Annotated in this window: 34 protein-coding genes (1 of these 34 running past the window's edge); 16 read left to right on the forward strand and 18 right to left on the reverse strand. The window is 66.8% G+C overall.

The features are described 5' to 3' along the window. The 4 genes from BM125_RS01395 to dcp all read right to left on the reverse strand — a co-directional run. Positions 1–267: transposase (locus BM125_RS01395; RefSeq protein WP_139224808.1), on the reverse strand; the 267-nt coding region annotated here is incomplete at its 3' end. 508 nt (positions 268–775) lie between these two features. Then, entirely contained in the window at positions 776–1,282 is a 507-nt protein-coding gene (locus BM125_RS01400; RefSeq protein WP_092404156.1) for a hypothetical protein, read from the reverse strand. A gap of 287 nt (positions 1,283–1,569) precedes the next feature. Beyond that, entirely contained in the window at positions 1,570–1,845 is a 276-nt protein-coding gene (locus tag BM125_RS01405; RefSeq protein WP_092404158.1) for a hypothetical protein, read from the reverse strand. Positions 1,846–2,256: 411 nt separating this feature from the next. Continuing rightward, positions 2,257–4,413, reverse strand: a complete 2,157-nt coding sequence (gene dcp, locus BM125_RS01410; protein WP_092404160.1) for a peptidyl-dipeptidase Dcp — start codon at positions 4,411–4,413, stop codon at positions 2,257–2,259. 423 nt (positions 4,414–4,836) lie between these two features. Here dcp and BM125_RS01415 point away from each other — a divergent pair, with 423 nt between their 5' ends. Next, positions 4,837–6,852, forward strand: a complete 2,016-nt coding sequence (locus tag BM125_RS01415) for an amidohydrolase family protein (RefSeq protein ID WP_175497831.1) — start codon at positions 4,837–4,839, stop codon at positions 6,850–6,852. 381 nt (positions 6,853–7,233) lie between these two features. On the opposite strand, the gene BM125_RS01420 is transcribed toward BM125_RS01415, so the two are convergent. Then, entirely contained in the window at positions 7,234–8,850 is a 1,617-nt protein-coding gene (locus tag BM125_RS01420) for a POT-type proton-dependent oligopeptide transporter (RefSeq protein WP_217647785.1), read from the reverse strand. A 131-nt stretch (positions 8,851–8,981) separates the two neighbouring features. On the opposite strand from BM125_RS01420, the gene BM125_RS01425 reads away from it, so the two are divergent. After that, complete coding sequence (locus BM125_RS01425; RefSeq protein ID WP_092404167.1) at positions 8,982–10,919, forward strand: OPT family oligopeptide transporter; 1,938 nt, start codon at positions 8,982–8,984, stop codon at positions 10,917–10,919. A gap of 367 nt (positions 10,920–11,286) precedes the next feature. On the opposite strand, the gene ppc is transcribed toward BM125_RS01425, so the two are convergent. From ppc to BM125_RS01450, 5 genes are all read right to left on the reverse strand, one after another. Further along, the gene (gene ppc / locus BM125_RS01430; protein ID WP_092404168.1) at positions 11,287–14,016 is read right to left on the reverse strand and encodes a phosphoenolpyruvate carboxylase; all 2,730 of its coding nucleotides are present in this window, start codon (positions 14,014–14,016) and stop codon (positions 11,287–11,289) included. Between the two features lie 164 nt (positions 14,017–14,180). After that, entirely contained in the window at positions 14,181–17,477 is a 3,297-nt protein-coding gene (locus BM125_RS01435; protein WP_092404169.1) for an amidohydrolase family protein, read from the reverse strand. Positions 17,478–18,171: 694 nt separating this feature from the next. Continuing rightward, on the reverse strand, positions 18,172–18,522 hold the full coding sequence (locus BM125_RS01440; protein WP_092404170.1) for a hypothetical protein: 351 nt from the start codon (positions 18,520–18,522) through the stop codon (positions 18,172–18,174). Positions 18,523–18,528: 6 nt separating this feature from the next. Then, positions 18,529–19,236 carry a dethiobiotin synthase gene (gene bioD, locus BM125_RS01445; protein ID WP_092404171.1) on the reverse strand — a complete coding sequence of 236 codons (708 nt, stop codon included), beginning with the start codon at positions 19,234–19,236 and terminating at the stop codon, positions 18,529–18,531. Continuing rightward, on the reverse strand, positions 19,233–19,970 hold the full coding sequence (locus tag BM125_RS01450) for a TMEM175 family protein (RefSeq protein WP_092404172.1): 738 nt from the start codon (positions 19,968–19,970) through the stop codon (positions 19,233–19,235). The genes bioD and BM125_RS01450 overlap by 4 nt, the downstream gene beginning before the upstream one ends. Positions 19,971–20,194: 224 nt before the next feature. Here BM125_RS01450 and BM125_RS01455 point away from each other — a divergent pair, with 224 nt between their 5' ends. Next, entirely contained in the window at positions 20,195–20,713 is a 519-nt protein-coding gene (locus tag BM125_RS01455) for a GAF domain-containing protein (RefSeq protein WP_092404174.1), read from the forward strand. Next, the gene (locus tag BM125_RS01460; protein WP_092404176.1) at positions 20,710–21,120 is read left to right on the forward strand and encodes a TfoX/Sxy family protein; all 411 of its coding nucleotides are present in this window, start codon (positions 20,710–20,712) and stop codon (positions 21,118–21,120) included. The genes BM125_RS01455 and BM125_RS01460 overlap by 4 nt, the downstream gene beginning before the upstream one ends. Before the next feature lie 319 nt (positions 21,121–21,439). On the opposite strand, the gene BM125_RS01465 is transcribed toward BM125_RS01460, so the two are convergent. Then, positions 21,440–22,021 (reverse strand): LOG family protein, encoded by a 582-nt coding sequence (locus tag BM125_RS01465; RefSeq protein ID WP_092404178.1) that lies wholly within the window; start codon positions 22,019–22,021, stop codon positions 21,440–21,442. Positions 22,022–22,148: 127 nt separating this feature from the next. Between BM125_RS01465 and BM125_RS01470 the strand changes: the two genes are divergently transcribed. From BM125_RS01470 to BM125_RS01485, 5 genes are all read left to right on the forward strand, one after another. Beyond that, positions 22,149–22,586 carry a hypothetical protein gene (locus tag BM125_RS01470; RefSeq protein ID WP_092404180.1) on the forward strand — a complete coding sequence of 146 codons (438 nt, stop codon included), beginning with the start codon at positions 22,149–22,151 and terminating at the stop codon, positions 22,584–22,586. A gap of 325 nt (positions 22,587–22,911) precedes the next feature. Further along, a complete protein-coding gene (locus BM125_RS01475) occupies positions 22,912–25,026 on the forward strand; it encodes a tetratricopeptide repeat protein (protein ID WP_092404182.1) in 2,115 nt (704 codons plus the stop codon). A 119-nt stretch (positions 25,027–25,145) separates the two neighbouring features. Beyond that, the gene (locus tag BM125_RS01480) at positions 25,146–27,023 is read left to right on the forward strand and encodes a DUF885 domain-containing protein (RefSeq protein WP_175497833.1); all 1,878 of its coding nucleotides are present in this window, start codon (positions 25,146–25,148) and stop codon (positions 27,021–27,023) included. 49 nt (positions 27,024–27,072) lie between these two features. Beyond that, positions 27,073–27,207, forward strand: coding sequence for a hypothetical protein (locus tag BM125_RS20790; RefSeq protein ID WP_281243915.1), 135 nt, complete (start codon positions 27,073–27,075; stop codon positions 27,205–27,207). A gap of 209 nt (positions 27,208–27,416) precedes the next feature. Continuing rightward, positions 27,417–27,857 (forward strand): hypothetical protein, encoded by a 441-nt coding sequence (locus BM125_RS01485; protein ID WP_139224809.1) that lies wholly within the window; start codon positions 27,417–27,419, stop codon positions 27,855–27,857. Positions 27,858–27,906: 49 nt separating this feature from the next. Here BM125_RS01485 and BM125_RS01490 read toward each other — a convergent pair whose 3' ends face one another. From BM125_RS01490 to BM125_RS19645, 4 genes are all read right to left on the reverse strand, one after another. Then, positions 27,907–30,444, reverse strand: a complete 2,538-nt coding sequence (locus BM125_RS01490) for a sensor domain-containing protein (protein ID WP_245778757.1) — start codon at positions 30,442–30,444, stop codon at positions 27,907–27,909. 375 nt (positions 30,445–30,819) lie between these two features. Beyond that, positions 30,820–31,353 (reverse strand): flavin reductase family protein, encoded by a 534-nt coding sequence (locus BM125_RS01495; protein WP_092404188.1) that lies wholly within the window; start codon positions 31,351–31,353, stop codon positions 30,820–30,822. 66 nt (positions 31,354–31,419) lie between these two features. Beyond that, a complete protein-coding gene (glmS, locus tag BM125_RS01500; RefSeq protein ID WP_092404190.1) occupies positions 31,420–33,252 on the reverse strand; it encodes a glutamine--fructose-6-phosphate transaminase (isomerizing) in 1,833 nt (610 codons plus the stop codon). Continuing rightward, complete coding sequence (locus BM125_RS19645) at positions 33,201–33,644, reverse strand: hypothetical protein (RefSeq protein ID WP_139224810.1); 444 nt, start codon at positions 33,642–33,644, stop codon at positions 33,201–33,203. Before BM125_RS19645 ends, glmS begins: the two co-directional genes overlap by 52 nt. An 11-nt stretch (positions 33,645–33,655) precedes the next feature. Between BM125_RS19645 and BM125_RS01505 the strand changes: the two genes are divergently transcribed. Then, on the forward strand, positions 33,656–35,056 hold the full coding sequence (locus BM125_RS01505; RefSeq protein WP_092404192.1) for a TIGR03013 family XrtA/PEP-CTERM system glycosyltransferase: 1,401 nt from the start codon (positions 33,656–33,658) through the stop codon (positions 35,054–35,056). A gap of 27 nt (positions 35,057–35,083) precedes the next feature. Here the strand turns inward: BM125_RS01505 and BM125_RS01510 are convergent, their stop codons facing one another. Then, on the reverse strand, positions 35,084–37,363 hold the full coding sequence (locus tag BM125_RS01510) for an HzsA-related protein (protein WP_139224811.1): 2,280 nt from the start codon (positions 37,361–37,363) through the stop codon (positions 35,084–35,086). A gap of 344 nt (positions 37,364–37,707) precedes the next feature. Here BM125_RS01510 and BM125_RS01515 point away from each other — a divergent pair, with 344 nt between their 5' ends. Both BM125_RS01515 and BM125_RS01520 read left to right on the forward strand, forming a co-directional pair. Next, positions 37,708–37,971, forward strand: a complete 264-nt coding sequence (locus tag BM125_RS01515; protein ID WP_092404196.1) for an acyl carrier protein — start codon at positions 37,708–37,710, stop codon at positions 37,969–37,971. Further along, positions 37,968–39,536: a class I adenylate-forming enzyme family protein gene (locus BM125_RS01520; protein WP_217647786.1), complete on the forward strand. Its 1,569-nt coding sequence runs from the start codon at positions 37,968–37,970 to the stop codon at positions 39,534–39,536. Before BM125_RS01515 ends, BM125_RS01520 begins: the two co-directional genes overlap by 4 nt. A 17-nt stretch (positions 39,537–39,553) precedes the next feature. Here BM125_RS01520 and BM125_RS01525 read toward each other — a convergent pair whose 3' ends face one another. Beyond that, positions 39,554–40,810, reverse strand: a complete 1,257-nt coding sequence (locus BM125_RS01525; RefSeq protein WP_092404198.1) for a pyridoxal-dependent decarboxylase, exosortase A system-associated — start codon at positions 40,808–40,810, stop codon at positions 39,554–39,556. A 442-nt stretch (positions 40,811–41,252) separates the two neighbouring features. Next, complete coding sequence (locus tag BM125_RS01530; RefSeq protein WP_092404199.1) at positions 41,253–42,155, reverse strand: hypothetical protein; 903 nt, start codon at positions 42,153–42,155, stop codon at positions 41,253–41,255. Positions 42,156–42,417: 262 nt separating this feature from the next. Here BM125_RS01530 and BM125_RS01535 point away from each other — a divergent pair, with 262 nt between their 5' ends. The 4 genes from BM125_RS01535 to BM125_RS01550 all read left to right on the forward strand — a co-directional run. After that, positions 42,418–43,233: a methyltransferase, TIGR04325 family gene (locus BM125_RS01535; protein WP_175497835.1), complete on the forward strand. Its 816-nt coding sequence runs from the start codon at positions 42,418–42,420 to the stop codon at positions 43,231–43,233. Positions 43,234–43,477: 244 nt separating this feature from the next. Next, a complete protein-coding gene (locus tag BM125_RS01540; protein WP_175497837.1) occupies positions 43,478–44,401 on the forward strand; it encodes a cupin-like domain-containing protein in 924 nt (307 codons plus the stop codon). Positions 44,402–44,464: 63 nt separating this feature from the next. Then, positions 44,465–51,655 carry a type I polyketide synthase gene (locus BM125_RS01545; RefSeq protein WP_092404203.1) on the forward strand — a complete coding sequence of 2,397 codons (7,191 nt, stop codon included), beginning with the start codon at positions 44,465–44,467 and terminating at the stop codon, positions 51,653–51,655. Further along, on the forward strand, positions 51,652–57,671 hold the 5' portion of the coding sequence (locus tag BM125_RS01550; RefSeq protein WP_092404205.1) for a non-ribosomal peptide synthetase. Its footprint extends 154 nt past the window's final position; only the first 6,020 of its 6,174 coding nucleotides appear in the window; it begins with the start codon at positions 51,652–51,654; its stop codon lies off the right edge, out of view. Before BM125_RS01545 ends, BM125_RS01550 begins: the two co-directional genes overlap by 4 nt.

The following is a 57,671-nucleotide window of genomic DNA, read 5'->3' on the forward strand; positions in this document are numbered from 1 at the left end:
CGCCGCTTTTTTTAAGATCTCGTTCTCTTCCTTGAGCCGCGCATTCTCGCGCTGAAGGGCCGCCAGCGAACCTGCTTCGACCTTTGGACGGCCGCTGCCCTGAAAGGCCTTATCACCTTTCTTCTCGGCATCCTCCACCCACTTGTAAAGACGATTGCGCGGAATGCCCAATTCACGGGCCAACTCGGCGGCCGGCTTCTTCGCTGCGCGGAACAGCCGAACCGCCTCTCGCTTGAACTCTGACGTGAATCGACGACGCTTTTCCATCGGACACCTCCTTCCGGGGATTGTCCCCGTTTTGTGGTGTCCGAGAAATCAGGGGTGGTCCACGCATGATTCGTACGTACGATTCGCAATTTCGCGACGTCAGGATAGCTTGGCCATCCATCATCACTAGACAGCAATGAATTTGCCGCAGGGGTCGTTCTGGAGGGGACAAACTGCGCCATTCGACGTCTCTTTGTCGTCAACCTTTGCGCATTCTCCGCAAGCGTCCGCATCCCGGTCGGGCGAATAGCCGAAAGAAGGGGTCACCATTTCGCCTCCGCTGTCAATCAGGCAAAACGCTTTCGTCCACTGAGCGAGCAGCGGAATGGCGGGTCCCGTTATCGTTGTCGACCAGGGGAAACGAATGGGGTCAGGTTGACCCCGTTCTTGCACGTGCACGGGAGTCCGCAGGCCGCGGCCCCACCGCCGGAATCACAGGAGGCCATCAGCAGCAGACAGACTGACAGAAGCGCACCTTTCCCGCCCATCCTTTGGAAAATCTGTCCATTCAGGGTGGAGGCAATGCCCGGCCTGGCACATAGGGATAAGAACCTATGCGACCAGACTGAGCCACGTCGGTCAGAACATCCCGCGCTATTCCCATCGGTTCGCGTTGACTCGGCGCATGGACGCAGCCGGAATCGCTCCAAAGTTCATGGCAGACACTCCAGCGATGAGCGATGAAATACCAGTCGCGGACCAGCACGCCCCTTGCCGTCGCCGACCAGTATTCGCGGATATCGCCTGCGAATTCGGCGGACCGTTCCGGAGGCGCCGCGACATAGGCAGCGAGCATGGCTTGCCAGGTCGCCGGCGTGGCCAGCAGCGAATTGGGAATCAGAACACCGATGGACACGACGAGGGCGAGTGCAAGATTGGCAGCGGGCTTGAGTCGACCCTTTACGAACAGAACCAGAAGGGCCATCCCGCAGGCGACGATGCACAGCGCCAGCGCAAGTGTCCAGCCACTCAGCAGGAGCGAGAAGTCGTGCGCAATGTTGACGGCGAGCGTCATCGGGATGGCGTCCTGTCATCGCTCGTCTGGCGATTACCCGGAGACTACGTTAGTTGAGGGGTTGGCGCAGCCCGTTGGCGGTGCGCAGGTGGAGCAGTCCGAGCGAGGAGGCAGGAGCCCTTCCTGGACAGGGAGACTGGCCGATCCGGGGATTAATGGGGGGCGACTCGCATCAAGGAGTTGCGGAGCGCGATCGCGCGGCGTTTAGGATACTCGGGAGGGAACTCTGAGCGTTGCCGTATCGAGCGGAAGGCTGCTTCCGCCCGGTTCGTTGCTACCCGCTACCCTTACATCCTCAGCGCGATCTGACCGGCCATTTCTTCGACGCGGCGCCGGGCCGTGTCCATCGAAGCATGGAATTCCATGCTCGGTGCCACTTCCAGTTCGCGGACCGACCAGAAGGTCAGTGCGTAGTTGCCATCCGGCCAGGGTCCGGAGATGCCGGCGACCGGGATATGGCCAACGAGCGCGACGGACAGGGCGCCGTCATAGCGTGATTCCCAGTCGATGGCCGACATCGATGCATCCGTCTTGCGTGATCCGAAACTGAAGATGCTGCCCATGGTGGTTTCCCGGTTGGATGGGTGTTGCCTTGTCAATGATTGAGGGAGCAAGCGCCATGCCAATGTCCCATTTTGTTGTTCGAGTTCGCACTTTTCGCCGGAGCGCACAGTCAAAACGACGATTGCTGCGCCTCGGGCCGCTCATGGCCGGCGTTGCGGCTGAGCCGAAGATGATGGTCGGCCGCGGCGTTGTAACAGACTGACAGCGACAGACCCTGACAGACCGTGCCACTGGGACAGGGCGGACATTGCCGAAGTGCCGTGCTCCCGTTGCGTTTCCTGGACGACGACGCCCGGACGACACGCGAGCCGGTGGCTGCGCCTTTGACATGCGGATGAACAAAAAAAGGCCGGCAATGGCCGGCCTTTTCCTGGTGACTCGCGCCGGCAGGGCCGGCGCAGTCGTTCGGGTTACTTCAGTCCACGGAACTCGAGCAGCGGTTCGACGCTCGGATCCTTGCCGCGGAACTCGCGGTACATCTTGGCGAGTTCCTCGGAGTTGCCGCGCGAAAGGACCTGGTCGCGGAAGGTCTGGCCGTTTTCGCGGCTCATGCCACCGTGCTCCTTGAACCACTGGAAGGCGTCGTGGTCGAGCACTTCGCTCCACAGGTAGGCGTAGTAACCGGCCGAATAGCCGCCGCCCCAGATGTGGGCGAAGTACGGGGTCTTGTAGCGCGGCGGAACTTCGGCCATGTCGATCTTGTAGTTCTTCAGCGCATCGGTCTCGAACTTGTCGACGTCCTGCTGCGGGGCGTCGGCGGACAGGCCGTGCCAGGCCTGGTCGAGCAGGGCGGCGGCGAGGTACTCGACCGTGGCGTAGCCCTGGTTGAAGGCGCGCGCCTTGACGATCTTGTCGACCAGTTCCTGCGGCATCGGCTCGCCGGTTTCGTTGTGCTTGGCGTAGTTGGCGAACACGGTCGGCTCGAGCGCCCAGTTCTCGTTGAATTGCGAGGGGAACTCGACGAAATCGCGCGAGGTGTTGGTGCCGGCGATGCTCGGATACTTCACGTTCGAGAACATGCCGTGCAGGGCATGGCCGAACTCGTGGAACATCGTGGTCACGTCATCGAAGCTGAGCAGGGCGGGCTGGCCGTCGGCCGGCTTGGTGAAGTTGCAGACGTTGAAGACCACCGGCTGGGTGCCGGTCAGGCCGTTCTGCTCGACGAACACGTCCATCCAGGCGCCGCCGCTCTTGCTCGGGCGCTTGTAGTAGTCGGCATAGAACAGGGCGAGCTGCTTGCCGTCGGCATCGAAGACGTCGAACACGCGCACGTCGGGCTGGTAGACCGGCAGGTCGTGGCGTTCCTTGAAGGTCAGGCCGTAGAGCTGGTTGGCGGCGAAGAAGACGCCGTCGTTGAGCACGCGGTTGAGTTCGAAGTAGGGCTTGATCGCAGCCTCGTCGAGGTCGTACTCGGCCTTGCGCACCTGGTCGGCGTAGAGGTCCCAGTCGGCGGCAGTGAGCTTGAAGCCGCCCTTCTGCGCATCGATCACCTTCTGGATCTTGTCCGCTTCGCTGCGAGCACGTGCGGTCGCGGCCGGCACCATGTCGGTCATCAGCTTGATCGCATGTTCCGGGGTCTCGGCCATCTGGTCGGCCAGGCTGTAGGCGGCGAAGTTCGGGTAGCCGAGCAGCTTGGCGCGTTCGGCGCGCAGCTGGGCGAGACGCTGGATGGTCTTGCGCGTGTCGTTGTCGTCGCCGCGGCTGGTGCGCGTCTCGGAGGCCTCGAGCACCTTCAGGCGCAGATCGCGATTGGTCAGCGAGCCGAGCACCGGCTGCTGCGTGGTGTTCTGCAGGGTCAGCAGGTACTTGCCATCGCCGAGCTTGCGCTCCTTGGCTGCGTCGGCCGCGGCGGCAATTCCGCCCTCACCGAGACCGTCAAGCTGGGCCTTGTCGTCGACTTCGACCGCGGCGGCATTGGTGCCGGCCAGCAGCTTGTTCTGGAACTCGGTGGAAAGGGTCGACTCTTCCTTGTTCAGTGCGCGCAGCTTGGTCTGGTCCTCATCGCTGAGCTGGGCGCCGGCGCGGACGAAATCGGTGTAGGTCTTCTCGACCAGGCGCTTCTGCATGTCGTCGAGGCCGCTGCTCTCGCGGGCGTCGTAGATCGCCTTGACGCGCTGGAACAGCTTGGCATTGAGGTGGATCGCGTCGGAATGCTCGGCGAGCTTCGGCGCCAACGCGACCTGGGCGGCCTGCAGGGTGTCATTGGTGTTGGCCTGGACCAGGGCGAAGAAGATGCGCACCGAACGGGTCAGCAGTTCGCCGCTCTTTTCCATTTCCAGGAAGGTGTTGTCGAAGGTCGGCGCTTCGGTGTTGTTGGCGATCACCTCGATCTGCGCCAACTGCTGCTTCATGCCTTCCTCGATCGCAGGCTGGTAATCCGCGTCCTGGATCTTGTCGAACGGCGGTGCCTGCATCGGCAGCGCGCTTGGAACCAGAAGGGCATTCACGGGGGCGGCCTCCTTGGCCGGCGCAGGCGCCGCAGCCTGTTGGGGCGCGGTTTCGGTGGATGGGGACGAGCACGCAGCCAGCGCGACAACCAACGCGGCGGCAAGAGCGGATCGGAACATGGCAGGGTCCTTGGCGACAAAAGAACCCGCACCTTAGACCCGAAACGGGGATTTCGCCAAGTGCGGGAGGTAACAGCAGGGGCTCTCGGTGCTCTCCGAAGCTCTTTTCGGCCGCATTCCCGCCATCACCGACCCCGGACAGCCGGAATCCCCGCCGACGCCGCCCCGTCAGGCGCTCCCTGCCCAACCCCTTCTTGAAGGCTGATCCGTCCGGCGCGAATCCCACCCCGGAATGCGGGGCCCGCCGGCATGGCGCGACCCAATCGGCATCGGCAGGCTGCCGCCCCCGAAAGCATCGCATCCGAAGGCGCTGCTGCGCCGGTGGAGACGGCTCCAGAGATTGGGCCGGTACCTAACTTGTGGCACGCCCGCCGGGCCGATAACCTCGATAGAGTTCGCGTTGCGCATTCTAGGGAGCCCACCATGAAAACCCCGATCTTCTGCCTGGTTCTGGCAGCGATGGCTGTTGCGCCGCTGCACGCGGCCGAGCGCGTGGAAAGAAGTGCCTTCATCCTGGCCGGGGCGAATGCCGGCTTCCAGGAAGCCCGCTACGGCGACGACGGCAGCCTCAAGGCGCATTTCGAATTCAATGACCGCGGGCGCGGTCCGAAGCTCGATGCGTCCTACACGCTCGATGAAAACGGCTTGCCGACATCGATCCAGCTGACCGGCGTCGACTACCTCAAGGCACCGGTCACCGAGAGTTTCTCGCGCAAGGGCGATGAGCTGGTCTGGAAGAACGGCTCCGAGGACGAGACACGCAAGGTCCCCGGGCCTTCATTTTTCCTGGCCCTCAACGGAGTGCCAGAGGATTCGGTGCTGCTCGTGCGCGCCCTGCTCAAGGCGCCCGGGCACAAGCTCGCCCTGGTCCCGTCCGGCGAGGCCAGCATCCGCAAGCTGACCAGCATCAAGGTCAAGGGCAAGGCCGGGTCGAAGAACGTCGATCTGTACGCCCTGTCCGGGCTCGGGCTGTTGCCGGACCTGGTCTGGCTCGATCAGGACCAGCGCTTCTTCGCCAGCTATTCGGGCTGGAGCACGATGATCCGCGAAGGCTATGAAGGCGCGATCAAGACCATCGGCGATCGCCAGGAGCAGGAAGAAAAGCGCCTGGCCGAGACGCGCGCGAAGGAATTGACCCGCACGCTGACCAGGCCGCTGCTGATCCGCAACGTGCGCGTGTTCGATCCGCCGACCGGCGAAGTGCTCGACGCGCGATCGGTGCTGATCGATGCGGGTCGCATTGTCTCGATCGGTGCCGCCGATGTCGCCTTGCTCGACGGCGTCGAGGAATTCGATGGCGGTGGCCGTTTCCTGATGCCGGGCCTGTGGGACATGCACGTGCACTTCTCGGGTGGTGCCGATGGCCTGCTCGAACTCGCCTCCGGCGTGACCACGGTGCGCGACATGGCCAACCAGGTCGAGGTGCTGCAGGGATTGATCAAGGGCATCGAGGCTGGCAGGGACATCGGGCCGCGCATCATCAGGGCCGGCATCATCGACGGCAAGGGACCGTTCGCGGGGCCGACCAAGGTCCTCGTGGATACGGAAAAGGAAGCGATCGCCGCGGTCAAGATGTACAAGGACACCGGCCACGAGCAGATCAAGATCTACAGCTCGGTGAAGCCCGAACTGATGCCGGTGATCGCCAGGGCAGCCCACGAACAGGGTCTGCGCGTCAGCGGTCACGTGCCCGCCTTCATGACGGCGCGCCAGTTCGTCGAGAACGGCGCCGACGAGATCCAGCACGTCAACATGCTGTTCCTGAACTTCATGTTCGACAAGGTCCAGGACACGCGCACGCCGGCCCGCTTCACGACGGTCGCCGAATACGGCGCGGGCCTGGATCTGAGCTCGCCGCCGGTGCGAGACTTCATCCAGTTGCTCAAGGACAGGCACATCGTCATCGACCCGACCGTCGGCACGTTCGAGGACATGTTCCTGAGCCGGCCCGGCCATCCGGGCCCCGGTTTCGCGGCGATCGTCGACCGCTTTCCGACCACCTGGCAGCGCCAGGTCAAATCCGGATCCGGCGGACTCGAGATGAAACCGGGCCAGGAAGCGCTGTTCCGCGATTCCTACCAGAACATGGTCAACATGGTCGGCGTGCTCTACCGCAGCGGCGTGCACATCGTCCCCGGCACCGACAATCTCGCCGGCATGACCCTGCCGCGCGAACTCGAGCTGTACGTCGAGGCGGGCATCCCGCCTGCCGACGTCCTGCGCATCGCGACCAGCGGGAGCGCCGAGGTGATGAAGCGCGAGAAGGAGTACGGCCGCGTTGCTCCCGGCTATGTTTCGGACCTGATCCTTGTCGACGGCGATCCGACCATCAACATGGCCGACATCCGCAAGGTGCGCACGACGATTCGCGGCGACCGCCTGTACGACGCCGACGCGCTGTTCCGCGCGGTCAGCATCGCGCCAACACCGAAGCAGTAACGCGCAAAGAGCCATCGAAACCCACGCCACTCATTCGGCTGCGGATCCGGCTCGCGGGAATAAACGGCACGGATCTGCGCAACGTGTGTTGAGGTGCTTCTCCCGCCTTGCGGGAGAAGCACCTGACTCAGCCAATTGACAGGCCAGCGGAGCCGGGTTCCTGCCAGACTGTCCTTCGACTTCGCTGCGCTACGCTCAGGACGAACGGGGTGGGTGGGCTGTCGTTGTTCCTTCTCCCGCTAGCGGGAGAGGCACCCAACCATGGACCATCGTCGCCTCCTGCGGAAAACGTCCCTCGCTGTCAGTCCCGGCTTCCGCTGGCCTCAGGTCGACACTTCTTTTCCATCCCCGGCGAATGCCAGATGGAAACGGCCTCCCCGCTCACACCGTTCGATAATGATCCGCGACCGGATAGCGCTTCGCATACAGCGCGAATGCCAGTGCGGCGAGCAGGGCGAAGCCGGCGAAGAAGAACATCATGAAGGCGTTCTCGCTGAGGCCGGTGTCGGCGATGCGCGAGATCACGGTGTCGTTGCGCACGGCGGCATTGGTGATCAACACCCACAGGTTGCCGAAGGTCACCGAGAGCAGCCAGAAGCTCATGATCGTGCCCTTCATCGACGATGGCGCCTGGCTGTAGGCAAACTCGAGGCCGGTGGCGGACACCAGCACCTCGCCGAACGTGAGCAGCACGTACGGCAGGATCTGCCAGGCCAGCGAGGTCGGGCTGCCGCCGTCGATGCTGAGCTGGATGATGCCCGCGGCAACCCAGGCCAGGCCCGAGAATGCGATGCCGTAGCCCATGCGGCGCAAGGCGGTGACCTTGAAGCCCATCCTGCGCAGCATCGGGTACAGCACGATGTTGTTGAACGGTATCAGCAGCATGACCAGCAACGGATTGAGCGCCTGCATTTGCGCGGCCTGCTTGACCAGCCAGCTCGGCCACCACCACGCTTCGTGCGGTATGACCATGGCGTTGCCCTGCAGGATCCAGGTCGAGGCTTTCTGGTCGAACAGCGACCAGAACGGCGTGACCAGGGCGAACACGATCAGGATGCGCAGGACCGCGCGCACGCCTTCGACGGCACTTTCCGGATGCTTCTCGCGGGCACGCTCGAGCTGCATCGAGGTGCCGAGGCCGCCGAACAGGATGACGAGGCCGAGAGCGACGCAAAAGGTGATGACGAAGCTGAAGTGCTCGGGCCACCACGCAGGGCCGATCGCCCAGAGCAGGAAGATCGCGATCGCGGCGACCACGCCGACTGCCGCCGTGACCAGGCCGGCACGGCCCTTGCCCGGCGCCAGCAGCGCGGTCCGGGCCACGTTGATCAGCGAATCGGGATTCGGTGGCGCCGGTGGCACATGCACGTACTTGTGGCGTCCGGCCCAGAACACGACGGTCGCGACGAACATGAGGATGCCCGGGATGCCGAAGGCCCAGGCCGGGCCCCACGAGGTCAGGAAGATCGGCATCAGCAGCGAGGCGAAGAAAGAGCCGAAGTTGATGGTCCAGTAGAAGGCGTCGTAGACGACCTTGGCGACGTCCTTGTTGCGCTGGTCGAACTGGTCACCGACGAAAGCCGAAACCAGAGGCTTGATGCCCCCCGAACCGAGCGCGATCAGGAACAGGCCCGTGTAGAAACCGAGGCGGTTGTCGACGAACAGGGCCAGGAAGCCCTGGCCGACGCAATACAGCAGCGAGAGCCAGAGCACGGTGTGGTACTTGCCGAAGAAGCGGTCCGAGATCCAGCCGCCGAGCAGCGGGAAGAAATACACGCCGATGACGAAGGTGTGGAAGACATCCTTGGCGATGCCGGCGCGCTCGGCGACCGGAGCATAGAGCAGCAGGCTCGTGATCAGGAACGGCGTGAGGATGTTGCGCATGCCGTAGAAGCTGAAACGCTCGCAGGCCTCGTTGCCGATGATGTAGGGAATCTGTCGCGGCATGCGGGCGGCGGCGTCCTGGACGCTGGCCGGGCTGGTCGTATTTTCGGTCATCGGGTTTGCGGATCGATGGGGGTTGCAGGCTACTATGCACGTCGCGGCGCGCGGCGTGAACCGTGTGTCCCGGATGTTGCAATGCATCACTTGAACGCGCCGACGGACCGGCACCCATCGGGGAGACCTACATGAGCGTCATCGCTGAACCCGCGCCGCAGCTGACTCTGCGCGCGATCCTGCTTTCGATCGTGCTGGTGGTGATTCTCGCCGCGGCGAATACCTATCTCGGCCTGTTCGCAGGCATGACCATCGCATCGGCGATTCCGGCGGCGGTGGTTTCGATGGCGGTGCTGCGTCTGCTCGGCGGTGGCGGCATCCTCGAAAACAATATCGTGCAGACCGGCGCATCGGCCGGCTCGTCGATCGCCTCGGGCGTGATCTTCACGATTCCGGCCCTGGTCATCCTCGGTTACTGGAAGGAATTCGAATACCAGTGGGTTTTCGCGATCGCCGGCCTCGGCGGTTTGCTCGGCGTGATCTTCTCGGTACCGCTGCGGCGTTCGTTGATCGTCGACCAGGGCCTTGCCTTCCCGGAAGGCAAGGCGGCCGCCGAAGTGCTCAAGACCGGCGAGAACCCCAAGCAGGGCGTAAAGACGCTCGGCATCGCGGCCTTGCTCGGCGGCTTCGCCAAGGTTGGCGCGGCCAGTGGCCTGCGCCTGTTTCCGGACACCGCCGCCGCCGCGGCCTGGGTCGGCAAGGGTATCGCCTACATGGGCACAAACCTGTCGCCGGCCCTGCTCGGCGTCGGCTACATCGTCGGCTTCAACATCGGCATCGTCTGCTTGCTCGGCGCAGTGATCGGCTGGAATATCGCGATCCCGATCTATAGCGCGTTCTTCATCGATACCGATCCGGCGCTGGCCGCCCAGGTCGCCAGCGCGAGCGCCGAGGATGCGGCCTACATGATCTGGTCGGCGCAGATCCGCTACCTCGGGGTCGGTGCGATGCTGATCGGCGGCATCTGGACCCTGATCTCGCTGCGCAGCTCGTTGTTCTCGGGCATCAAGAGCGGTTTCGATGCGACCCGGTCCGGCTCGACCGCGGTGATCGCGCATACCGAGAAAGACATTCCGATGAAGTACATCGCGATCGGCCTCGTGCTGTTCACGCTGCCCCTGCTGTGGCTCTACCAGAGCATCGTCCACCAGTGGACGGCGAGCGTGCCGATGACCATCATCATGATCGTCGCCGGTTTCCTGTTCGTTTCGGTGTCGGCCTACATGGCCGGCCTGGTCGGCTCCTCGAACAACCCGGTCTCGGGCATCACGATCTCGACGATCCTGTTCGCCGCGCTGATCCTCGTGCTGCTGCTCGGCCGCGATTCGCCGATCGGCGCCGTGGCCGCGATCATGATCGGCGCGGTGGTCTGTTGTGCGGCCTGCATCGGCGGCGACAACCTGCAGGATCTCAAATGCGGCCATATCGTCGGCGCGACGCCGTGGAAGCAGCAGTTGATGCTGGCCATCGGCGCGGTCTCCTCGGCCCTGATCATGGCGCCGGTCCTGAACCTGCTGCTGCATGCCTACGGCGTCGGCGTGCCGACCGCCGAACATCCGAACCCGCTGCTCGCGCCGCAGGCCAACCTGATGGCCTCGGTGGCCAAGGGCATCTTCGGCGGCGAGTTGCCGTGGGTCACGATCGGCATCGGCGCCGGCATCGGCGCGGTCATCATCGCGGTCGATTCCTGGCTCAAGGCCAGCGGCAAGAAATTCCGCATCCCGGTGCTGGCCTGCGCGATCGGCATCTACCTGCCGATCGAACTGATGGTGCCGATCTTCCTCGGCGGCCTGCTTTCGCACATCGTCGAGCGCCATTTCGGCGGCGCGAAAGATGAAGCGCACCACGGTGAAATCCACCGCAAGGGCATGCTGTTCTCGGCCGGCCTGATCACCGGCGAGGCGCTGATGGGCATCTTCATCGCGATCCCGATCGTCATCACCGGCCGCGCCGACGTGCTCGCCTTGCCGGAGTCGCTGCACTTCGGCGGCTGGCTCGGTCTGCTCCTGATCGCCTTCATCGCCTGGTTGCTCTATCGCTATGCGACGAAGGCGGAGGCCGCGAACTAGACGAGGCCCTTCAATTGCGATGGGCCTTCGGGCCCGATGCTTTTCGACACGCGAAAGATGAAAAGCATCGCGGCTGAAGCCGCTTCCTACAACGGAGCCGCGACGCGAGGCCCACCATCGAAGTCCGCGTCACCCATCACGCGCTCTTCGTAGGAAAGGCCTTCGGGCCCGATGCTTCTCGACACGCGCGCGCGAATGATGAAATGCATCGCGGCTGAAGCCGCTTCCTACAACGAAGCGGCAACGCGGCGCGGGCCATCGAAGCCCGCGTCACCCATCGCGCGCTCTTCGTAGGAAGAGCCTTCAGGCTCGATGCTTTTGGGCGAGGCGCGGAAAGGCGCCACGGCTACAGCCATGACCTGATGACTCACCCGGTATTCTGGATCCCCGCTGCAATGCCATTGACCGTGGCGATCAGCGCATGCAGCAGTTCGTCGTCGCTGCGATCGTCGGCGCGCCAGCGCGCCAGCAGATCGACCTGGATCAAGCTGATCGGGTCGACGTAGGGGTTGCGCAGGCGGATCGACTGGCGCAGGCGCAGGTCGCGGGAGAGCAGTTCCTCTTCGTCCTTGAGTTCGAGGATGGCCGATCGGGTGCGTTCGAATTCGGCGCTGACCTCGGCATACATCGGTTCGTGCAGTGCGCCCGCGAGGCGCGAATAGCGTTCGAAGATGGCGAGGTCCGCCTTCGCAAGGACCATCTCCACATCGTCGACGAGCTGGGCGAAGAACGGCCAGTCGCGCGCCATCTCGCTCATCGCCTCCCGGCCGAAGGTCTCGATGCCATGGACGAGTCCGCTGCCGACGCCGAACCAGCCGGTCAGGGCGGCGCGGTTCTGCGACCAGGCGAAGACCCACGGAATCGCGCGCAGGTTCTCCACGCCTCCGGTGCCGCCGCGTCGCGACGGGCGCGAACCGATGCGCAGGCGTTCGATGACGTCGATCGGGGTCGCGTTGCGGAAGTACTCGGTGAAGTCGGCATGTTCGTGCACGAAGGCGCGATAGGCCGATCGGGCCTCGCCGGCGATGGCGCTGGCCATCGAACGCCAGCTCGCCTCGCGCGGCTCGGGTGGCCGTGGGCGCAGGGTCGCGCGCAGCACCGCCCCGGTCATCTGTTCGAGATTGCGCAGGGCGATTGCGCGGATGCCGTACTTGCGATGGATCACCTCGCCCTGCTCGGTCAGGCGCAGCGTGCCGTCGACCGAACCGCGCGGCGAGGCGATCACGGCGCGTTCGGTCTTGCCGCCGCCGCGGCTGGCCGAGCCGCCGCGACCGTGGAAGAAGATGATGCGCACGCCCGATTCATGGGCGAGCCGGGTCAGCGCGATCTGGGTCTGCTGCAGGGCCCAGCGCGAGGCGACCAGGCCACCGTCCTTGGCGCTGTCGGAGTAGCCGAGCATGACGATCTGGCGGTTGCCGCGCGCGGCCAGATGGGCACGGTAGGCCGGGTCGGCGAACAGCGAGGTGACGACGGCTTCGGCGGCGTCGAGGTCGGCGACCGTCTCGAACAGCGGTGCGACATCGAGTGGAACCTGGCCACCGCCGTTGACGCATCCGGCGATGCGCGCCAGCGCGACCACGGCCAGCGCATCGGCGGCACTTCGGCTCATGCTGACGATGTAGGGGCCAAAGGCCTGCTCGCCATAGCGCGGCCGAAGTTGGGCCACGGTGCGGAACACGGCGAGGGTCTTGCGCGCGACTTCATCGCTGCTGGTACGTACGGAGGCCGGATTGGCAAGCACGGCACTCAGCCGTTCGACGCGCTCATCGACTTCGCGCGAGGCCCATTCGGGATCGTCCAGCAGGGCGGCGAACGCGGCATCGTGCATGGCCGAGTCCTGGCGCAGATCGAGCGTGGCCAGGTGGAAGCCGAAGGTTTCGGCGCGCCGCAGCAGGCGACGTGCGGCGAACCAGCCGGCATGCACGCCGCGATTCTCACGCAGGCTGTCGACGACGATGCGGATATCCTCGATGAAGGCCGCCACGTCCGGATAGCCGCCCTCGGTGCCGCGTTCGGTTTCGCCAAGCCGCTCACCGACCAGCTTGAGGAACTGCCGATACGGCATGTCCTCGTGGCGCGCGCGCAGACGCGCGGCGGCGGTCGGCAGCAGCGCGCGGTAGACATCGGTGCGGGCGAGCAGGTCGGCCGAACAGCCAACCCGCGACAGCGAGTGGCTGAGCAGGCGACCGAGCTGGTAGACCTCGCGCCGGTACAGGGCCAGGACCTGGCGGCGCTGCGTGGCCAGGGTTGCCGCGATCGTTTCGGCGCCGACATTCGGATTGCCGTCCATGTCGCCGCCGACCCAGTTGCCGAAGCGCAACAGGGTCGGCAATTCGGTGCCGGCCGGATCTTCGCCGAGCGCATCGGCGAGGACTTCGTAGAACACCGGCACGACCCGATAGAGCACGTCGGTCAGGTAGAAGCCGACGTTTTCGAGTTCGTCGGCCACGCTCGGCTTGTCGAGGGCGAACTCGGCGGTCTGCCAGGCCGCGGTCAGGGCCATGCGCATGCGTTCCAGATCGGCGCGGCGTTCGACCGGCGTGCGCCCGCCATCGATGTCGGCGACCAGGGCGCGCACCACTTCGGTTTCCTTTTCCAGCAACGCACGGCGCACCGCTTCGGTCGGGTGCGCGGTGAATACCGGCTCGATGTGCAGACGAGCCAGGCAGGCGTCCAGTGCGGCCTTGTCGACACCATCGCCGCGCAGCTTCCCGACCACGTCGCGCAGGCCACCGGGCTGCGGCGAAGCATCGGCACGCTCGTATTCGCGGCGTCGGCGGATCCGGTGCACGCGTTCGGCCACGTTGACAGCCTGGAAGTAGGTCGAGAACGCGCGCACGAGTGAGGTCGCATGCGCGACATCGACTCCGGCCAGCTCGCGTTCCATCTCTTCGGTGCTGGCGTTGTTCTCGCGGCGCAGGATGGCGGCGACGCGAATGCGTTCGACTTCATCGAGGAAGTCCTCGCCTTCCTGTTCGGCAAGGATCTCGCCGACCAGCGAACCGACCCGGTTCACGTCATCGCGCAGGGCCTTGTCGGTTTCGGGAAGGTCGCTCGAGCGCAGGCTGTCTGCGGCATTGCTGGCTTTCTTGTCCATCTCCCAAGCCTACATTGTTGCAACGCGGCATGACAGATGCGAAGCGGCCGAGACGCCCGGGAGAGGTGGATGATTCAGTCAGCAGTCGGGATTACGAGAAGGCGAACCCCAACGTCGTCGAGCGGGTCGGTGCAGGGGCCGGCGTCGCGCCGGCCCCCGGTCGGTCAATGCACGTGCTGCGTGCCCGACTTTGGACAATGGCACGGTGCGGTCGGGCCGTATTCGATACCGAAGGTGCGTCCGTCGTGGTGGCGCTGCCAGTAGAACTCGGGAGCCTTGCGGCCCTTGCCGCCGACTTCGGCCATGTCGGCATCGACATCGAAGACGCGTCCGTTGACGGCGACATAGCGCGTGTCGATGGTAGCGCGGATGTTCTCGAGCGGATTCGAGTTGAGAACGACGAAGTCGGCGCGCTTGCCCGCTTCGAGCGAACCGATCTGTTTCGACAGGCCGAGCATGTCGGCGCCGTCGATGGTCGCCGCGCGCAGCGCCTCGAAGTTGCTGAAGCCGCCCTGGGTCAGCATCCAGGTCTCCCAATTTTCCGACAAGCCCTGCAGCTGGCCGTGCCCTCCGGTACTGATGCGGATGCCGGCATCGCGCAGCTTCTTCGCGGCCTTGGCCACTTCGATGTGGTAGTAGTCCCAGTCCGGCGCGGTTTCGCGGCGGATCGCGCGGGCATCGAGCGTTTCGCGTGGGAAGAAGCGGTTGAGCTTCTTGTCCTCCCAGACGTTGTCGCGCGCATACCACCAGTATTCGCCGCTGAGGCCGCCGTAGCTGACCACCAGGGTCGGCGTGTTGCGCACGTCGGTCTCCTTCCACAGCTTGATGACATCGGCATACAGCGGCGCGACCGGAATGTTGTGCTCGATGCTGGTGACGCCGTCGACCATCATGGTCATGTTGTGGTTGAAGGTGGAACCGCCCTCCTCGACGACCAGCATGCCGAGCTCGTGCGCGGCGGTGTTGATCTGCTGGCGCTGGTCGCGACGCGGCTGGTTGTAGCTCTTCACGCTGAACGCGCCATTCGCCTTCATGCGGCGCAGGTGCGCGCGCGCATCGTCGAGCGAATTGACCACGGCCTTGAAGTCGCCGTCGGCGCCGTAGAGGATGGTGCCGGTCGAGAAGATGCGCGGGCCGACCATCGCGCCGGCCTTGACCAGTTCGGCCTGCGAGAACACCGTTTCCGTGGTCGCCGACGGGTCGTGCGTCGTGGTCACGCCGAAGGCGAGGTTGGTGTAGTAGGCCCAGTTCTGCTGCGGCACGACGCCGCTGTTGAAGTGGTTCACATGGGCGTGCACGTCGACGTAGCCCGGCACGATGGTCTTGCCCTTGACGTCGATTACCTGCGCGTTCGACGGGATCGCAACGCTGCCATTGGCAGCGACCGCCTTGATCGTGTCGCCATCGACGACGATCACGCCGTCTTCGATGACTTCCTGTTTCGACTCGGCGTCGTTCATGGTCACGATGCGCGCGCCGGTGAAGGCGAACACGTCGGTCGGCGTATCGAGTGCGGCAGTCAGGCCGACATCGATGCCCGGGTCGCTGCCCGGCTTCGGCAGGTCCTTCGGCGCACCGGGCACGAAGGCGAAAGCCTCCTTGAGGTCGCGCGAGTGGTACTGGCGACCGACCATCCAGTGCAGCGATTTCGAGTCGGCCGACCAGTGCAGGTAGGAGCCGACGTCCTTGCTGACCAGGCTGACCGGGATCGCCTTGGTTTCCTTCGTCAGTTCGATGCTGCCGCCGGTCATCGGCATTGGCGCGACATAGGCGTTGAACAGTTCGGTGAAGGCGACCCACTGACCGTCCGGGCTGATGCTGACGAAGTTGATGTACTTCAGGTCGAAGACGTCGCGCGGTTCGCTGCCGTCGATGGCGATGCTCTTGAGTTTCTTGCTCAGGCCATCGCCGGTCAGGAAGGTGATGCGCTTGCCATCCGGGGTGAAGGCCGGATCGCCGCCTTCCCGGACCAGTCGTCGCGCCTCGCCGCCGGCGGACGGCATCACGTAGATGCCGGCTTCACCCGAATTGAGGTTGCCGGTCAGCGAGCTGCCCGAGGTCTTCGCGTAGACGATATGCGCGCCATCGTTCGAATAGCGCGGCCCGTAGTAGAAGCCCGGCTTCGTGGTCAGGATGCGGTCGGCATTCGAGGCGAAGTCGTGCTCGAGGATCTGGCCCTGCTGGGCGTCGGACCAGTTCGTGAACAGCAGCTTGCGGCCGTCGGCACTGAAGCTCGGCTGGTACTCGAAATGGGCGTCGTCGCCGGTCAGGCGGGTCGGCTTGCCGTTCGGCAGCGACTTGACCCAGAGGTGGCCGAGCGCGTGGAAGATCATCGTGCGCCCGTTCGGGCTGGTCGCCACGTCGCGGATCATCTTCGGCTCGAAGCTGCCGCGCGCGAGGGTCTGTTCGAAGCGCAGCGGTTCGGCCAGGGTCTGTTCGACATCGGCCGTGAACGGGATTTGAGCATGCTCGCCACTGGCTGCATCGACGCGCCAGAGCTTGCCCTGGGCCCAGATCACCAGCGCCTTCGAATCGGGGGTCCAGGCATAGTTGGGATAGGGCCCGAAGATCGCCCAGGCCTCCTGCATGTCGTGCGAAAGGCCATCCCAGAGCGGCTTCGCCTCGCCGCTGTCGAGATCGAGAAGGTGCAATACGGTCTTGTCGCGCACGCGCTTGACGAAGGCCAGCGACCTGCCATCGGGCGAGGGTTCCGGGCGCACCGCGCCACCCGGCGTGGCGACCACGGTCTCGGTGGTGCCGTCGCGGCGGTCGAGACGCTTGATCGCGTAGATCAGGCCGTGCGGGTCCTTGTTGTACTCGAAGTTCGAACCACCGCTGACGTCCTCGGAATAGTAGACGTAGCGACCGTCGGCGCTGACCGCCGGTTCGCCGAGGTCCTGCTGGTCATTCTTGCGCTTGGTCAGCTGCAGGCCGGCGCCGCCCGAGATGTGGTACATCCAGAGTTCGCCGGCACCGAGCGAACGCTCGCTCGTGAAATGCTTGCGACCGATCAGGTACTGGCCGTCCGGCGTCCAGGCCGGGTTGTTGAGCAGGCGGAAATCCTCGTTGCTGACCTGGGTGCCCTCGCCGCCGATGACCGGCATGCGCCACAGATTGTTGCCGCCGCCGCGATCGGAGGTGTAGGCGATTTCCCGGCCGTCGGGCGAGAACCGCGGCTGCACGTCCCAGGCGGCGCCCTTGGTCAGGCGTTTGGCCTTGCCGCCGGCGATCGGTAGGGTGTAGAGGTCGCCGAGCATGCTGAAGGCGAGGGTCTTGCCGTCCGGGCTGACATCGAGGTCGAGCCAGGTGCCTTCATCGGTACTGAAGCGCACGGTCTTGGTCTTGCCGTGGGCCGCGTTGACGTCCCATTTGGGCTCGTCCTTCTTCTTCTCTTCGGCCTGGGCGATGAAGGGCAACAGGACACAGCCGAGCACGAGCGCGGCGATCGGACGTCGGATCATGGAGAACTCCCCGGTTGGAATCCGCCCATCCTAGAACGAATCGGCGCCGCCGACACGGGACAGAAGTCCTACACCGGAGCCGCAACGCGAGGGTCGCCATCGAAACCCGCGCCGCAAATTCGCCGTCTCCCGTAGGAGCGCCTTCAGGCGCGCCGCACTTCGCACGCTCATCGCAGGAAGAGCCTTCAGGCTCGACGCTCTTCGCCACGTTGTGGGAAAAGCATTGCGGCTGAAGCCGCTCCAACAACGAAGCGGCAACGCGCGATCAGCGATCGAAACCCGCGCCGCTGGTTCGCCGCTTTTCGTAGGAACGCCCTTCAGGCGCGATGCGCTTCGGCAAGGCTTTGGGAAAGCATCGCGGCTGAAGCCGCTTCCTACAACGAAGCGGCAACGCGAGGCCAACAACGAAGCCGCAACGCGGCGCCCATGATCAAAGCCCGCGCCGCTCTTCTCGCGCTCTTCGTAGGAAGGGCCTTTAGGCTCGATGCTCTTCGGCACAACTCCGGAAAAGCATCGCGGCTGAAGCCGCTTCCAACAACCAAGCGGCAACGCGCGATCAGCCATCGGAACCCGCGCCGCATGCCGCACGCCCCTCGCAGGAAGGGCCTTCAGGCCCGACGCCCTTCGGAAAGCGAAAGACCAAGAGCATCGCGGCTGAAGCCGCTCCTACGACGAAGCAGCAGCGTGCCCCCAATCAAGCCGAACTGACGTCGCGCAACTTCCAGTGACGGCCGATCAGCAGGTCGAGGCGATGCTTGACGATCGCATGCGGCAGGGTCGTGGTGACGACGAGTTCGGCACGATTGGCCTCGAGGCTGCCGGAAACCGTGGCCGTCGGATCGGTTATCCCCGTTGCCGGATCGACTTCATCGGGGTCTTCCTGCAGGGCGCGCCAGCGCTCCCAGAGGCTCGCTTCGCGCAGGACCCCCTGCAGGACGCTGGCCAGATGCTCGGGCGAACCGCCATTGAAGCTGAGCGCAGCGATATCGCCGCGCGATTCGGCGACATTGTCGACCGTGATGAAGAAACGTTGCGCCTTGGCCATGGTCTTTCACTCCCTTGGATGGATTTCGCGCATCGCCGCCAGCAGCGGTTCGACCGCCAGGCACGCGGCACCGGCGAACGATGCATCATCCGCTCCATGCTGGACGACGCCCAGCAACGGCGCCTGAATGCGTGTCTGCAGGGTGGCGATGTTGTCCTCGCGGCGCGCCATGTCGGGATCGATCGCGTTGCCGATCCAGCCGATCAGCGTGCAGCCATCGGCTTCGATCGCACGCGCGCTGAGCAGGGCGTGGTTGAGGCAACCGAGGCGCAGCCCGACCACGAGGACCACAGGCAGATCGAGCGAGCGCGCGAGATCGGACTGCATCAGGCTCGCGCCGAGTGGCGCCAGCCAGCCGCCGACGCCCTCGACGACAACGTACCGGTCATCGCCCGCGAGGCGGGAATAGGCGGCGCCGATCCGCTCCATGTCGATCGTGATGCGCGCGTCGGCCGCAGCGAGATGAGGTGCGATCGGATCGGCAAAGGCGTACGGATTGACGTCGTCGTAGTCGCTGGCGCGCGCACTCGCGGCGATCAGATCGAGCGCATCCGCATTGCGCAGGCCGGCGGGCGTCCACTCGCAACCACTGGCCACCGGCTTCATGCCGACCGCAGTGATGCCGTCTCGCGAGAGGTTGCGCAGCAGCAAGCAGGCGGCATGGGTCTTGCCGATGCCTGTATCGGTCCCCGTCACGTAGATTCCGCGGCTCATGGCGCGTCCAGGAGTCGTCGCGTCGCGCGATGCATGCGCCGGGCAAGCACGAGTTGCACGCCTTCGAGGACGAAGAAGATCAGGCCGGGCAGGCTGAGGATGAAGTTGTTGCCGAGGTCCGCCGGCAATGCCGCATTGATCGACAACGAGGCGAGCGAAAACAGCGGGATCATGAGCCAACGCCGACGATAGTGACGCGTCAGCAGGCATTCCAGCGGGTCCAGGCCGAGCTGATCGCGCAGGGCCCAGGCACGACGATAGAGCGCGTACATGGCGAGACCCATCGAACCGAACGCGAAGGCGAAGACGGCGAAGATCACGCGCAGATCGTAGGCGGTGTCGAGGCTTATGCTGGCTGTCAGCCAGCCGTCGGTGATCCAGGCGAAGAACGACGCATAGACCATGCGCAATGGGTAGATGAAGACGAGCACGAGGAACACCATCAGCAATCCGAGGCGCTGGCTGGCGCGATCGTTCAGGCCGTAGCGACGGCTCCAGTCGGCATGGCCGCGCCAGAACAGCACGATGAGCAGGAAGCTGGCCGCGAATGCGGGAACCGCCTTGAGCGCTTCGACCAGCGCCTGCGCGGAATTCGGGATCGCGTCGATCGAGATGACCATCAGCGTGACGGCGAACGCGAAGGCGGCGTCGAAGAACGCCTCCATGCGGGTAACCTCGGCGCCGCGATTGCGGAAGCCATCTTCGTCGCGACCGTGATCCGGCTCTTCGTGCATGGTGATATCGCTCCTCCTGGCCCGTCCCGCGCTGTTCGCCCGCCCGGCTTGGTGCCGCCCGGGCGCCGGGCCTTGCGGCGAATCCGGTTCGGCCGCCCGTCGGGGGAAAGGATGGTAGCCGCAGCGTCCCGCCGGGCGCGAATCCGGCGCCGCGGCGCGACATTCTGCGGGAGTGTGGCAGGAAAGGTAGAATACCGGGCTGTCGTCAACCGTGAAGAACCCCGATGTCGTTCGAAGCCAAGCCCATCGACGCCGCCGACAAGGCCGCCTTCTATGCCGAGCTCGCGCAACAGGCACGCGGCCTCCTGCACGGTGAGCGCGACCGTATCGCCAACGCGGCCAATTTTGCGGCCCTGGCCTGGCACGCCTTGCCGACCATCAACTGGTGTGGTTTCTATTTCTTCGATGGCAAGGAACTCGTCGTCGGTCCGTTCCAGGGCAAGCCGGCCTGCGTGCGCATCGCGCTCGGCCGCGGTGTCTGCGGTACCGCGGCGGCCACGCGCGAGACCCAGTTGGTCGACGATGTCGAGGCCTTTGCCGGACACATTGCCTGCGACGCCGCCTCGCGCTCGGAGATCGTCGTACCGTTGGTGCTCGGCGATGCCCTGATCGGCGTCTGGGATGTCGATAGCCCGGTGCCCGGACGATTCGACGACGACGACAGGATCGGCATGCAGGTGCTCTGCAAGGTGTACATGGACAGCCTGCAGCCGACGCAGGTCGGGGAGGAGAAGGCAGCATGAGCAGTCGCGACGTCAAGATCCGCAATGTCGGGCCCAAATCGGCCGCGTGGCTGCGCCAGGTCGGCGTGCGGACCAGCGAAGACCTGTTTCGCGTCGGCCCGGTCGATGCCTTCCTCAAGGTCAAGCGAGCGGGGTTCCGGCCGAGCCTGAACCTGCTCTATTCGCTTGCCGGCGCGATCGACGACTGCCACTGGACCGACCTCTCCGCCGAGCGCAAGAGCGGCCTCATTCTCGAACTCGAGGAAGCCGAATCGGACAATCCGATCAAGACCCGGTGGGAGAAGCAGGCCGATCGCAGCGCGGCGATCGACGGCACCGAAGCGCCATCCACCGACGATGGCGACGGTTTTGGCGACGGCGACAGCGGCGTGCGCGAACTGACCGGTACCTCGAGCGATTTCGATTGAAGCAAGGGCTGGCCCGAATGGCATGGCCCTGGGTGCAAAGTCGGAATGGGACCCTCCCTGGTGTGGTGTCCCACAAATACCATCAAATAATTCCGGCGTCTTTCACGGCGATGCTGCGTTGCTCGTCGTCGTCATAGTGCCCACTATGAATCCTCCTCGCGCCTTGTCTCGCCATGAAATCCATCCGGAATTTCTTCGCGTTTTCTGCGGGACGCCACACTAGTGCCTTGAGTGCTTCCGGGGTCTATCAAGCGGCCGCCTGCCCGCCTTCGCGGGGACGCCGGGGTCAGGTCGGTGCCATTCACGGCCACTCCGTTTCTCAGCGCCGCACCACGGCAATTTCCCGGGCATCCTCGCGCCAGCGCGGAGTCGCCTGGATCGCCGGCAGCACCGCTTCTGGCTCGTCGACCAGGCTCCACATCGACAGGTGCTCGGTGTTCATGAAGCGCTCGTCGATCACGCTTTCCATGAATCCCTGCAGCGGCGTGTAGAAGCCGCGCGTGTTGAGCAGGATGATCGGATTGAAATAAAGGCCGAGGCGCTTCAGCGTGATCGCCTCGAACAATTCTTCGAGCGTGCCGCAGCCGCCGGGCAGGGCAACCACGGCATCGGAGCCGGTCAGCAGGCGATGCTTACGCTCGCGCATGTCCTCGACCAGTTCGAGCCGGGTCAGCCCGGGATGGCCCCATTCAAGATCGGCCATGAATTTCGGCAGGATGCCGACGACTTCGCCGCCGGCCGACAGCGCGCCATCGGCGACCGCGCCCATCGAACCCGCCGAGCCGCCGCCGTAAACCAGCGTGCAGCCGGCCGTCGCGAGCAGGACGCCGAGCCGGCGCGCGACTTCGTGATAGTGCGGATCGCACTCCTGGCTCGAGGCGCAATAGACACAGATACGCATGGCGGGGTCCCGACGAAACCAATTGGGTATTCTAAGCCGTCATCCGTCACGGTGATCGATTCGATCGAGGCACTGGACACCCATCGCGGCGGGTCTTGCTCGCGATATTTCTTCCAGGATAGTTGGCATGAATCCCGAAACCGTTCCCACGCCGCGCACCTTGATCCGGGACGTCTTGATGCTGCAATTCAAGTTGCTGCTCGATACCCTGCGCGACCTCGCCCTGAGTCCGCTGACGCTCGCCGCCGCGGCGCTCGACCTGCTGCTGTCGCGATTTCAGCCACCGCGCTATTTCTACGCCGTGCTGCGACTCGGCGAACGCAGCGAGGAATGGATCGATCTTTGGTCGGCCGCGCGCGGTGCCGAGTCGACCGATCGCGAAAACGTCGATGCGCTGCTTGTCCGGGTCGAGGAAGTCGTGCGCGACCCGAAAACCGGCGCACGACGGGCCCGCATCCTCAAGCGCTGGGCGGAACGCCAGGTTGCACGTGCGCGCCAGCAGATCCGGTCGCCGGCCGGCGAATCGGACGCCAGCGACCGGCAAGAGGGCTCGGGCGAGCGCTGATCGAGCCTCGCAGACGCGGAACCCTGGCTGATTCCGACCTGATCGGGTGGGTGCGGCGCAATTTGAATGCGCCGTTCGCGGCACGCACGAGCCTGCTGATCGCGCCGACGGCCCGGCACGCCCGGCCATGGGCGAAACGGCGGTTGCGATGGTCGTGGATAGCCGTGCGGAGGTCGCATGAACCGTGACGCAGTTCTCGTTCGTGTAAGATTCCGGACCACTGTTCACTGGGGAGGTGGGCAATGTCCGGTTCCATCGATCCTCGCACCCGCCGCCGCCGCATCCGGCGCGGATTGGGCCTCCTGGTGGCTGAAAGGCGTCGGCGTTGAGCTTTTTCGCCGAACTTCGCCGGCGCAACGTGATCCGCATGGCCGGGCTGTACCTGGTGGGCGGCTGGGTGGTCATCCAGGTCGCCGAGACCCTGCTCCCTGCCTTCGACATTCCCGCATGGGTCCTGCGCGCGATCATCATCGTGATCGCCCTCGGATTCATTCCGGCGCTGATCTTCTCGTGGGTGTTCGAGTTGACGCCCGAAGGCCTCAAGCGCGACACCGAAGTGGATCGCGAGCGATCGATCGCGCCGCAGACCGGCCAGCGCATGAACTACATGATCGCCGGCCTCATGGCCGTGGCCCTGGCCTATTTCGCGATCGACCGATTCGTCGTCGGGCCGACCCGTGACGCGCTCAACGTCGCGGCGAGCCTGAAGTCGCGGCCACCGGCGGATCCCGTCGTCGATCCTCCCGTCGATGCGAAATCCATCGCCGTGCTGCCGTTCGAGAATCTCAGCGGCGACAAGGACAACGAATATTTCGCCAGCGGCATGCAGGACATGATCCTGACCAAGCTGGCCGGCATTGCCGACCTCAAGGTCATCTCGCGCACCTCGACAGAGAAATATGCCAGCCATCCGGACAACCTGAAGACCGTTGCGCAGCAGCTCGGCGTGGCGACGATCCTCGAGGGCAGCGTACAGAAATCGGGCAATGCCGTATTGATCAACGTCCAGTTGATCGACGCGCAGAGCGACGTGCACCTGTGGGCCGAAGCCTATCCACGCACGCTCGAGAACATCTTTGGCGTCGAAGGCGAGGTGGCGCAGAAGATCGCCGATGCCCTCAAGGCGAAACTGACCTCGGCCGAGTCGACGAATATCGCCAGCGTGTCCACACGCAACCCGGAAGCCTACGACTACTACTTCAAGGCCGAGTACCTGATGGGGCAGGCCATGGAGTCCTGGGACAAGGCCACCTTTCTCGACGCCGACGCCAACTTTCGCAAGGCCATCGCGCTCGACCCCGATTTCGCCCTGGCCCATGCCAAGCTGGCCTATTGCCAGCTCGACCGGCATTGGTTCTCATCGGGCCTGTCGCCCGCGGAGATGGCCGAAACCAGGCAATCGATCGATCGTGCGCTGGCGCTGGCGCCGGACCTTCCGGACGCCCATCTGGCGCTCGGCTACTACGAGTACTGGGGTTTTCGCCGCTATGACGCGGCAACGGTCGAGTTCAAGCGCACGCTCGAACTTTCGCCAAACAACGTCGAGGCAATCAACGGCCTGGCATTCGTCGCCCGGCGCACCGGCCATGTCGAGCAGGCGGTGACCCATCTGGAGCGGGTCCTGACCCTCGCTCCGCGCGATGCCCGTGCCAACACCAGTCTTGGCGAGACCCTCGCGATGCTGCGCCGCTACACCGAGGCGGACCGCTGGTTGACCCGCTCACTGGCCATGGCACCGGCGGATGCCAATGCGATGGACCAGCTCCTGCAGGTCCGCCTGTTCGGACTCGGCGACCTCGCCGGTGCGCGCGATGCCTTCCGCCAGCCACCGGATTGGCGCATTTCCGGGCAGCGCCGATGGGCTGGCGATGTGTTCTTCCTGATCAATCCGCGTGCCTACATCCATTTCTTCGAGCGCCGATTCGACGATGCCCTGCACGACTGGGACACTGCGCCGGCCACGACTGACGAGGAACGCCTGGCCGGCCGCGTGGCGCGCGTGGCGATCCGCCTGGTTGCCGGTGAGCGGGATTCGCTGAGAAGCGAGTGCGCAGCCCTCGAGCCGCTGCTCGGCGCCGAGCTTCGAAGACAACCCGAATCCTTGGGCCTGTTGCATCAATCGAGCTGGGTCGAAGTCTGCCTCGGCAACAAGGCGCGGGCGATCGCGACCGCGAAGAGGGCGGTCGAAGTGCTGCCCCTGACCAAGGATGGCTATTTTGGCGCCTACCAGCTGTCCGGACTGGCCCAGATCGCCGCGCATGCGGATGCGCCTGACCAGGCCTTCGAGGCCCTGCACCAACTGCTGGCCATCCCGGCGGGAACGATCATCTCGGTGACGCGGCTCAGGCTCGATCCGGTCTGGGATCCGCTGCGCAGGGATCCCCGCTTCGAGACGCTCCTGAAGGCACGCGCGTACGGCAGCGAGACCACGGAGCCGTGAGCGATCTCGTGGAACGTCTGGATTCGACGATCATCGTTGGGGCCTGTGCCGGCATGATGGCTCGGTCTTGTATGGGTATCCAGGTCGATCATCGGCCTGATGAACAGGAGGATGGGTTGATGTTGCGAGCACGCGCGCTGTTGATGGCGTCGATTCTGGTTCTGGCCGGCTGCGGCGGGAGTGCAACCCGCGAAACGGGTCGGGTTGCGCCAGCACCTGCCACCCGTGAGGCGACGCAGGCGGGATCCGCGTTCGATGCGGCTGTCGTGGCGCTTTCAAAGGGCTACTACCAGCAGGTGCCGGAGGCAGCGACCTACAACGGTGCGCCGCCGGATCTGGCCGGGGATGCCGATGCCGGGCTCAACGATCGATCGGTGGCCGGCGACGCGGCGCGAGTCGCCGAACTCGAGACACTGCTGGCGCGCTTGAAGGCGACATCCGCTGGAACGCTCGATGCGGACAGCCAGCGTATACGTGCCACCCTGATCACCCTGTTCGATGGCGCGCTCGGACCCTCTCGCATCGTCGACTACGGCACCAGCTTCGACGTCTACGGCACCTGGTACCTGCCTTATGCGATCAACCAGAACTCCGGACCCACCGTCGACATCCCGAAGTTGATGGAGGCCCAGCAGTCCGTACGCAACCGGGAACAGGCGCAGCTCTATTTGAGTCGGCTCGAAGCCTTGCCCCGGATACTCGACGGCAGCCTGGCCAGGCTTCGCCACGACGTCGAGCTCGGCGCCATTCCACCCGACTTCATCATCGCCAAGGCGAAGGCCGTGGTCGACGCGTTCAGTGCGCAACCGGCGGCCGAGAATGTCCTCTACAGCAGTTTCGTGGCCAAGCTGAAGGCGGCCAACGTGACCGACGCGGACACGCTTTCATCCGAGGCCTTGACCCGCGTCGGCAATGGCGTGCTGCCGGCCTATCGGCGCATCAGCACCTACCTGGGCGAGATTGCGCCGAAGGCGCCGCATGACGCGGGGCTGTGGCGCCTGCCGAATGGTCCTGCCCTGTACAAGGCCATGATCCGGCACATGACCGACAGCGATCTCGATCCCGATGCCATCCACCAGACCGGGCTGGACGAAGTCGCACGCATTGCCGGTGAGATGGATGGCTTGCTTCGCGCCCAAGGCTACGTGGACGGGACGGTTGGCCAGCGCATGGCGGCGATGGCGAAGGACCCGCGCTTTGTCTATCCGAACACGGCCGAAGGAAAAGCGGCATTGCTGGCCGGCATCCAGACCGACCTGGCCAAGGTCCGCACCCAGCTGCCGAAGTACTTCGGAACCCTGCCGAAGCATCCGCTCGAGGTGCGCGTGGTACCTGAATTCAGCCAGGACTCGGCCCCGGGCGGCTACTACGATCCACCCGCTCCCGATGGTTCGCGACCGGGCATCTACTGGGTCAACCTGCGCGACACGGCGATGCTGCCGAAATTCTCCTCGCCGACGCTGACCTACCACGAAGCCATTCCGGGCCACCACATGCAGATGGCCATCGCCATCGACCAGCCGATGCCGTTCATCGCCAAGAGCTTTGCCTCGAATCCGGCGGCCGAGGGCTGGGCCCTCTATGCCGAAGCGCTGGCTGCGGAAATGGGCCTGTACAAGGACGATCCGTCCGGCAACCTCGGGCGCCTGCGCGACGAGCTGCATCGCGCCGTGCGCCTGGTCGTCGACACCGGCATGCACGCGAAGAAGTGGAGCCGCGAGCAGGCGATCGACTACATGGTCCGCACCGAGGGCGTTGAACCGGGCGCTGCCGAATCGGAAGTCGAGCGCTATGTGGTCTGGCCCGGGCAGGCGCTCGGCTACAAGATCGGCATGCTCAAGCTGCAGCAATTGCGCAGGGAAGCCGAAGCCGCCCATGGCGGGAAGTTCGACATCCGCGAATTCCACGATCGCCTGCTCAGGATCCAGTCCTCGGCGTTACCCGTGATCGAGGATGAAATGCGCGCGTGGATCGCCAAGGCAAAACAGGCGCCATGAATCCGCCTGCCTCAGGATCGTTCGAGCGGACTCGAGAGCCCGGAACCCCATGAGCCTGTCCGCCAGACGCAATCGCCGCGACGCGATCCGCATGGCCGGTCTCAATCCGGCCGGGACGTGGTTGATCGTGCAGGTCGCCAAAACCGTACTGCCCGCGTTCGCCGTGCGCGGGTGCTGCAGGTGACGACCCTCCTGCTCCTCGCAGGTCTCGTGCCGGCGCTCGTCTTCATCTGCATCCCCGGGTCGAGGAACGGGGTCGTGAACCGGCCCGGATGGACCCGAACCGCTGTGAACCACGCTTCGTCACAATCCCGCGCAGGCTCGGCGCGGTCGATGCCCATGCTTCCGCGATGCGCGAGGCAGATCCGGAAAGCGCGGCTCGCCGGGGCATCCGTGCTCCTGGGCATGCTGCTCGGCGCTGCCTGTTCGGCGCCGCCACCCGTGCTCGCGGAGGATCTCGCGTATCCGGTGCTCGTGCTGTTTCCGCAGAGTGGCAGCGTGCGTCATGACGATACCGCGGACCTTCGCATGATGGGCGTGCAGCGGGTCATGGGCTATGACGGAACCGTCATGCTGATCGATTCACGACTCGACATCTACCGCCTCGACGGCCTCGCATCCACGCATTCGGGACTCTGGCTGATGGCGCATCCGAGTGGTCGGACCGAGGTCCGCTTCGAACTGCATCGCATCGGCCAGGCGGATATCGAGCAGGCCCGACGGTTGATCCTCGAGCGCGAGCCGACGCTGCGGGATTCGGCAGAGCCCGTGCCGCGGGCGTCCCTGCTGCAGGCGAGCACGTTGCAGGCCATGCTGAAGATCATCGGCAAGTGACGGCCGCTCAGAGCACGGGCAGAGCGACTGCCATGGGTGGAACGGGTCCTCAGGAGGCGTTCTGGAGCGACTCGGATGCGTCGCCGGTGGCGGTCACCTGCGCAGCCGGAAAGAACGCGCTCGCCGAAGGGGCTGCAGCCGGTCGACCGAGATAATAGCCCTGCAATTCGTCGCAACCGAGCTTGCGCAGGAACTCGGCCTGCTCCCCGGTCTCGACGCCCTCCGCCGAGACACGCATGCGCAACTGGTGGGCCAGCACGACGATGGTCTGCGCGATCGCCGCATCGTCGTCGCTGTAGGGCAGGCCGCGGACGAAGCGCTGGTCGATCTTGAGCTTGTCGATCGGGAACTGCTTCAGATAAGCCAGGCTCGAGTAGCCCGTTCCGAAGTCATCCAGCGACAGCCTCGTTCCGATTGCCCTCAACTCGGCCAGCGTGCGCCGAACGCGATCCACGTTTTCCATCAGCGAACTTTCGGTCAGCTCGATATTGAGCGTGGAAGCAGGAACTTCATGGACGGACAGGGCATCACGCACCTGATCGACGAAGCCGGGCCGCTGCAGTTCCTGGGCAGAGACATTGAATGCGATCTCGAAATCGCGATGGCCCTGGTCGAGCCACTCGCGCGCCTGGCGACAGACCTCGCCGACCACCCATTCGCCGATCTCGGGCATCATGCCGAGGGTTTCCGCGATCGGTATGAAGCGGGCAGGGCTGACCCGCCCGAGCTCCGGACTGATCCAGCGTATCAGGGCCTCGAATCCGGTCAGGGCGAGGCTCGTGGCGTCACGCTGCGGCTGGTAGTGGAGTTCCATTTCGCCGCGCTGCACGGCCCCACGCAGGCTGCGCCCGAGGGTCAGCCGACTCTCGGTATCCTCCATTTCCTCCACCGAAAATTCGACGATGCAATCGCGGCCTTGTCGCTTGGCCCGATGCATGGCCGCCTCGGCACGGCTCAGAAGGTCCTGCGTGTCCAGGCCGTGGTCGGGTGAATGGCTGATTCCCATGCTCGCCGACAGGATCACGCGGTAGTCGTTGCTCTCGATCGGCGTGGCCACCGCTGTCCGGAGCCGGGCCGCGAGCGCGAGCATTTCGGCGTGCTCCGGTGTCGCGCAGGCGATGGCGAATTCGTCGCCCGCAAAGCGGGCGATGCGGCCGTTGCCGCCCAGCGCATCCTGCAGACGCATGGCAACCCGTCGCAGGACGTCGTCGCCGATGAAATGTCCCATGAATTCGTTGACGACCTGGAAACGATCCAGGCCAATCAACATGACCCATACCGGGTCTTCGGCGCTGCCCACCATCGCGGCCAGCGCCGCCTCGAAGACGATGCGATGGGGCAGCCCGGTCACCGCATCGTGGCTGGCCGCATGGGCGAGTTCGGCCTCCGCGCGGAGCTTTTCGCTGACATCGCGGCCGACGGCGAAGGCCTTGCCGTCGGGTCCGACGAAGGAATCCCAGGACAGCCAGCGATAGCTGCCGTCCTTGCAGCGGAAACGATAGGTCACCTGGCTGACCCGGTCGCCCTCGTTGCGCAATGCGGCGACCGCGGCCGCACAGGAACCCAGATCATCGGGATGGACGAACGCGTCGTAGCTGCGGGACGCCAGCTCAGCCTCGCTGAATCCAGTGACCTGGCTGAACGCGGGATTGGCCTGGATGATGCGCTGGGAGCGGATATCGAAGACGCAATAGATCTCGAGGGACAAGGCAAAGAAACCATCGCGCTCCTGGACCCGCTCGAGAAGCTGCGCGCTCTCTATGGCGATGGTGGTGATGGTCAGCATCTGATCGACGCAGTCGAGCTCGTAATCGCTGGGCTTGCGCGCATCGCGGTGATACACGGCAAAACTGCCCAGGGCCCTGCCATTGCTGCCGAACACGGGGGTCGACCAGCAGGCCAGCAATCCATTCTCGATGGCGACGTCGCGAAAATCCGACCACAACGGATCGGTTGCCACGTCGGCCACGATCACGCGTTCGCGTCGATGCAGCGCCGTGCCGCACGAACCCTGGCCTTCACCGATTGCGACCCCGTGGATGGCGCTGTTGTAGGCCGTGGGCAGGCTCGGTGCCGCGCCGTGCAGGACATGCCTGCCATCGGCGTCGACCAGCAGGATCGAGCACAGCGCACCGGGATTGAGCTCTTCGTGCAACTGCGCGATCAACGTCAGGTTGTCGGCCAGCGGGTGCTGCGCGGCGATACCGGTCAGCACTTCGCGGTGGCCTTCGCTCATGCGATCGACGCGACGCCGGGTGGTCACATCGCGAAAACCGATGCACATCGAATCGGGCCGCGGCTGGATAGTGCATTCGATCCAGCGATTCTCCGGAAGCCAGCGCGTTTCGAGGGTCAATATTTCCTGTCGTTCCATGGCGATGGCCGCTGAATGCCGCAGGGAATCGCCGACCCCCGAAGGGAAGGCACCCCAGACGACCCGGCCGACCAGGTCTCCGGCAGGGCCGCCAGTCAGCAGCCGGACCGCCGCATCGCTCAGGCTCGTACAGCGGCCGCTGGAATCCAGGACCAGCGTGGCGTTGGACAGCTGCGCGCCACAGGGTTCGGTGCTCTCGTGCCACTCTTCCACGAAAATTGCCCCTGTTCCGGATGTCCGGCGACCGGAACGTCCGGCCCGCCGTCGCTCCCCGTGATGCAATTTATTCCTACGTTCCGCGAAGTACAAATGCCTATGCCGCAAAGTTCACTTGGAGTCGCCGAATGCGCACTGCGCAAAGACCGGCGGGACCCTGGCTGCCTTCCCGTGTGACTGCGCTCGCGGCGGGGGCTGCAGCATCGCTGGGAAGGGTGGCCGGGCTCGGGCCTGAAAATTGCGGTGGCAGGCGGCTGTGCCGGTCTTGATGCCGCTTCCACGCGGCCAGGTGCGGACCGGCTGTCTTCTGGTTCGCCGCGTATCGGCGGCTGGCGCAGCGGGATACTCGGTAGTCCGCCCGCGCGACCGTCGCTACCAGCCGTGCAGCTCTTCTCCGATCGACATGCTTGGCTCGTGCGCGTGGATCTGCTTGTACCGCCCGCTGTAGAAAATCAGCGGCGTGGCTTCAGGACCCTTGCGCAGCCCTTGCACCTCGGCGATGTAGAGGAGGTGATCGCCGGCCAGGTGCACGTCGACGACGCGCGCGACGATCTGAGCCAGGCTCTCGGCAATCATCGGCATGCCTTCGAAGTCGGCGAACTCGAAATCGAGGCCGGGAACGCGATTGCCGGCGAAGTGCAGGCTGATGTCCATTTGCGCATCGGTCAGAAAGCTGACGCCGTAACGATCACCGATCCCGATATGCGCATTGACGCTCGATTCCCGTCGCAACGAGATGAGCACGAGCGGCGGATCGGCCGAGACCGAGAGAAAGGAATTCACGGTGATGCCGGCTGCCTGGTCATCCCGCACGAACGTGACCACGGCGACCCCGGTCGAAAAGCGGCCCATCACGCTGCGGAACGCACGCGGGTCGATCTTCGGATCGGGCGAGGATGCTGTCATCGGCTCCCGTTTGCGTTACTGATCAATGCCATTGCCGGTTGCAAGACATGTCGGCGTACGACCGATTCATTCGACCGTCACAGACTTGGCCAGGTTGCGCGGCTGGTCGACGTCGGTGCCGCGCAGGACGGCGACGTGGTAGGCGAGCAGTTGCAGGGGCACGGTGAACACGGCCGGTGCGATCAGGTTGCCGCCCGAATTGACCTTGATCAGCGCGCCGCGCACACCGTCGCTGTCGATCCTGACCTCGTCGTCGGCGATCACGAACAGCTCGCCGCCGCGCGCGCGGACTTCCTCGAGATTGGACTTGAGCTTCTCGAGCAACTGGTTGTTCGGGGCGACCGCGATCACCGGCATGTCCTCGTCGACGAGGGCGAGCGGGCCGTGCTTGAGCTCGCCGGCCGGATAGCCTTCGGCGTGGATGTAGGAGATTTCCTTGAGCTTGAGCGCGCCTTCGAGGGCAACCGGAAAATTGACGCCACGGCCGAGGAACAGGGCGTGGTGCTTGTGCACGAAGCGTTCGGCCAGTTCGGCGATCTGCGGAGCGAGCTCGAGCGCGTCGGCGATGCGCCGGGGCAGCGTGCTGAGATCGTTGACGAGGCGCAGGTAGCGTTCCTCGGCGAGCCCGTTCATGCGCGCCAGTTCGAGCACGAGCAAGGCCAGCGCGGCGAGCTGGGTCGTGAAGGCCTTGGTCGAGGCAACGCCGATCTCGGGTCCGGCCCGGGTCATCAGGACAAGGTCCGATTCGCGCACGAGACTCGATTCGGGCACGTTGCAGATGGCGAACGAGCCGAGATAACCGTGCTGCCTGCCTTCGCGCAGCGCGGCCAGCGTGTCGGCCGTCTCGCCAGACTGCGAAATGGCCAGGAACAGGCTGTCGGCCGGCACCACGGCCTGGCGGTAGCGGTATTCGCTGGCCACCTCGATGCTGCAGGGAATGCCGGCCAGGCCCTCGAGCCAGTAACGCGCGACCATGCCGGCGTGGTAGCTGGTGCCGCAGGCGACGATCTGCACGTGGCGAACGCGGCGCAGCAACTCGTCGGACTTGACGCCAAAGATGTTCGGCAGGATGCGGTCGCTGGCGATGCGCCCTTCCAGCGTGTCGGCGACGGCGCGCGGTTGCTCGAAGATCTCCTTGAGCATGTAGTGGCGGTATTCGCCGCGCTCGACCGCATCGGCGGACAGCTCGCTCGTATGCACGCGGCGTTCGACGCGGTTGCCGTCGAGGTCATAGACCTGGATCGAATTGCGCGTGATTTCGACCAGGTCGCCCTCGTCGAGATAGCTGAACTGGTTGGTGACCTTGATCAGGGCCTGCACGTCTGAGCCGAGGAAGTTCTCGCCGATGCCGATGCCGACCACGAGCGGACTGCCGCGGCGTGCGCCGATCACGTGACCCGGTTCGTCACGGCTCATGACGGCGATGGCGAACGCACCATGCAGTCGCTGGATCGCCGCCTGCACGGCGCTGCGCAGGTCCATGCCCTGCTTGCGCAGGTGGTGGACCAGGTGGGCGATGACTTCGGTGTCGGTGTCGGAGTCGAAACGGTAACCGTGGCCCTTCAGTTCCTCGCGAAGGGCCACGTGGTTCTCGATGATGCCGTTGTGCACGACGCTGACCGAGTCGATCGAGACATGCGGATGTGCGTTGACCTCGTTGGGCACGCCATGCGTGGCCCAGCGCGTGTGGGCGATGCCGGTCATCCCCGAGATCGGGTGGGATTCCAGGCGCGCTTCGAGCTCGCGGACCTTGCCGACCGTGCGTGCGCGGGCGAGTTCCTCGCCGCTCAGCACCGACAGTCCGGCCGAATCGTAGCCGCGGTATTCGAGAGCCTTGAGGCCCGAGATCAGGATGGGGACGACATCACGCTCGGCCGCTGCGGCGACGATTCCACACATGGGCAATCCAGGCTCGGGTTCGAAACGGAGGCAGAGCGCTGCGTTGCCTGCCATCGGGACGGCCATGATAAACGCTTGACCTTCGACTGGGCAGTGTCGTGGGCATCCATGGCGACCGGCCGGGCCAGTCGCGGACGCAACGGGCTGCCGAAACCGGGCCGCGCCGCGCCCTGCCGGCGCCGAATCGGCGTCAAAGACAGCACGCCGTCGTCCGAAACGTTTAGTATCCGGGCTCGATCGGCCACCGGGACGGCGCCGATCGTCCGGGCAAGGCCCTGGAAGGAACGCCAGGCCGCGAAATGCAGCCCGAAAGAAACATGTTCCGAAACAGCGACTTGCCAATTTCCGGCGCGAATCATGCATGCCGATTCGCGGCGATTGGCAAAACTCATTGGGGGGGTGAATGCTGCGTTTCCTGCGCGAACAAGGCGCGCGCTGGCTGCTGGTGCTGGCCGTCGCCGAGTTCCTGGTCCTGGTCGGGGCGCTGATCCTGGCCATGCGCATCCGTTTCTGGAGCGCGCCGGAAGACCTGGCCGCGTTCTCGATCCTGATCGAGGTGCGCGCCACCTTGTTCGGCCTGGTCATGGTGACCTCGATGGCGGCCATCGGCATGTACCAGAAGTCGCTGCGCGACAACCTGCTCGGGCTGATCGCGCGGCAGACGATCGGCTTCGTCATGGGCGGCATCGCCACGGCCTTCCTGTTCTATCTGGTTCCGCAGCTGTTCATCGGCCGCGGCGTCATCGGCTATGCCCTGTTGATCAGCTTTCCGATCATTGCGTTCGGTCGTGCGCTGTTCCTGCGCCTGGTCGACATCAAGGCGCTCAAACGCCGGGTCCTGGTGCTCGGTGTCGGTGCGCGGGCGGAGAAGATCGTGCACCGCATGCGGCGCCGGGTCGATCGGCGCGGTTTCCTCGTGGTCGGTTTCCTGCCGATGAACGGCGAGGCCCCGGTCGTGCCCGACGAGCTGGTCGTCAAGAGCGACAAGCCCCTCGCCGAGATCGCCGAACGCATGCAGATCAACGAGATCGTGATCGCCGCGGAGGATCGGCGCGGCCAGTTGCCGATGCATGACCTGCTCGCCTGCAAGCAGCGGGGCATCACCATCACCAACCTGATCACCTTCTTCGAACGCGAGCAGGGCAAGGTCAAGCTGAGCCTGATCGACCCGTCGTGGTTGATCTTCTCGCAGGGCTTCGACGCCACCCCGTTGCGCAAGGCGAGCAAGCGGATCTTCGATGTCACCTCGACCGCGATCATGCTGCTGGTGCTCTGGCCGCTGATGGTACTGACCGCGCTGGCGATCTGGATCGAGTCGGGTCCCGGCGCGCCGATCCTCTATCGGCAGGAGCGCGTCGGCGAGCGCGGCAAGCCCTTTCCGTTGATCAAGTTCCGCAGCATGCGCACCGATGCCGAGAAGGATGGGGTGGCCCGCTGGGCGAGCAAGGAAGACGATCGGGTGACCCGGGTCGGCCGCTTCATCCGCAAGGTGCGCCTGGACGAGCTGCCGCAGCTGTGGAATGTCCTGCGCGGCGACATGAGCCTGATCGGGCCGCGTCCGGAACGCCCGCAATTCGTCGCCGAACTCGAGAAGAAGATCCAGTATTACGACCTGCGCCACTGCGTGAAGCCGGGGCTTGCCGGCTGGGCCCAGCTCAACTACCCGTATGGCGCGGACGAGAAGGATGCGGCCGAGAAGCTCAAGTACGATCTGTTCTACGTGAAGAACCACAACTTCACGCTCGACCTGATCATCCTGATCCAGACCTTCGAAGTCATCCTGTTCCGCCGCGGCGCGCGCTGAGCGCGGCGGCGGCAGGGTCGGCCTGCCTCAGTCGAACGAATCCGCGAACAGCGGATCGGCATTGACCCGCCAGTAGTCGAGCAGGTTCTTCAGTGCCACTGGCATGTTCGTCGCCGGCGCGTGGCCGGCCTGGTCGATCGAGTTGACGCCGTGGCAACCGCCGCAGGCGCGCACTTCGCCGGGCTTGACCGAAATCCAGTAGCGCTCGCGCACCACCGGCGTGCCGTTCGCCGCGGTCGACTGCCAGGCCAGCGCGCGCTGGGCCGGCACGATCACCGCCACCGAGCCGTCACTGGCGATCGGCACCGCGCCGGCCGGTGTACCGGCTGCCGGGGTCGGCATCCATTGCAGGGCTGCGGCATCGTGCAGCGGTTGGGCCAGCACGCGCCGACCGGGATTCGGCGAGGCGGTGCCGCCGATGCCGCGGATCTGGTCGCCCTGCAGGAACTGCATGTAGCGGATGTCGTAGAGGATGCCGGCATTGGCCACGGTCTGCACGCCGCCCGGCACGCGCAGGTTGAACGGCTGCTGGTGGTCGGCCTTGTCGCGCGTGGTGACGTTGCGGCTGACCAGTACGCCGAGTCCGCGTGCGGCGAGGAAGGACTGGAAAGCCTGGAAATCCACACCGGCCGCGGCGAACGCCTGCGCTTCCGGCGCCTCGGCCGGCAGGTTGCCGGTATCCGGTGGCACGGCGCGCGCGCGCACCTCGACCGGCGAAAGCTCCCAGAGCGGCCCGTTGTAGGTGACCAGGACATCCGGATCCCACCACGTGACCGACTTGCTGATGCCATTGGTCAGCGCGCCATTCGGGTCGGCGCGCTGATAGCCGCCACCATCGGCGATCAGGCTGTGGAGACGGAATTTGTAACGCGGGACCGGATTGGCCCGGGTACCCTCATTGGCGGCCCCGCGCGGCTCGGCGACCCAGGCTGCGACCATCTGGCCGTCCGACAGCGGCAAGGGATTGCGGTAGTGACCGCTGAAGTCGGCGGGCACCGTGCCTGGATAGAAGGTGCTCGTGCTGCGCGGCGTGCGGTAGCCGACCAGCATGTCATCGGGATTGGTGGACGGCGAGCCGTTGATCGAGATGATCTGGCCCGAGGCATGCGTGTAGAACTCCGGCGCGTCGATCGCGAAATAACGTCCCGGGGTGGTTGGGTCCTCGGCGATCTGCAGCCAGTTGTCGACCGAACGGCTGTTGTTGCGCGGCGGTGCCGAGCCGTAGATGTATTCGACCAGGTTCGGATCGTTCCTCAGGCTCTGGTTGAAGTAGTCGAACAGCTCGTGGCGGCCGACGTGGTTGAGCGTTTCCTCGCCGCTGCCATCCTGGTTCAGCTGCCACGGAAAGAAGTGGTTGATGCGAAACCCGTAGCTCGCGGCCGTGTCCGAACGGGGCTCCGGAAACACCTCGCTGGCGGTCTGGGTTGCCGCCTGCGCCGATTCCGACGCCCAGTTGAAGGTGCCGTAGGTACCGGCATCGGCCTGCTGGTCGCGCTGCAAATGGTCCCAGCGCGTGAAGATGATGCGCCCAAAGCTGTCCACCAGGGGCCGGAACGAGCCGGACGGCGCGTGCTGCAGCAGGCGCAGGCTGCCGCTGGCCGGATCAAGTTTCCACAGGCCGCTGTTGGTGGGGGTCGATTCGTATTCGTCCAGTTGCGGGTACAGGTGGCGCTCGCCGTTGCGCGGACGGTCGCTGGTGAAGATGATGCTGCCGTCCGAGGCGTAGGTCGGCTCGACGTTGTTGGTGTCGATCGGTTGCCCGGGAACCCTGCTGATCACGACCGTCTGGCCGCTGCCGAAGCCGCTGATCTCGTAGAGCTGCCAGTAGCGCGTGATGGTCTGGTACTGCTGGGTCGGTGCACCGACGACCATGCTGAAAACGGCTTTGCTGCCGCTGAAGTGGATGGCTGGATCGCGCACCGCGATCGCATTGGCGCCCTGTTGTCCGCTGTTGCCGTAGCCGGCTTCGGCGGTCAGGTTGCGCAGCGTGCCGTTCGCATAGCGGATCCAGAGATCGCCGCCGCGCGCGGCGCTCTGCACGTCGCCCATGTGGTTGGCGAACACCGAGCCAACCGTGGCGAAATCGCCGGGCACCGGGACCTGGGTCACGAACATGATCGGGTTCGGCAGGTTCGGTGCGGCCACGGCCGCCGTTGCGCAGTGCAGGGCGGTGATCGCCGCCGCGAGGGCCCAGCCCAGCGGATGCCCGGCGCCGAACCGCATCCGGATCGGGTCGAGTGGCCCCTGATGGCTTGGCGGCGAAGTCCGGGAAAGCGGGCGGAGCGGACGGGGCGATTCGGTACGCATGCGCAATTCCTTGGCGAGGGTCTGAACACGTGGCGCAATCGAGATGGCTTCTGGACGCCACCCTTATGTCATTGAATCAATCGCCTGGGCGAAGCCTGCCTGCGCGCAGTCCCTTGCTGCGCCAACTTGCAGGCGGCCATGGTCGCTTGCGCACGGCCCCGATACAGTGAACGTGTTCACAGCGACCCTGCTGCGGGGAATGGTCCGGAACGCGGCCTGCGCAGGCGCCGCGACCGCCGGGGGGTGTCGCCCGGACGCGCTTCTGGCACACTGCGCCGCCTGTCCGTCAGCAAGTCCGGCCGGAGCGCCGCAGGGCCCCGGATCGGCTTGCGCCAGAGTCGTGTATGCAATCCATTGAACAGCGCGTGCGGAAGTTCCTGCGCGAAACCTTCCCGGTCGCGAACGAAACCGAACTGACCGCCGAGCAGAGCCTGCTCGAATCGGGCGTGCTCGATTCGATCGGCGTGCTCAACCTGATGACCTGGCTCGAGCGCGAGTTCGCCATCTACGTCGAAGACCACGAGGTCGTTCCGGAAAACATCGACGGCATCGGCGCGCTGGTGCGCTACGTCGAATCCAAGCGCGCCGAGGCCGGACTGACGGAATGATCCGTTTCGAGGAGAGCCTGCGCCAGTCGGCGGAGCGCGATCCGGAGCGCGTCGCCCTGGTCTGCCGCGGCGAGCGCACGAGCTACGCGGAACTGGCTGGCGAGGTCGAACGTTGCGCCGCGCAACTGGTGGCCGAGGCCGGATTCGCGCGCGGCGAACGCTGCGTGCTGTTCCTCGAAAATCGTCTCGAGACCGCGGTCGGCCTGTTCGGCACGTTGCGCGCCGGCGGCGTGTTCAGCGTCATCAATCCGACGACCAAGGCCGACAAGCTCGCCTACATATTGAACAACTGCGAAGCCTCGGTGCTGGTCACGCAGGCCTCGCTGCTCGCGGTCGCGCGCGCGGCCCTGGCCGAAGCGCCGGGCGTGCGCCGTCTGATCGTCGTCGATGCCGAATCGGCCGCCGATGCAATCGGCTGGACCGCGTTCATGGCCGGCCAGGCGCCCCTGCTGGCAGCGGCGCCGCGTGGCATCGACATCGACCTCGCCATGCTCGTCTATACCTCCGGTTCGACCGGTCGTCCGAAGGGCGTGATGATGACCCACCGCAACGTGCTGTTCGCGGCGACGTCGGTCTCCAGCTATCTGCAGATGCGGGGCGAGGATGTCGTCCTCAGCGTGTTGCCGCTGTCCTTCGACTACGGCCTCTACCAGTTGCTGATGTGCGTGCTGCGGGGTGCGACCCTGGTCCTCGAGAAATCGTTCGCGTTTCCGCAGAAGATCCTGCCGATGCTGGCCAGCGAGGGCGTGACCGGATTTCCGCTGGTGCCGACCATGGCCGCGCTGATCGTGCAGTTGCGCAATTTCGATCCGGCCTGGGCGGCCGGCGTGCGCTTCGTGACGAATACGGCGGCGGCGCTGCCGCCGGCCCACATCGCCCGCCTGCAGTCCCTGTTCGGCCAGGCACGCCTGTACTCGATGTACGGACAAACCGAATCCAAGCGCTGTACCTGGCTGCCGCCGGAGCAACTGGCGCGGCGGCCGGACAGCGTGGGCATCGCCATTCCGGGCACCGAGGTCTGGGTCGCCGATGACGAAGGCCGTGCGGTCGGGGCGAACGTGGTCGGCGAACTCGTCGTGCGCGGCGGCCATGTCATGCTCGGCTACTGGCGCGATGCCGAGGCGACCGATCGCGCGCTGAGGCCGGGCCGCTATCCCGGTGAGCGGGTCCTGCACACGGGCGACTTGTTCCGCATGGACGAGGAAGGCTATTGCTACTTCGTCGGGCGCAAGGACGACATCCTCAAGTCGCGCGGCGAGAAGGTCAGTCCGAAGGAAATCGAGAACGTCCTCTATGCGATGGAGGGCGTACGCGAGGCGGCGGTCGTCGGCATCCCGGACGAACTGCTCGGGCATGCGCTGAAGGCGATTCTGGTGCCGGCCGAGGGCGTGCAGCTCGAGGCACGCGAGGTGATCGCCCATTGCCAGGGCCGGCTCGAGGACTTCATGGTTCCGCGCCTGATCGAATTCCGGGCGTCGCTGCCGAAGACCGCGACCGGCAAGATCCGTCGCGCCGGCCTGCAGGCCGAAGCCGAGGGCCGCGGATCCGCCGACGAGGAAGCCTGATCCTCCGGGGTGCCGGTTCAGACCAGTGCTTCGGCCACGTCCGCATGGCCGAGAAATTCGCGGGGACTCGCGCTGCGTCCGTAGGCGCCGGACTGGAACACGACGACCAGGTCGCCGACGTCGGCGACCGCGAGTTCGGCGCGATCGGCGAGCAGGTCCAGCGGCGTGCACAGCGGTCCGACCACGCTGGCCGTTTCGCGCCCGGCGCCGCCGCGATTGATCGCGACCGGATAATTGCGCCGCATGACCTGGCCGAAATTTCCCGATGCGGCCAGGTGTTGGTGCATGCCGCCGTCGACGACCAGGAAGACCTGGCCACGTGAAACCTTGCGATCGACCACGCGCGTGACATAGAGGCCCGCTTCGCCGACCAGGTAGCGACCGAGTTCGAGGGCGAGATGCGCAGCGGGCATGTCGCGCCGGGCGCGCTCGACCAGTCGTTCGAGATGGGCGGCCACCGGTTCGATGTCGAGCGGGGTATCGTTGAGCGTATACGGAATGCCGAAGCCGCCGCCCAGGTTGAGCGTGCGCGGCGCGGCCGGGCAGTGATCGAGCCAGCCGAGCACGAGCTCGTAGCTCAAGGTCTGCGCCTCGATGATCGCCGCCGGGCGCAGGTTCTGCGAGCCGGCGTACAGATGGAATCCTTCGAAGGCCAGGCCGCGTGCGGCGATCGCGGCGAGCATCTCCGGCACGCGTTCGGCGTCGATACCGAACGGTCGGGCGCCGCCGCTCATCTTCATGCCCGAGGCGCGCAGCTCGAACGGCAGGTTGACGCGCACGGCCACGCGCGCGGGCAGGCCCCAGGCTGCGCTGGCGCTGGCCAGGATGTCGAGTTCGCGAAACGACTCGAGGTTGACGAGGATGCCGGCGGCGACCGACTGCTGCAGCTCCAGCGCAGACTTGCCCGGTCCGGCGAAGCTGATCCGCGTCGCCGGCATGCCGCTGTCCAGGGCCACGCGCAGTTCGCCGCGCGAGGCCACGTCGATGCCGTCGACGAGGCCGGCCATATGGCAGACCAGGGCCGGCATCGGATTGGCCTTCATCGCGTAGTGAAGGCGGACTGCATCGGGCAGGGTCGCCCGTAGCTGATCGACGCGTGCACCGAGGCGCGCACGATCGTACAGGTAGCACGGCGTGCCGCCGACGCTGTCGACGACTTGCGAGAGCGGTTGCCCGCCGATCAGCCACTCGCCGCCGGCATTGCGCGGCCACGGTTGCCGGGCAGACCATGCCGCGGCCGGGGCGGCGGGTACGGATTGGGTCGGGTCGGTCATTCGGGCTCGTGCGCCATCGGTTCGTGCATGCGCCAAGGGAGGGTCTGATCAGGTAGCAAAGTCGTCACGTTGCCTGGGCGATTGATGGGTCAATCAAAAAGGTGGCGCCCTGAAGGCTCTCCACAGGCGCCGCGTGCCTCGTCAAGGCGACCCGCCTTCGCTTCGCCACGCAGCGCCTGTGGAAAACCTTCCGGACGCCATGACGACCTCGCAACCTGGTCAGACCCACCCTGGTGTGGTGTCTCACAAATACCATCAAATGATTCCGGCGTCTTTCACGGCGATACTGCGTTGCTCGTCGTCGCCATAGCGCCCACTATGCCTCCTCCTCGCGCCTTGTCTCGCCATGAAATTCATCCGGAATTTCTTCGCGTTATTTGCGAGACACCCCACTAGTCTAAGCGCTGCGGCCGGTTCCATCGCATCCGGCGCGGCGGCTCGTCTACTCGAACCCGTTCGAATACACCGCGTCACCGGACTGGTAGGCGAGCAACCACAGGATGGCGCCCTCGCTCGGCGACTGCGACCAGCTCACGTTGTAGGTTCCCGCGGCACTGACCTGGCGCACCGCGACGACGCATTGCACGGCGCTGTTGGGCGGCAGGCTGACGAAGTTCTCGATGATCGAGAAGCCGTTGTTCGGGATCGCGCTGTGCTGGAGTCCGGCCGCGTCGCCCCACCACACCGCGACCAGGGTCGCTGGTCCGCTCGTGGTGACGTTGCCGCTGGTCACCAGTGCCGCCGATGCCGGATAGTTCTGCGCGACGGCATGCAAGCCGCCGGATTGTCGGATCTCGATGAACGGGACCGTGATCTCACCGGACGGCTCGCCGTTCTTGACGATGCTGAGGCGATGCCCGCTGCCGCCGTGCGCCGACGGGACGACATAGGCCTTGACGTCGAATTGGCCGTTGTAGCCGCGGTAGACGACCGGCGCGCCGAGCGCGGTCCAGGTGTTGCCCTTGTTATCGGTCGGCAGCGCGGTGTTGGTCGCATAGCCGGCGCTGAACGCGAGCAGCGAGCTGCCCGCCACCTGGGTGTCGATGGCGGGCGTCAGCGCCGTGCTCGGCCCGCTGCCGTCCTCGTGCCAGAGCAGGACATGGCTGCCGAGCAGCGGCGCCGCGGCTGCCTCAGGCAGGCACGGCAGCGCCGAAGGGTCCTCGCTCGCCTGGCCGGGCGCGAGGCAGGGCGAGGAATGCAGGCCGATGCCGACGCCGTCGCTGCGCCGGGTCAGCTGGCGCTTGACCATGCCGGCTTTCTCGACCAGCGCAGGCGAGCTCACGACGAGGCCGCCGACGACCAAAGGCGTGCATAGCCACGCGATGATGCGCCCGACAGCCAGCATGGGTTTCCTCCACGGGTGAGTGACCGGATGCTACGCGCCCGCATCGAGGGTTCCAAGCCGCGCGGACCCGCCGGGACCGGCCCCCCGATACCCCCGGGCAGCTTGCCCGCGCGATCTTTCGCCCCGATGACGAGGACCGCCTGCTTACAAGACCACGGGGCTGGGCTACCATGCTCCGTCTCCGCATACGCATCGAGGCATCGAGCGTATCCGCCGGCGGCAACTCGGGCCTCCACATATTCGATCGGGCAGGGAGCACTCCTTGGGCGTCCAGCGCAGCAGGATCCGTCGCATCATCAACGAGATCAGCGAACTGCCGGGCCTGAACCTGCTCGCCAGGCCGCTGTATCGGCGCCGATTCCGCGCCCACCGCCGCGGCAATGCCTACTACGGGGTCTATGCGAGTTTCGAAGCGGCGCGTGCCGACATTCCGCCCGGCCTGCCGCCCGACTACAACACCGCCGCCGCCGCCGAGCTCTACGAGCAGCGCCTGAGCCGGCTCGAGGCGAGCGACTACCCGGCCCTGTACTGGCTGCAACGCATGCTCGGCGAAGGCTGCCGGCGCATCGTCGACCTCGGCGGCCATGTCGGGCTGAGCTACTACGCGTTCCAGCCCTACCTGGACTACCCGCGCGACCTGCTCTGGCAGGTGCACGACGTGCCAGCGGTGATGGAAAAGGGCCGAGCCCTGTGTGCGGAGCGCGGCGAACAGCGCCGCCTCGCCTTCGTCGATCTCGACGCTGTCGACGGATGCGACGTTCTGATGGCCAAGGGCGCGCTGCAATACCTCGACTATTCCCTGGTCGAGCTGCTCAAGGCGCAGCGCGTGCTGCCGCGCAGGTTGCTGGTCAACCTGACGCCGATGCATCCAGACCGGAGCTTCTTCACCCTGCAGAATATCGGGGTCGCGGTCTGTCCGTACCGGATCGGCGCCGTTCCCGAGTTCCTGCACGGGATTCGTGCGTTGGGGTATCGGCTCATCGAGCGTTGGGAGCATCTGGATCGGTCGGTGCAAATTCCCTTTTGTCCCGAATACTCGATTGACCGCTATCATGGCATGTGCTTCAGCCTCGAATGAGTGGACGCGATGGAAAACTTTTGCGCCCGGAGCCGGTCAATTGCAGCAGGGCACTTCGGCGGACAGGGGCTGATGCTTGCATGGCGTTGCGCTCGACGACCCGGTCCAATCGCTGCGCACGGCCGGCGATGGCGAATCGCGCGGCCAGCCGGTTCACGGTGCGCCGATCGAGGCGCATGCAAATCGGTACAGGCGCGATGAACGTGCGTGCGGCTGGGGAGAAATGCGGCATGGGAGCAGGCTCATGAGCGACAAGCGAACAGCTCGTGTCGACCTGGACTGGGCGAACTTCGATCCCTGGCGCATCCAGGGCTTCCGTCATCGCCTGATGGAGCACCCGCTGTTGCAGCCGGACCAGCTGGTCGCCCTCGGTGGCCGCCTCGAGGCGCACGGCCGCGTGCGCACGCACAGCAACGCCGTCGACGCCGGCACCTCGTTCAACAATGCCCCGCGCCTGCACCCGAACAAGCGTTCGGCGACCGACACGCTCGAGCACATCGCCGACGCGAAGGCCTGGATGTCGCTGCTCAACGTGCAGACCGATCCGCTGTACCGGACCCTCGTCGACGAGGTCCTCGACGGCATCGCCTCCGACATCGAAGCCCGCGACCCCGGCATGTGCTATCGCGGCGGCTGGATCTTCGTCACCTCGCCGAGTACGGTCACGCCGTTCCATTTCGACAAGGAACACAATTTCCTTTTCCAGGTCCGCGGCCGCAAGACCGTCTACGTCTGGGACCATCGCGATACCGAGGCGGCCAGCGAAGCCGCGCGCGACCGCTTCCACGCCTGTCACGAGCGCGACCTGCTGGTCTGGCGCGACGAGCTGCGCGAGCGCGCGCAGAAGTTCGAACTCGAACCGGGCCAGGGCGCCTACATGCCTTCGACCAGTCCGCACATGGTCGAAAACGGCGCCGAGCCGTCGATCACGATGAGCTTCACCTACTACACCGATGCGACGCGGCGCGACAGCCTCCTGCATCGCGCGCACTACCGCCTGCGCCAATGGGGCATCGAGGCGCCGGCGGTCGACAGCAACCGTCTGCTCGACGGCTTCCTGCACGCCTCGTTTCGCTCGATTTCGAATGCACGACTGCTGGTCCGCCGCGTCGCCGGGCGCACGATCCGCTCCGACCGCGCGGCCTACGCGCACTCCGATGTGCACTGAGCGCCCGGCGATGGTATCGGCGCCGCCATCGCCGCCGCTGGCGAGCGGCCGGTGCGTGCCGGCATGAGCGCCGTGACCACCGACGCCGCTGCCGAACGCATCGAGCTGAGCGGCATCCTGCCGCCCGCGCCGGAAGCGCAGGGCAGTGGGCCGGTCTGCGTGCAACGCGTCCTCGCGGCCGGCCTCCTCGAAGCACTCGACTCACGCGCCCAGCGCCTCGGCATCCGCCGTGAGGGCATGCTCGATGCCGCACTGGGCCTGCTCGACCTGCGCCTGACCGGCAATGCCGATGTGATCCTCCGTGGCACAGGCGATTCGCGCCTGCGCTTCGTCGACGGGGACGGCCGTCGCGTCGACGACTGGCTCGGCGCGGGTCCGCAGCCGGTGCCGGCCGATTCGAACCTGCCCACGAGCCGGGTCGGTGGCTGGGCGCATGACGTGGGCGCCGCCGACACCGCTGCGGACGGCGCTCCGCGCTGGAGCCTGCACGCCACTGCGCCGCCGCAGCTCCGGGTGATCGCCGACGCCGCGGCTTTCGGCGCAGCCGCCCTGGACCTGCTCGCTGATGGCCTGTGCGAAGTCCTGTCCGGCCTGGCGCGGGCCGAGCGACTTGCCGAGGTGTCCATCGTGTCGGCCAGCGAGCGGCAGCGCCTGCTCGAAGACTTCAATGCCACCGACGTGCCGCGCCATGCGGCCGACACCCTGGTCGGCCTGTTCGAGCGCATCGCCGGCGACTGCGCCGATCGCGTCGCCGTCGCCACGGTCGCGGCCGAACTGAGCTACGCGGACTTGCGCGAGCGCGCCCGACGTGCGGCGAACGGCCTGCGCAGCGCCGGCATCGGTCGCGGTGCGACCGTCGCCCTGCTGCTCGAACGCAGCGCCGAGGCGATCGTCGCCATGCTGGCGATCCTCGAGGCCGGTGCAGCCTATGTTCCGCTCGATCGCAGTCATCCGGCCGAGCGGCTCGCCTTCGTCATCGCCGACGCCGGCGTTGCCCTGGTCATCGAGGCGGCCGACGCGGACACGCCCTTGCCCGGGGTCGAGGTGCCGCGCCGTACGCTGGCCGAACTCGAGGCGGCACCCGCCGCGGCCACGCCTGTCGCCGAGGTGCTGTCGGGCGAAGCGCTGGCCTATGTGATGTACACCTCGGGCTCGACCGGCGTGGCCAAGGGCGTCGCCATTCCGCACCGCGCGATCATTCGCCTCGTCCGCGACGTCGACTACGTCGATCTCGCCAACGGCCCGCGGATCCTGCATGCGGCGCCGCTCGGCTTCGACGCCTCGACGCTCGAGATCTGGGGCGCGCTGCTCAATGGCGGCACCGTGGTCGTGCACGATGAACGCATCCCGAGCGGTCCCGGCCTCGCCCGCACGATCGCCCGCTACGAGGTGCGCATCGCCTGGCTGACCGCGGCCCTGTTCAACACCATCGTCGACGACGACGCGCGCCACCTGGACGGCTTCGGCCAGTTGCTGATCGGCGGCGAGGCGCTCTCGGTCGCGCACGTGCGCAAGGCCCTGGCGCTGTTGCCGCGAACCACGATCATCAACGGCTACGGCCCGACCGAGTGCACGACCTTCGCCGCGACCTGGCCGATCCCGCGCGATCTCGCGGCCGATACGCGGTCGATCCCGATCGGCCGGCCGATCGCCAACACGCGCCTGTACGTGCTCAATGCGCGCGACGCGCTGGTGCCGGTCGGCGCGATCGGCGAGCTGTGCATCGGCGGTGCCGGCGTCGCCCTCGGCTACCTCGGCCGCCCCGATCTGGATGCCGCGCGCTTCGTCGACGATCCGTTCGCGCCGGTGCCTGCGCGCATGTATCGCAGCGGCGATCTCGTGCGCTGGCGGCACGATGGCGTGCTCGAGTTCATCGGCCGCGCCGACGGCCAGGTCAAGATCCGTGGCTACCGCATCGAGACCGGCGAGATCGAAGCAGCCCTGTGCGCGCATCCGGCCGTGCGTTCGGCCGCCGTGCTGGCGCGCGAGGATCGGCCCGGCCAGAAGCGCCTGGTGGCCTATCATGTCGCCGATGCGTCAATCGACACGGCCGAGCTGCGCGCATTCCTCGCCCGCAGCCTGCCGGAGTTCATGTTGCCTTCGGTGTTCGTCGCACTCGAGGCATTGCCGCTGACCGCGAACGGCAAGCTCGACCGGCGCGCCCTGCCGGCGCCGGATACACGACGCCCGGAGCTGGCTGTCGCGTACGCGGTGCCGGTCGGTGCGATCGAAACGCGGATCTGCGCGCTGTTCGGCGAGTTGTGCGGTGTCGACGAAGTGGGTCGCGACGACAACTTCTTCGATCTCGGCGGCAATTCCCTGCTCGCCGCCCGCTGCGTGGCACGCCTGGCCGCTGCCGGGGACACCATCTCGATCACCGATTTCTTCCGCCTGCCGACGGCGCGCGCGCTGGCCACGCAGATCGAGACCGGTGGCGCGTCCTCGGTGGCCTGCGAGCGCATCAGCCATCGCGTGGCCGGCCACGGCATCGAGCCGATCGCGATCGTCGGCATGGCCGGGCGCTTTCCCGGCGCGGCCGACGTCGAGGCGTTCTGGGCCAACCTCTGCGAGGGCCGCGAATCGATCACCCAGTTCGCCCTCGATGAGCTCGATCCCTCGATCGGCCGCGAAGAGCGCGACGATCCGGCCTACGTGTGCGCGCGCGGCGTCATCGACGGCGTCGAGGATTTCGACCCGGCCTTCTTCGGCATCAGCCTGCGCGAAGCCGAGCTGACCGACCCGCAGCATCGGGTCTTCCTCGAACTGTGCTGGGAGTGCATGGAGCGCGGCGGGCACGTTCCCGACCGGCATGCGGCGCCGGTCGGCATCTTCGCCGGCATGTACAACGCCACCTATGCGCAGCGCCACGTGAGCGCCCATCCGGACCGGGTCGAACGGCTCGGCGCGTTCCAGGTCATGCTGGCCAACGAGAAGGACTACATCACCACGCGCGTCGCCAGCAGGCTCAATCTGACCGGGCCGGCGATCAGCGTGCACACGGCCTGTTCGACTTCGCTGGTCGCGATCTGCCAGGCCGTCGATGCGCTGCGCGCCGGACGCTGCGCGATGGCGCTGGCCGGCGGCGTCGCGGTGACCTGCCCACCGCGCAGCGGCTACCGCTACGAGGAAGGCGCGATGCTCTCGCCGGACGGGCACACGCGCACGTTTGCGGCGAACGCGCAGGGCACGGTGTTCAGCGATGGCGCGGCCGTCGTCCTGCTCAAGCGGCTTTCCGATGCGATCGCCGACGGCAACCACGTGCACGCGGTCATTCGCGGCTGCGCGGTCAACAACGATGGCGGCGACAAGGCCAGTTTCACCGCGCCGAGCGAGGCCGGCCAGGCCGCCGTGATCGCGATGGCCCATGCCGACGCCGGCATCGACGCGCGCTCGATCAGCTATGTCGAGGCGCACGGCACGGCAACGCCGGTCGGCGATCCGATCGAGATCGCCGGCCTGACCGCGGCGTTCCGCCGCTCGACCGATGCCACCGGTTTCTGCGCGATCGGTTCGCTCAAGAGCAATGTCGGCCATCTCGTCATCGCCGCCGGCGCGGCCGGCGTGATCAAGACCGCGCTCGCGCTCGAGCACCATGACCTGCCGGCGAGCCTGCATGTCGACGCGCCGAATCCGGCGATCGATTTCGGCCGCACGCCGTTCGTGGTCAACGCGGCGCGGCGCGAGTGGCGCGGCGCGTTTCCGCTGCGTGCCGGGGTCAGCGCGTTCGGGGTCGGCGGCACCAATGCGCACGTCATCCTCGAGGAAGCGCCGCCCGCGCCGCCGGCCGAAACCTGCGCAGGGCCGCACGTGCTGCTGCTGTCGGCGCGCACGCCAGGGGCACTGGCCGAGGTCGCCCGGCGCCTGGCCCGCCACCTCGAACAACAGCCCGCTATCGCCCTGGCCGATGTCGCCTTCACGCTCGCGCACGGGCGCAAGGCCTTCGCCCGCCGCCTCGCCGTGGTCGCCGCGGATCGCGCCGAGGCGATCACCCGGCTGACCGACCTGCGTGCCGACGCGGCCGGCGAGACGAGCGCGCAGCCCGAGGTCGTCTTCCTGTTCCCGGGCCAGGGCGCGCAATACGCCGGCATGGGTCGGACCCTGCACGCGCGCGAACCGGCCTTCCGCGCTGCGCTCGACGAATGCGCCACGATGCTGGCCGGCGAACTCGGCTTCGATCTGCGCGATCGCCTGTTCGCCGACGACGCCGAGGCCCTGCTCGATACCGGCGTTACCCAGCCGGCGACCTTCGCGATCGAATACGCGCTGGCCCGGCTCTGGATGGACGCCGGTGTGCGGCCGGGTCTGCTCGTCGGCCACAGCGTCGGCGAGTTCGTCGCCGCCGTGATCGCCGGCGTGATGGGCCTCGAGGACGCCCTGCGCCTGGTCGCCCGGCGCGGCCGCCTGATGCAGGCGCAACCGGCCGGGGCCATGTTGTCGGTGCGCCTCGATGCCGAGCGCCTCGCCGCGCGCCTGCCCGAGTCGCTGTGCCTGGCGGCCGAGAACGCGCCGTCGGCCTGTGTCGTCTCGGGCCAGATCGCCGATGTCGAAACCCTGCGCGTCGCCCTCGAAGCCGACGGCGTCGCCTGCCGCCTGCTGCGCACCTCGCATGCCTTCCATTCGGCGATGATGGATGGCGTGCTCGATCCGTTCCGCGCCGAGGTCGCCGAGGTCGCGCTGTCGGCGCCGCGCATTCCGATCGTGTCGACCCTGCACGGGCGCCTGCTCGACGCCGACGAGGCCGTCTCGGCCGACTACTGGACGCGGCATCTGCGCGGCACCGTGCGCTTCTCGCAAGCCCTGGCGACGATCCTCGACGCCGCCGCCCGGCGCGTCCTGCTCGAGGTCGGCCCACGCGCCACCCTGACCACGCTGGCCCGCCAGCAGCCGCAGCGACCGCGCCTGGCGATCGCCACCCTGGCCGACTCGCCGGAGGCCGAAAGCGCCGCCTGGCGCGCGGCCTGCGGCCAGCTCTGGAGCGCCGGCGTCGCGCTCGATCTCGAGGTGCTCGACCGTCGCGCGTACCGGCGTCGCCTGTGCCTGCCGACCTATCCGTTCGAACGCCGGCGCTGCTGGGTCGATGCCGCGCCGGCCACGATCGCAACGCCGGCGACGCTGCCGCCGCAACCCCTGCTGGCCATGCCAGATGTGCTTCCGGAGAAACCCATGGTCGTCGAAATGACTCCCCCCGCCGGTGCCGACCGGCGAGCGCGCCTGCTGGCCCGAATCAAGGCGCTGATCGACGAGGTCTCCGGCACCGAGATCGGTGAGACCGAGACGGCCGCGAACTTCATCGAACTCGGTCTCGACTCGCTGGCCCTGACCCAGGTCGCCCTGCAATTGTCGAAATCGTTCGGCATCCGCCTGAGCTTTCGCCAGTTGATGGAAGACCTGTCCTCGGCCGATCGCCTGGTCGCCCATCTCGATGCCGAATTGCCGGCCGATACGGCGCCGGCTGCTGCGCCGAGCGCCGCTGCGGCAGCGATGCCCGCGGCGAGCCTGCCCCTGGCGGCCGGCGCGGACGTGCTCCAGCAGGTGATCGCGCAGCAGATGCAGATCATGCAGCAGCAACTGGCCCTGCTCGGTGGCGCCGCACCGACCGCTGCAGCAGCAGCGGCCGTGCCCGCGCCGGCGCCTGTGCCGGCCACGCCAGCCTCGACCCCGAGTGCGCCAGCCACCTCGGACGAAGAAGCCGCCCTTGCGCATACGCACTACGACGTCAACAAGGCCTTCGGCGCGATCGCGCGCATCCACTCCGGGCGCAGCGAATTGAGCGAACGCCAGCGCCAGCGCCTGGCCGCGTTCATGCGCCGCTACATCGCGCGCACGCAGCAATCGAAGGACTACACGACCCGGCATCGTCCGCACCTGGCCGACCCGCGCGTGGTCAACGGCTTCCGCCCGCTGCTCAAGGAAATCATCTACCAGATCGTCGTCGACCGCTCGAAGGGTTCGCGCGTCTGGGACATCGATGGCAATGAGTACATCGACGCGCTGAACGGCTTCGGCATGAACCTGTTCGGCTGGCAACCACCCTTCGTGCTCGACGCGGTCAAGCGCCAGCTCGATCTCGGCTACGAGATCGGCCCGCAGCACGTGCTCGCCGGCGATGTCGCGAAGCTGATCTGCAAGATGACCGGCTTCGACCGCGCCGGCCTGTGCAATACCGGTTCCGAGGCCGTGATGGGCGCGATCCGCGTGGCGCGCACGGTCACGGGTCGCAACACCCTGGTCATCTTCAGCGGGTCCTACCACGGCATCTTCGACGAAGTGATCGTGCGCGGCACGCGCACCCTGCGCTCGGTGCCGGCGGCGCCGGGCATCCTGCGCAATACGTCCGAGCACGTGCTCGTGCTCGACTACGGCACGCCCGAGGCGATGGCGATCATCCGCGAACGCGCGAACGACATCGCCGCCGTGCTCGTCGAGCCGGTGCAGAGCCGGCGCCCGGACTTCCAGCCGCGCGCCTTCCTGCACGAGCTGCGCGAGGTCACGCGTGCGGCCGGCGCGTTGCTGATCTTCGACGAGGTCGTCACCGGTTTCCGCTCGCATCCGCGGGGCGCCCAGCATCTGCTCGGCGTCGACGCCGACCTGGCCACCTACGGCAAGGTCGTCGGCGGCGGATTCCCGATCGGCGTGATCGCCGGCAAGCGCGCCTTCATGGATGCCCTCGATGGCGGCCACTGGCAATTCGGCGACGACTCGGTGCCGACCGTTGGCGTCACCTATTTCGCCGGCACCTTCGTGCGCCATCCGCTGGCCCTGGCCGCGGCCAAGGCCGTGCTCGAACACCTGGCCGAACACGGGCCGGGCCTGCAGGAGGGCCTGAACGCGCGCACCGCGGCGATGGTCGCAGGCATGAATGCCTGCTGCGCCGAACTCGGCGCGCCGATCGCGATCACCCATTTCGCCTCGGTGTGGAAGGTCAATTTCCAGGAAGACCACCCGATGCAGGACCTGCTGTTCGCGATGATGCGCAGCCGCGGCATCCACATCCTCGACAATTTCCCGTGCTTCATGACCACGGCGCATGGCGAGGCCGACTTCGCTGCGATCGCGCAGGCTTTCCGTGAATCGATCGCCGAACTGCAGGAGGCCGACTTCCTGCCGCGACGCGGAGCCGCCGCCACACCCTCGTTCGATGCCAGCCAGCCGCCGCTCCCGGGCGCGCGCCTCGGCAAGGACGCGCACGGCAATCCGGCCTGGTTCGTGCCGAATCCCGACCTGCCCGGCAAATACCTGAAGGTGGACGCATGACGGCACCGGCCGACTCCGCGCGCGGCACCGTCGCCGTCGACTACGATCCGTTCGCCGAGGCGCCGCTCGAGCGCGTCGTTCCGGCCACCGAAGCGCAACGCGAGATCTGGCTCGCGGCGCGCCTCGAACCAGGCGCTTCGCTCGCCTACAACGAATCGGTGACCCTGCACCTGAGCGGCACCCTCGAGGTCGCCGCACTGCGCGGCGCGCTGCAAGGCGTGCTCGATCGCCACGACGCCTTGCGCGGCAGTTTCAGTGCGGACGGCCAGCAGTTCTGCGTCGCGGCGGCGGCCACGCTGGCATTCGTCGAAACCGACCTTTCGGCCGTGCCGGAAACCGGGCGCGCGGCCGCGCTCGAGGCGATCCTGCGCGAAGCGGTCGAGACGCCGTTCGATCTCGAACATGCCCCGCTGCTGCGCACCCGGCTGTTGCGCCTCGATGCCACCGAGCACGTGCTGCTGATCAGCACCCACCACATCGTCTGCGATGGCTGGTCGTTCGGCGTGATCGTGCGCGAGCTGGCCGAGCTCTATGGCGCGGCACTGCAAGGCCGCGAAGCGACGCTGCCGACGCCGCCATCCTTCGCCGAGTTCGCGCTGGGCGAAGCGGTCCATCCGCAAAGTGCCGACTACCGCGCCGACGAAGCCTACTGGCTGCAACGCAATTCGCCGCTGCCGCCTCCGCTCGACCTGCCGCTCGACCATGCGCGTCCGCGCCAGCGCGGCTTCGTCTCGCGGCGCGAGGATCTTGTCCTCGATGCCAACCTCGTGGCCGCGCTCAAGCGCGCCGGTGCGGCGCGCGGAGCGAGTCTCTACGCAACCCTGCTGGCGACCTTCGGCGTGCTCCTGCAGCGTCTCAGCGGTCAGGACGATCTCGTCGTCGGCATTCCCGCGGCCGGCCAGTCCGCGGCCGACCAGCCGGGCCTGGTCGGGCATGCGGTCAATGTGTTGCCGCTGCGCCTCGCCCTCGATCCCGCGGTCTCGTTCGAGGCGACCCTCAGGCAGGTGCGCAGCGACCTGCTCGACGCCTTCGAGCACCAGCGCTACACCTTCGGCACCCTGCTCAAGCGCCTCTCGATCGCGCGCGATCCGGCCCGCCTGCCGCTGGTCTCCGTGCTGTTCAACCTCGATCCGGGACTCGAGGACGAAAGTCTCGGCTTCGAAGGTCTGCGCGCGCGCTTCGCCGGGGTAGCGCGCAGCTTCGAGAACTTCGAGGTGTTCATCAACGCGGTGCAGGTCGGCGGGGCGCTGCGCCTCGAGTGCCAGTACCGCAGCGACCTGTTCGATGCGGCGACGATCACGCGCTGGCTCGATGCCTACGCGACCCTGCTGCGGGCGGTCGTTGACGACGCCACGCGCGCGCTGGCCGCGCTGCCGATGCTCTCGGCCACGGCCGCCGCCGAACTGCACGCCCTGCAACCGGCGCCGACCGCGTTCGAGGCGCGGCGCATCGAAGCCCTGTTCTTCGCCCAGGCCGCGCGCACGCCGCAGCACTGCGCGATCGAATTCGGCGAACTGCGCCTGAGCTATTCCGAACTTGAACAACGCGCGCGCCGGATCGCCGCAGCCTTGCGCGCGCGCGGCGTGGTCGCCGGCGACCTGGTCGGCGTCTCGGTGCAACGCGGCCCGGACATGCTCGCGGCGATCCTTGGCGTGCTTGCCGCCGGTGCCGGCTACGTGCCGCTCGATCCGGCCTTTCCACGCGAGCGCCTCGACTTCATGGCCCGCGATGCCGGCCTTGCCCTGCTGCTGACCGAGGATGCGCTCGTCGCGAGCGTCGACTTCGCCCCTGAACGCGTGCTCACGGTCGCGGCCGCCGCTGCGATGCCGATCGCCGCCGACGCGGCGACCGAGCCGGCAGCAAGCGACACCGAGGCCATCGCCTACGTGATCTACACCTCGGGTTCGACCGGTACGCCGAAGGGCGTGCGCGTGCCGCATCGCGCCGTGGCCAACTTTCTCGCCAGCATGCGCCGCGAGCCGGGTCTCGCCGCCGGCGACCGCCTGCTCGCGGTCACCACCTTGTCGTTCGACATCGCCGTGCTCGAGCTGTTCCTGCCGCTCAGCGTCGGCGCCAGCGTGGTGCTGGCCTCGCGCGAACAGGTCATGGACGGTCGTGCCCTGGCCGAACTGATCCACGCACGCGAGATCAGCGTCATGCAGGCGACGCCGTCGGCCTGGCGCATGCTGCTCGAAGCGGGCTGGTCGGGACGCTGCGGCTTCAGGGCCCTGTGTGGCGGCGAGGCGCTGCCGCCCGATCTGGCCGCGACCCTGCTCGAACGTTGCGATGAATTGTGGAACCTGTACGGCCCGACCGAGACCACGGTCTGGTCGACTTGCGCGCGCATCGCATCGACCGCGCAGGGCATCGGCATCGGTCGGCCTATCGACAATACGCGCATCGACATCCTCGACGCGCACGGCGCCACCTGTCCGATCGGCGTAGCGGGCGAAATCGTCATCGGTGGCGCCGGCGTGACCGCAGGCTACCTCGATCGCGCCGAGTTGACCGCCGAACGCTTCATCGCCGATCCGTCCGCGACCGATCCGCAGGCGCGCCGCTATCGCACCGGCGATCGCGGCCGCTGGCGCAACGACGGCACGCTCGAACACCTTGGCCGCCTCGACTTCCAGGTCAAGGTGCGCGGCTTCCGCATCGAACTCGGCGACATCGAGACGAATCTCGCGCGCCATGCCGCAGTCGCCCGGGCGGTCGTGATCGTGCGCGAGGATCGCCCCGGCGACCAGCGCCTGGTCGCCTACCTGGTCGCGCGCGACAACGCCGGCATCGACGAGGCCGACCTGCGTACGCACCTGCGCACGCTGCTGCCCGAGTACATGATTCCGCAGCATTTCATCGTCCTCGATTCGATTCCGCTGCTGCCGAACGGCAAGATCGATCGCGCGCGATTGCCCGCGCCGCAGTTCGCCCAGGCCGAATCCGTGCGTGCGCACGTGGCCCCGCGCGACGAGCTCGAACGGCGCATCGCGGCGATCATGGAGCAGGCGCTCTCGCTGCCCGGGATCGGCGTCGAGGACGACTTCTTCGCCCTCGGCGGCCACTCACTGCTGGCCGCCCAGCTCACCGCGCAACTCGGCCGCGAATTCTCGCTGTCGCTCTCGCTCGGCCTGCTTTTTGAATTCCCGACCGTGGCCGGGCTGGCCGCGGCCCTGCGCCAGCGCCTGGCCGAGCCGGCGCGGCAGGCCACCACCGCCATGCAGCCGCTCGAGGATCCGCGCATCGCGCCGCTGTCGCTGCTGCAGAAACGCCTGTGGCTGTTCGAGCAGCTCAATCCGGGCACGGTCGTCTACAACACGCCCTCCGCGCACCGCCTGCGCGGCAACCTCGACGAATCGGCCTTCGAGCGCGCGTTCACCGAAATGACCCGGCGCCAGGCGATCCTGCGCACGACCATCGAGCGCGACGGAAGCGAGGTCATCCAGCGCATCCACGACGTCGTGCCGGCACGCTTCTTCCCGGCCGAGGATCTCTCCGCGCTGCCCGCCGCGGAGCGCGAACGGCAGCTGATGAGCCGGCTCGATGCGCTGACCAATGTCGTCATCGACCTCGAACAGGCACCGCTGTACCGCACCCACATGTTCCGCCTTGCCGCGGACGAGCATGTCTTTTTCTTCATGCCGCACCACATCATCTGGGACGGCTGGTCGTTCGATCTGTTCTACACCGAGTTCGCAGAACTGTACGCGGCATTCCGCGAGGGCCGCGCGCCGGCGCTCGAGCCGCTGCCGGCGAGCTACGGCGAGTTCGCCCAGTGGCATGCGCAATGGCTGCAGGGGCCCGAGTACGCCGGGCAATTCGCGCGCGAGCTGGCGCACTGGAAGCAACGCCTCGGCGAAAGCGGCGCGCCGCCGCCGTTGCCGACCGACCGGCCGCGCGGCACCGCCCTGGTCGGCCGAGGCGAGACCGAATGGATCGCCGTGCCGGCCGCATTGACCGAATCCTTGCGCACGCTCGGCCGGCGTGCCGATGCGACCCTGTTCATGTCGCTGCTGGCGGCCTACTACGCGTTGCTCTGGCGCTTCGTCGGCAGCGGCAACCTCGTCGTCGGCACGCCGGTACGGGTGCGCGCCTCGGACCAGGTCGAGAACGTGATGGGCCTGTTCACCAACCTGCTGCCGCTGCCGATCGATGTCGATCCCGGGGAAAGCTTCCTCGCCCTGGTCGGCCGCGTGAAGGCCACCGTGATGAAGGGCTTCGCCAGCCCCGAAGTGCAGCTCGAAGATCTCATGCGCGAACCCGGCATGCGCGAACTGGCCGGCGCCACGCACTTCTACCAGGCCCAGTTCTCCTACCAGGACGCACGCGAACGCAACAGCCGCTGGGCCGGCCTGCAACAGGAACAGGTGCTGATCTTCCAGCGCGCGGCCAGCGAGGACCTGGCGATCTGGTTCCTCGAGCATGGCAAGGGCATGGTCGGTGGCGTGCTCTACAACGCCGATCTTTTCGAGGCCGACACGGCACGCCTGTTCGCCGCGCATTATCTTGAACTGCTCGATCGCGTGGTCGCCGATCCGGCGCAATCGATTGCCGCGCTGACCTCGGCGAATCGCGCCGACCTCGCCCGTATCGATGACTTCGGCCGGATTGCCCCGCGCGCCGAGCCGGCACCTTGCCTCGATCAGGCCTTCGAGCGCCGCGCGGACCAGGATCCGGCGCGCGCCGTGGTCCGCATCGGCAGCTGGGCGACCAGCGCCGGCGAGCTGGAACTGCGCGCCAATCGCCTGGCCGCCTGCCTGCGCACGCGCGGTATCGGCCGTGGTGCCGTGGTCGTGCTCGCCGCCGAGCACAGCGTCAATGCGGTCGCCGCGCTGCTCGCCGTGTTCAAGGTCGGCGCCACGCTGCTGCCGCTCGATCCGACCTTGCCCGCGCCGTCCCTCACTGCGGCGTTGAACGAAGCCGGGGCCGTCCTGCTGCTCGGCGAATCGACCCTCGTCGGCCGCCTCGACTGGCCGCGCCAGCAGAGCCTCTGCTTCGATGCCGATGCCGCCGAGATCATGGCCGGCGCCGATGCGCGCGTAACCGCCGACCATGCCGCCGGGGATCACGCGCTGCTCCTGCGTGGGCCCGGCAACGCCGAGACGACGCGTCTGTGGGCGATCAGCCACGCCGAACTCGGCGCCTTGCTCGGCGAATGTGCCGCGCGACTCGGCGCGAACGAAGGCGACGGGGTGTTCGGCGTCACGGCGCCGGGTGCGGCCCTGTCGGTATTCGAGTGCCTGCTCGCCCTCGTGCGGGGCCTCGAGTGGATTCCCGCAACGGGCGCCGAACGCGACGATGCCGGAACGCTGCGCGCGCGCCTCGAAGCCACTCGACCGCGCTTCGTCCTCGCGGCGGCCGACGTGTGGATCGCGCTGGCCGCGCTGGAAGCCGGCGGCGCGCCTATTGGCTGCGCGATCTGCGTCGGCGATGGTCTCGACGTTGCCAGCGTCGATGCCGCCCGCAACATGGCCGTCGAAGTCTGGCTGGCCGGCGCCGTCGGCGCCGCGGGCCTGCCCTTCGCCACCCTCGGTCGCGCGCCCGCCGCGGACACCGCGCGGGCCTTCGCCGGCACGCCATTGCTGCGCACGCGCGTGCTCGACGAGCGTGGCGGCCTGGCCCCGACCGCCAGCGCGGGTCGCCTGTGCGTCGCCGGTCCGGTGCCGCTCGCGTCCACCGCCGGCAGCGAAGTATTCGCTGCGATTGCCGATCCAGTCGATGGCACAGAGTGGTATCCCACGGCGCTGCGCGCGCGCTGGCTGCACGACGGTCGCCTCGGCATCGTCGCCGCAGGCACGGTAGCCGGCTCCGTCCTGCACCGACCGCCGCCGCCGCGCGCACCGCGCGAGCAGGCCCCCGCGACCGAGGCGATGAGTTTCAGCGAGCGCTGGCTGGCCGAACTGTGGAAATCGCTGCTCGGCCTGCCCGCCGTCGAGGCGTCCGACAATTTCTTCGATCTCGGCGGTCATTCGCTGCTCGCGATGACCCTGGTTGCGCGCGTCGAGGACCAGACCGGCGT

Source organism: Dokdonella immobilis (genome assembly GCF_900115085.1).
Classification (GTDB): Bacteria; Pseudomonadota; Gammaproteobacteria; order Xanthomonadales; family Rhodanobacteraceae; genus Dokdonella; species Dokdonella immobilis.

What these genes read in the sequence shown, in the direction of transcription:
- BM125_RS01400 (WP_092404156.1), bottom strand. Translation starts at nt 1,282, where the DNA reads ATGACGCTCGCCGTCAACATTGCGCACGACTTCTCGCTCCTGCTGAGT.
- BM125_RS01405 (WP_092404158.1), bottom strand. Translation starts at nt 1,845, where the DNA reads ATGGGCAGCATCTTCAGTTTCGGATCACGCAAGACGGATGCATCGATG.
- dcp (WP_092404160.1), bottom strand. Translation starts at nt 4,413, where the DNA reads ATGTTCCGATCCGCTCTTGCCGCCGCGTTGGTTGTCGCGCTGGCTGCG.
- BM125_RS01415 (WP_175497831.1), top strand. Translation starts at nt 4,837, where the DNA reads ATGAAAACCCCGATCTTCTGCCTGGTTCTGGCAGCGATGGCTGTTGCG.
- BM125_RS01420 (WP_217647785.1), bottom strand. Translation starts at nt 8,850, where the DNA reads ATGACCGAAAATACGACCAGCCCGGCCAGCGTCCAGGACGCCGCCGCC.
- BM125_RS01425 (WP_092404167.1), top strand. Translation starts at nt 8,982, where the DNA reads ATGAGCGTCATCGCTGAACCCGCGCCGCAGCTGACTCTGCGCGCGATC.
- ppc (WP_092404168.1), bottom strand. Translation starts at nt 14,016, where the DNA reads ATGGACAAGAAAGCCAGCAATGCCGCAGACAGCCTGCGCTCGAGCGAC.
- BM125_RS01435 (WP_092404169.1), bottom strand. Translation starts at nt 17,477, where the DNA reads ATGATCCGACGTCCGATCGCCGCGCTCGTGCTCGGCTGTGTCCTGTTG.
- BM125_RS01440 (WP_092404170.1), bottom strand. Translation starts at nt 18,522, where the DNA reads ATGGCCAAGGCGCAACGTTTCTTCATCACGGTCGACAATGTCGCCGAA.
- bioD (WP_092404171.1), bottom strand. Translation starts at nt 19,236, where the DNA reads ATGAGCCGCGGAATCTACGTGACGGGGACCGATACAGGCATCGGCAAG.
- BM125_RS01450 (WP_092404172.1), bottom strand. Translation starts at nt 19,970, where the DNA reads ATGCACGAAGAGCCGGATCACGGTCGCGACGAAGATGGCTTCCGCAAT.
- BM125_RS01455 (WP_092404174.1), top strand. Translation starts at nt 20,195, where the DNA reads ATGTCGTTCGAAGCCAAGCCCATCGACGCCGCCGACAAGGCCGCCTTC.
- BM125_RS01460 (WP_092404176.1), top strand. Translation starts at nt 20,710, where the DNA reads ATGAGCAGTCGCGACGTCAAGATCCGCAATGTCGGGCCCAAATCGGCC.
- BM125_RS01465 (WP_092404178.1), bottom strand. Translation starts at nt 22,021, where the DNA reads ATGCGTATCTGTGTCTATTGCGCCTCGAGCCAGGAGTGCGATCCGCAC.
- BM125_RS01470 (WP_092404180.1), top strand. Translation starts at nt 22,149, where the DNA reads ATGAATCCCGAAACCGTTCCCACGCCGCGCACCTTGATCCGGGACGTC.
- BM125_RS01480 (WP_175497833.1), top strand. Translation starts at nt 25,146, where the DNA reads ATGTTGCGAGCACGCGCGCTGTTGATGGCGTCGATTCTGGTTCTGGCC.
- BM125_RS20790 (WP_281243915.1), top strand. Translation starts at nt 27,073, where the DNA reads ATGAGCCTGTCCGCCAGACGCAATCGCCGCGACGCGATCCGCATGGCC.
- BM125_RS01495 (WP_092404188.1), bottom strand. Translation starts at nt 31,353, where the DNA reads ATGACAGCATCCTCGCCCGATCCGAAGATCGACCCGCGTGCGTTCCGC.
- glmS (WP_092404190.1), bottom strand. Translation starts at nt 33,252, where the DNA reads ATGTGTGGAATCGTCGCCGCAGCGGCCGAGCGTGATGTCGTCCCCATC.
- BM125_RS19645 (WP_139224810.1), bottom strand. Translation starts at nt 33,644, where the DNA reads ATGAGTTTTGCCAATCGCCGCGAATCGGCATGCATGATTCGCGCCGGA.
- BM125_RS01505 (WP_092404192.1), top strand. Translation starts at nt 33,656, where the DNA reads ATGCTGCGTTTCCTGCGCGAACAAGGCGCGCGCTGGCTGCTGGTGCTG.
- BM125_RS01510 (WP_139224811.1), bottom strand. Translation starts at nt 37,363, where the DNA reads ATGCGTACCGAATCGCCCCGTCCGCTCCGCCCGCTTTCCCGGACTTCG.
- BM125_RS01515 (WP_092404196.1), top strand. Translation starts at nt 37,708, where the DNA reads ATGCAATCCATTGAACAGCGCGTGCGGAAGTTCCTGCGCGAAACCTTC.
- BM125_RS01520 (WP_217647786.1), top strand. Translation starts at nt 37,968, where the DNA reads ATGATCCGTTTCGAGGAGAGCCTGCGCCAGTCGGCGGAGCGCGATCCG.
- BM125_RS01525 (WP_092404198.1), bottom strand. Translation starts at nt 40,810, where the DNA reads ATGACCGACCCGACCCAATCCGTACCCGCCGCCCCGGCCGCGGCATGG.
- BM125_RS01530 (WP_092404199.1), bottom strand. Translation starts at nt 42,155, where the DNA reads ATGCTGGCTGTCGGGCGCATCATCGCGTGGCTATGCACGCCTTTGGTC.
- BM125_RS01540 (WP_175497837.1), top strand. Translation starts at nt 43,478, where the DNA reads ATGAGCGACAAGCGAACAGCTCGTGTCGACCTGGACTGGGCGAACTTC.
- BM125_RS01545 (WP_092404203.1), top strand. Translation starts at nt 44,465, where the DNA reads ATGAGCGCCGTGACCACCGACGCCGCTGCCGAACGCATCGAGCTGAGC.